The 57,671-nt window shown below is 40.5% G+C and carries 50 protein-coding genes and 3 pseudogenes (1 of these 53 running past the window's edge); 27 read left to right on the forward strand and 26 right to left on the reverse strand.

Annotation, left to right across the window (positions count from 1 at the left end):
- Positions 1–158: 158 nt before the first annotated feature.
- Together RMY00_RS36285 and RMY00_RS30505 are read left to right on the forward strand one after the other, a co-directional pair.
- Positions 159–363 (forward strand): annotated as a pseudogene (locus RMY00_RS36285) (IS982 family transposase); the annotation flags it as partial.
- A gap of 177 nt (positions 364–540) precedes the next feature.
- Positions 541–897, forward strand: coding sequence for a transposase (locus RMY00_RS30505; protein WP_322651182.1), 357 nt, complete (start codon positions 541–543; stop codon positions 895–897).
- On the opposite strand, the gene RMY00_RS30510 is transcribed toward RMY00_RS30505, so the two are convergent.
- Entirely contained in the window at positions 851–2,134 is a 1,284-nt protein-coding gene (locus RMY00_RS30510) for a DUF4336 domain-containing protein (protein WP_322651106.1), read from the reverse strand. The genes RMY00_RS30505 and RMY00_RS30510 overlap by 47 nt on opposite strands.
- A gap of 53 nt (positions 2,135–2,187) precedes the next feature.
- On the opposite strand from RMY00_RS30510, the pseudogene RMY00_RS30515 reads away from it, so the two are divergent.
- A pseudogene (locus RMY00_RS30515) lies at positions 2,188–3,530 on the forward strand (cytochrome P450).
- Positions 3,531–3,778: 248 nt separating this feature from the next.
- The gene (locus RMY00_RS30520; protein ID WP_322651107.1) at positions 3,779–4,729 is read left to right on the forward strand and encodes a hypothetical protein; all 951 of its coding nucleotides are present in this window, start codon (positions 3,779–3,781) and stop codon (positions 4,727–4,729) included.
- 224 nt (positions 4,730–4,953) lie between these two features.
- On the opposite strand, the gene RMY00_RS30525 is transcribed toward RMY00_RS30520, so the two are convergent.
- Positions 4,954–5,694, reverse strand: coding sequence for a LuxR C-terminal-related transcriptional regulator (locus RMY00_RS30525; RefSeq protein WP_322651108.1), 741 nt, complete (start codon positions 5,692–5,694; stop codon positions 4,954–4,956).
- A gap of 180 nt (positions 5,695–5,874) precedes the next feature.
- Between RMY00_RS30525 and RMY00_RS30530 the strand changes: the two genes are divergently transcribed.
- On the forward strand, positions 5,875–6,303 hold the full coding sequence (locus tag RMY00_RS30530; RefSeq protein WP_322651109.1) for an MAPEG family protein: 429 nt from the start codon (positions 5,875–5,877) through the stop codon (positions 6,301–6,303).
- Positions 6,304–6,701: 398 nt separating this feature from the next.
- Positions 6,702–7,184, forward strand: a complete 483-nt coding sequence (locus tag RMY00_RS30535; protein WP_322651110.1) for a cupin domain-containing protein — start codon at positions 6,702–6,704, stop codon at positions 7,182–7,184.
- 242 nt (positions 7,185–7,426) lie between these two features.
- Here the strand turns inward: RMY00_RS30535 and RMY00_RS30540 are convergent, their stop codons facing one another.
- The 5 genes from RMY00_RS30540 to RMY00_RS30560 form a co-directional block, all read right to left on the reverse strand.
- Positions 7,427–7,705, reverse strand: a complete 279-nt coding sequence (locus RMY00_RS30540) for a hypothetical protein (RefSeq protein WP_322651111.1) — start codon at positions 7,703–7,705, stop codon at positions 7,427–7,429.
- 253 nt (positions 7,706–7,958) lie between these two features.
- Entirely contained in the window at positions 7,959–11,228 is a 3,270-nt protein-coding gene (locus RMY00_RS30545) for an efflux RND transporter permease subunit (RefSeq protein ID WP_322651112.1), read from the reverse strand.
- A gap of 14 nt (positions 11,229–11,242) precedes the next feature.
- A complete protein-coding gene (locus RMY00_RS30550) occupies positions 11,243–12,433 on the reverse strand; it encodes an efflux RND transporter periplasmic adaptor subunit (protein ID WP_322651113.1) in 1,191 nt (396 codons plus the stop codon).
- Positions 12,434–12,688: 255 nt separating this feature from the next.
- Positions 12,689–12,850 carry a hypothetical protein gene (locus RMY00_RS30555; protein WP_322651114.1) on the reverse strand — a complete coding sequence of 54 codons (162 nt, stop codon included), beginning with the start codon at positions 12,848–12,850 and terminating at the stop codon, positions 12,689–12,691.
- Positions 12,851–12,984: 134 nt separating this feature from the next.
- The gene (locus tag RMY00_RS30560) at positions 12,985–13,116 is read right to left on the reverse strand and encodes a hypothetical protein (protein ID WP_322651115.1); all 132 of its coding nucleotides are present in this window, start codon (positions 13,114–13,116) and stop codon (positions 12,985–12,987) included.
- A gap of 412 nt (positions 13,117–13,528) precedes the next feature.
- Between RMY00_RS30560 and egtC the strand changes: the two genes are divergently transcribed.
- Positions 13,529–14,362, forward strand: a complete 834-nt coding sequence (gene egtC, locus RMY00_RS30565) for an ergothioneine biosynthesis protein EgtC (protein WP_322651116.1) — start codon at positions 13,529–13,531, stop codon at positions 14,360–14,362.
- A gap of 185 nt (positions 14,363–14,547) precedes the next feature.
- Here the strand turns inward: egtC and lnt are convergent, their stop codons facing one another.
- Positions 14,548–16,200: an apolipoprotein N-acyltransferase gene (lnt, locus tag RMY00_RS30570; RefSeq protein ID WP_322651117.1), complete on the reverse strand. Its 1,653-nt coding sequence runs from the start codon at positions 16,198–16,200 to the stop codon at positions 14,548–14,550.
- On the reverse strand, positions 16,181–18,787 hold the full coding sequence (gyrA, locus tag RMY00_RS30575) for a DNA topoisomerase (ATP-hydrolyzing) subunit A (protein ID WP_322651118.1): 2,607 nt from the start codon (positions 18,785–18,787) through the stop codon (positions 16,181–16,183). Before gyrA ends, lnt begins: the two co-directional genes overlap by 20 nt.
- A gap of 788 nt (positions 18,788–19,575) precedes the next feature.
- Here gyrA and RMY00_RS30580 point away from each other — a divergent pair.
- From RMY00_RS30580 to RMY00_RS30590, 3 genes are read left to right on the forward strand one after another with little or no spacing between them, the layout of a single operon-like run.
- Positions 19,576–20,109 (forward strand): hypothetical protein, encoded by a 534-nt coding sequence (locus RMY00_RS30580; protein WP_322651119.1) that lies wholly within the window; start codon positions 19,576–19,578, stop codon positions 20,107–20,109.
- Between the two features lie 16 nt (positions 20,110–20,125).
- Complete coding sequence (locus tag RMY00_RS30585; protein ID WP_322651120.1) at positions 20,126–22,942, forward strand: SNF2-related protein; 2,817 nt, start codon at positions 20,126–20,128, stop codon at positions 22,940–22,942.
- Positions 22,943–22,997: 55 nt separating this feature from the next.
- Complete coding sequence (locus RMY00_RS30590) at positions 22,998–23,552, forward strand: hypothetical protein (RefSeq protein WP_322651121.1); 555 nt, start codon at positions 22,998–23,000, stop codon at positions 23,550–23,552.
- Between the two features lie 124 nt (positions 23,553–23,676).
- On the opposite strand, the gene RMY00_RS30595 is transcribed toward RMY00_RS30590, so the two are convergent.
- On the reverse strand, positions 23,677–23,805 hold the full coding sequence (locus RMY00_RS30595; RefSeq protein ID WP_322651122.1) for a hypothetical protein: 129 nt from the start codon (positions 23,803–23,805) through the stop codon (positions 23,677–23,679).
- Positions 23,806–23,937: 132 nt separating this feature from the next.
- Between RMY00_RS30595 and trmB the strand changes: the two genes are divergently transcribed.
- The 13 genes and pseudogenes from trmB to RMY00_RS30660 all read left to right on the forward strand — a co-directional run bounded on the left by trmB (position 23,938) and on the right by RMY00_RS30660 (position 33,211).
- Entirely contained in the window at positions 23,938–24,660 is a 723-nt protein-coding gene (trmB, locus tag RMY00_RS30600; RefSeq protein ID WP_322651123.1) for a tRNA (guanosine(46)-N7)-methyltransferase TrmB, read from the forward strand.
- Between the two features lie 478 nt (positions 24,661–25,138).
- Positions 25,139–25,345, forward strand: coding sequence for a hypothetical protein (locus RMY00_RS30605; protein ID WP_322651124.1), 207 nt, complete (start codon positions 25,139–25,141; stop codon positions 25,343–25,345).
- 29 nt (positions 25,346–25,374) lie between these two features.
- On the forward strand, positions 25,375–25,809 hold the full coding sequence (locus RMY00_RS30610; RefSeq protein ID WP_322651125.1) for a nitrogen fixation protein: 435 nt from the start codon (positions 25,375–25,377) through the stop codon (positions 25,807–25,809).
- Between the two features lie 41 nt (positions 25,810–25,850).
- Positions 25,851–26,228 (forward strand): Nif11-like leader peptide family natural product precursor, encoded by a 378-nt coding sequence (locus RMY00_RS30615; RefSeq protein ID WP_322651126.1) that lies wholly within the window; start codon positions 25,851–25,853, stop codon positions 26,226–26,228.
- A 76-nt stretch (positions 26,229–26,304) separates the two neighbouring features.
- Complete coding sequence (locus tag RMY00_RS30620) at positions 26,305–27,567, forward strand: nif11-class peptide radical SAM maturase 3 (RefSeq protein ID WP_322651127.1); 1,263 nt, start codon at positions 26,305–26,307, stop codon at positions 27,565–27,567.
- 21 nt (positions 27,568–27,588) lie between these two features.
- The gene (locus RMY00_RS30625; RefSeq protein WP_322651128.1) at positions 27,589–27,768 is read left to right on the forward strand and encodes a hypothetical protein; all 180 of its coding nucleotides are present in this window, start codon (positions 27,589–27,591) and stop codon (positions 27,766–27,768) included.
- 278 nt (positions 27,769–28,046) lie between these two features.
- Positions 28,047–28,247: pseudogene (locus RMY00_RS30630) on the forward strand (tRNA (guanosine(46)-N7)-methyltransferase TrmB); the annotation flags it as partial.
- A 433-nt stretch (positions 28,248–28,680) separates the two neighbouring features.
- Complete coding sequence (locus RMY00_RS30635; RefSeq protein ID WP_322651129.1) at positions 28,681–28,956, forward strand: hypothetical protein; 276 nt, start codon at positions 28,681–28,683, stop codon at positions 28,954–28,956.
- 127 nt (positions 28,957–29,083) lie between these two features.
- Positions 29,084–29,521, forward strand: coding sequence for a nitrogen fixation protein (locus tag RMY00_RS30640; RefSeq protein ID WP_322651130.1), 438 nt, complete (start codon positions 29,084–29,086; stop codon positions 29,519–29,521).
- A 42-nt stretch (positions 29,522–29,563) separates the two neighbouring features.
- Positions 29,564–29,773, forward strand: coding sequence for a hypothetical protein (locus tag RMY00_RS30645; RefSeq protein WP_322651131.1), 210 nt, complete (start codon positions 29,564–29,566; stop codon positions 29,771–29,773).
- A gap of 176 nt (positions 29,774–29,949) precedes the next feature.
- On the forward strand, positions 29,950–31,110 hold the full coding sequence (locus RMY00_RS30650) for a phosphotransferase family protein (protein ID WP_322651132.1): 1,161 nt from the start codon (positions 29,950–29,952) through the stop codon (positions 31,108–31,110).
- A 26-nt stretch (positions 31,111–31,136) separates the two neighbouring features.
- A complete protein-coding gene (locus tag RMY00_RS30655; protein WP_322651133.1) occupies positions 31,137–32,237 on the forward strand; it encodes a T3SS effector HopA1 family protein in 1,101 nt (366 codons plus the stop codon).
- Positions 32,238–33,040: 803 nt separating this feature from the next.
- Positions 33,041–33,211 carry a class IIb bacteriocin, lactobin A/cerein 7B family gene (locus RMY00_RS30660; protein WP_322651134.1) on the forward strand — a complete coding sequence of 57 codons (171 nt, stop codon included), beginning with the start codon at positions 33,041–33,043 and terminating at the stop codon, positions 33,209–33,211.
- 138 nt (positions 33,212–33,349) lie between these two features.
- Here the strand turns inward: RMY00_RS30660 and RMY00_RS30665 are convergent, their stop codons facing one another.
- Entirely contained in the window at positions 33,350–34,084 is a 735-nt protein-coding gene (locus RMY00_RS30665; RefSeq protein WP_322651135.1) for a peptidylprolyl isomerase, read from the reverse strand.
- A 65-nt stretch (positions 34,085–34,149) separates the two neighbouring features.
- On the opposite strand from RMY00_RS30665, the gene RMY00_RS30670 reads away from it, so the two are divergent.
- Positions 34,150–34,290 carry a hypothetical protein gene (locus RMY00_RS30670; RefSeq protein WP_322651136.1) on the forward strand — a complete coding sequence of 47 codons (141 nt, stop codon included), beginning with the start codon at positions 34,150–34,152 and terminating at the stop codon, positions 34,288–34,290.
- Between the two features lie 123 nt (positions 34,291–34,413).
- On the opposite strand, the gene RMY00_RS30675 is transcribed toward RMY00_RS30670, so the two are convergent.
- The 11 genes from RMY00_RS30675 to ppsA all read right to left on the reverse strand — a co-directional run bounded on the left by RMY00_RS30675 (position 34,414) and on the right by ppsA (position 50,246).
- Complete coding sequence (locus RMY00_RS30675; protein WP_322651137.1) at positions 34,414–35,937, reverse strand: HlyD family efflux transporter periplasmic adaptor subunit; 1,524 nt, start codon at positions 35,935–35,937, stop codon at positions 34,414–34,416.
- A 72-nt stretch (positions 35,938–36,009) separates the two neighbouring features.
- Positions 36,010–38,739 (reverse strand): peptidase domain-containing ABC transporter, encoded by a 2,730-nt coding sequence (locus RMY00_RS30680; protein ID WP_322651138.1) that lies wholly within the window; start codon positions 38,737–38,739, stop codon positions 36,010–36,012.
- Positions 38,633–39,358, reverse strand: coding sequence for a helix-turn-helix domain-containing protein (locus RMY00_RS30685; RefSeq protein ID WP_322651139.1), 726 nt, complete (start codon positions 39,356–39,358; stop codon positions 38,633–38,635). Before RMY00_RS30685 ends, RMY00_RS30680 begins: the two co-directional genes overlap by 107 nt.
- A 650-nt stretch (positions 39,359–40,008) precedes the next feature.
- Positions 40,009–41,172, reverse strand: a complete 1,164-nt coding sequence (locus tag RMY00_RS30690) for a hybrid sensor histidine kinase/response regulator (protein ID WP_322651140.1) — start codon at positions 41,170–41,172, stop codon at positions 40,009–40,011.
- A 139-nt stretch (positions 41,173–41,311) separates the two neighbouring features.
- Positions 41,312–41,758 (reverse strand): response regulator, encoded by a 447-nt coding sequence (locus RMY00_RS30695; RefSeq protein ID WP_322651141.1) that lies wholly within the window; start codon positions 41,756–41,758, stop codon positions 41,312–41,314.
- Positions 41,703–44,009, reverse strand: a complete 2,307-nt coding sequence (locus RMY00_RS30700) for an ATP-binding protein (RefSeq protein ID WP_322651142.1) — start codon at positions 44,007–44,009, stop codon at positions 41,703–41,705. Before RMY00_RS30700 ends, RMY00_RS30695 begins: the two co-directional genes overlap by 56 nt.
- A 387-nt stretch (positions 44,010–44,396) precedes the next feature.
- Entirely contained in the window at positions 44,397–45,935 is a 1,539-nt protein-coding gene (locus tag RMY00_RS30705) for a dolichyl-phosphate-mannose--protein mannosyltransferase (protein ID WP_322651143.1), read from the reverse strand.
- A gap of 331 nt (positions 45,936–46,266) precedes the next feature.
- Entirely contained in the window at positions 46,267–46,818 is a 552-nt protein-coding gene (locus RMY00_RS30710) for a GNAT family N-acetyltransferase (protein ID WP_322651144.1), read from the reverse strand.
- 147 nt (positions 46,819–46,965) lie between these two features.
- Entirely contained in the window at positions 46,966–47,325 is a 360-nt protein-coding gene (locus RMY00_RS30715) for a XisI protein (protein WP_322651145.1), read from the reverse strand.
- Complete coding sequence (locus RMY00_RS30720; protein ID WP_322651146.1) at positions 47,295–47,732, reverse strand: element excision factor XisH family protein; 438 nt, start codon at positions 47,730–47,732, stop codon at positions 47,295–47,297. The genes RMY00_RS30715 and RMY00_RS30720 overlap by 31 nt, the downstream gene beginning before the upstream one ends.
- A gap of 33 nt (positions 47,733–47,765) precedes the next feature.
- Positions 47,766–50,246, reverse strand: coding sequence for a phosphoenolpyruvate synthase (gene ppsA, locus RMY00_RS30725; RefSeq protein WP_322651147.1), 2,481 nt, complete (start codon positions 50,244–50,246; stop codon positions 47,766–47,768).
- Between the two features lie 189 nt (positions 50,247–50,435).
- On the opposite strand from ppsA, the gene RMY00_RS30730 reads away from it, so the two are divergent.
- The gene (locus RMY00_RS30730) at positions 50,436–50,843 is read left to right on the forward strand and encodes a hypothetical protein (RefSeq protein ID WP_322651148.1); all 408 of its coding nucleotides are present in this window, start codon (positions 50,436–50,438) and stop codon (positions 50,841–50,843) included.
- A 158-nt stretch (positions 50,844–51,001) separates the two neighbouring features.
- Here the strand turns inward: RMY00_RS30730 and RMY00_RS30735 are convergent, their stop codons facing one another.
- The 3 genes from RMY00_RS30735 to RMY00_RS30745 form a co-directional block, all read right to left on the reverse strand.
- Positions 51,002–51,736, reverse strand: coding sequence for a class I SAM-dependent methyltransferase (locus RMY00_RS30735; protein WP_322651149.1), 735 nt, complete (start codon positions 51,734–51,736; stop codon positions 51,002–51,004).
- Between the two features lie 134 nt (positions 51,737–51,870).
- A complete protein-coding gene (locus RMY00_RS30740) occupies positions 51,871–52,611 on the reverse strand; it encodes a hypothetical protein (protein WP_322651150.1) in 741 nt (246 codons plus the stop codon).
- 511 nt (positions 52,612–53,122) lie between these two features.
- Positions 53,123–55,051, reverse strand: a complete 1,929-nt coding sequence (locus RMY00_RS30745) for an alpha-amylase family glycosyl hydrolase (protein WP_322651151.1) — start codon at positions 55,049–55,051, stop codon at positions 53,123–53,125.
- Positions 55,052–55,529: 478 nt separating this feature from the next.
- On the opposite strand from RMY00_RS30745, the gene RMY00_RS30750 reads away from it, so the two are divergent.
- Positions 55,530–56,579, forward strand: a complete 1,050-nt coding sequence (locus tag RMY00_RS30750) for a hypothetical protein (RefSeq protein WP_322651152.1) — start codon at positions 55,530–55,532, stop codon at positions 56,577–56,579.
- A 282-nt stretch (positions 56,580–56,861) separates the two neighbouring features.
- On the opposite strand, the gene RMY00_RS30755 is transcribed toward RMY00_RS30750, so the two are convergent.
- Entirely contained in the window at positions 56,862–57,062 is a 201-nt protein-coding gene (locus RMY00_RS30755; RefSeq protein WP_322651153.1) for a hypothetical protein, read from the reverse strand.
- A gap of 319 nt (positions 57,063–57,381) precedes the next feature.
- Between RMY00_RS30755 and RMY00_RS30760 the strand changes: the two genes are divergently transcribed.
- On the forward strand, positions 57,382–57,671 hold the 5' portion of the coding sequence (locus RMY00_RS30760; protein WP_322651154.1) for a protein kinase domain-containing protein. Its footprint extends 1,573 nt past the window's final position; 290 of the gene's 1,863 nt are visible here — the first part of the coding sequence; the start codon lies at positions 57,382–57,384; its stop codon lies off the right edge, out of view.

Raw genomic sequence — 57,671 nt, forward strand, 5'->3', positions numbered from 1 at the left:
TTCTTAAACTAAAGCCTTCTCAAATAACTTTGAGATGGCTTTTGTTTTCCGGAAACGTAATGAGTCATTAAACAAACCTGAGTTCGGGATAAGAAAAGGAGCAGGTAGTAAGCTGAAAATAAGGACAAATCCAGCAATCTGCTCTATATTTAGTTTATATGTTTAGTTTAGAAGCTTTATTCTTGCCATGTAGACAATTTCTGTCAGATATTTGAAGTGCAATGGCGCAAAAAGCTGTTGAGCAACGGAGGAATCAGACGTAACCGGAAAAGAAGTCTATGTTTGAGCGAGATAATCACGATTCTGGCTGCTTTCCATCAGAATCACTATCGGAATTTCAAGTATTTTTATTTGCGGCAAGTGCGTTCGCTATCTGTGTCAGGATGAAACAAGGCTGGGACTCAAAACTCTCACAGGAAAGGTAATTACCGCTTCAGGCGTTAAACCTACTGTTCAGGTGAAATGGCCACGGGAAAACTTTTGGATTTATGGTGCCATTGAACCGTTGACTGGAGATCACAACATTATGAGTACCCGAAACTGGATGGCGAGTGTTTTCAACAGTTTTTGGATTGGCTATCTGTGCAATTAGGTAGCGATTACGCTATTTTACAGGTTGATCAAGCATCGGCTCATACAAGTTCAAAGCTCCGTTGGCCGGAGAATATTATTCCTCTGTTTCAACCACCATCAGCCCCTGAACTCAACCCAATTGAAAGGCTTTGGCAGCTGCTCAAAAAACCACTCAAAAATCAACTTTTTTCTTCTTTACAAGCTTTACGCGAGCGCATCCAAGAAATATTTGACCAACTTACTTTTGAGCAGGTAATTTCTGTCTCTTCTTACAACTTTATCCTGGAAGCTTTATTCTATGCAGCTTCAACACCTTTTCTTTAGCTGGCGTTGCGATACCCCGTTTAACTAGACCCGCTTCAAATTCCTTAATGAATTTTAAGTCTTCCTCCAATAGAGGCTGGCTTTCGCTAGAAGAAAAGTCATTACCTATAGAGGGATTTTTCTCAAGAAAAGCAAATGCTTGCCGAAATTGACGCGGATTTGCCAAAATTAGTGAGTCAAAGTGACAGGGAATAATCTGCTGAAAATCCCAACTTGCAACTGTATCAGCCCAGTTGAGGACTTGTCTTGGTGCTTGGGGAAAAATAAGGATTTGTAAGATCGGTGCAACAAATGGTCGTCCCTGACCTCGTAAAGCATCGAATGCTTGCTTCCAAGTTTCTTGCCACCGAAAAGGAAATAAACCAAAGTACGTTTTTAGCGTTCGCTGTGGTGCTTTGAGAGCATCACGAAACATCTGCCCGATTGAAGTAACTTCCAGCACACTAGGACGCAAGTAAAGCGCAAACAATGAAATGCGTTGCCATCCCTTACGGCGGTTGTCTTCATTGTCCTCGATGATCTCTGAGGCATTTTCCCTTGCATGAAACAGTAAAGGATAAGGATCTAATTGAACGATTTCCGGCGGGTTTTCTGGTACAGAAAGTATAGAATCAGTTACAAGTAGAGTGTGCGATCGCTTATGAAACACTGCAACTTCTGCAAAAGATCCTCGTCCTAAATTGATGTCCAATATTGCATAGTCAAACTCTAGAGCAAAAGGAGCAAGGCTTGAGTCCTCTGGGAGTTCTTGAGTTCGTTTTTGGGGAAAGCCTAGCCAACTAAGCGGCAGGTTAAACGGGAAACTCCACTGATGCGGGGCAACAAAGACTTGTGCTTGAGGAAAACGCCGAGAAAAAGGGCCAACGAAAACTTTATGCTCCAGACCAGAACTGGTTGGCAATATGATGTACTTAACTTCACCATGCTTTGTAACCAATTCATTAACCAAGCGGACACACTCACTTGTTGGAGCAACGGGTGCGTAGACTAGAAGCCCTCCGGCAGCGAGTTTGACGACAGTCATGCGAATCGGCACGATGGTGTAGAGAATGCCGTGAAGCTGATCGAATGTCCAGATAGTATCCTCAATTATTTCTTTGCGAAGTGTCCGCCGCCTCCCGTAGGGGTAAAGTGGTACAGCAGCCCAGAATGGCCATGACCAATCTTTTAGGTGGGTTAAAGGGTATATTTCTTGATCTTGTAGTTCTACCCTTAATTTAGCTCCTTGTGATTTCATAGTCGTTCTATTCACTTAATTTCTAATTAATAATGCGTGACTTTTGAAGTAATATGCAACTACCCAATACTCTCCAAACTCCCTCTTTTTTCCAAAAACTTCATTGGGTTGTTGACCCGATAGGATATATGGAAAGCTGCGCCCATAAATATTGTGACTTATTCACTGCTGAGATCATAGGTTTTGGGAATACAGCAGTATTTGTACAGCATCCTAAGGCACTGCAAGAAATTTTAACGAATGACAGAAAAAAGTTTACTGCTCTTGGTGAGCCTAACAAATTTTTAGAACCTCTCATAGGGAACTATTCAGTTGTCATGCTAGAGGCAGAAGGTCACAAACGACGGCGGCAATTGTTGATACCCCCTTTCCACGGCGATCGCATGAAGGCATACGGTAACTTGATTTGTAGCCTAGCAGAAAATATCTTTAATCAGCTACCACAAGATCGGTTGTTCTTAGCTAGAACTGCTATGCAGCAGATTTCTTTAGAAGTTATATTACAAGCAGTTTTCGGTTTGTCTAAGGGTGAACGCTATCAAAAACTCAAGCGATTACTGATATTAATAACAGATGTGTTTCAATCTCCCTTGACCTCTTCCTTCCTCTTTTTCTCATTTCTACAAAAAGATTTAGGTGCTTGGAGTCCTTGGGGAAATTTTCTGCGTCTGAGGCAGCAAATTGATAATTTACTCTATGCAGAAATTGCAGAGCGTCGGCTGCAAAACGATTCTAACCGCATCGATATCCTTTCATTACTTATGTCAGCCAAGGATGACCAAGGTGAATCGATGAGCGATCAACAGTTGCGCGATGAAATGATGACATTGCTACTAGCTGGAAATGAAACTACAGCATCAGCAATGGCTTGGGGCTTGTATTGGATTCATCGTTTACCAGAAGTACGTGAAAAAATGCTCCAAGAACTAAATCTTTTAGGTGATTCTCCTAACCCTATGAGCATTGTCCAATTACCTTATCTGACTGCCGTCTGTAATGAAATTTTACGATTTCTCCTGTAGCTATGCTTACTTTCCCTAGAGTAGTCCAAGAATCAACTGAACTACTGGGACATCATTTAGAGCCTGGGACAGTAATAATTGGCTGCATTTATCTTTTACATCAACGAGAAGATTTATACCCACAACACCAGGAATTTCACCCTGAACGCTTTTTGAATCGCCAATTTTCTCCCTATGAATTTATGCCATTTGGTGCTGGTGTTCGTCGCTGTGTGGGTGATGCTTTGGCTCCATTTGAAATGAAGCTCGTTTTAGCAACTGTTGTGTCACGCTATAAACTAGCGTTGGTTGAGAAGCAACCAGAAAAGCTACAGCGCAGAGGTATTACGCTGGCTCCTAAGCATGGAGTTAAGATGAGATTTGACGACAATTAGTACCTGTGCCGATTCCGAAAATTCAGTAGAGTATGCTAAAAATAGCACTTTACAAGCCTTACTGCTTGGTGAAAAAGAGCGCTAATTCGGATTAAATAACTACAAAATTCTTTTCGGTTACTGAAAATCATGAATTTTATCACTAAGGATGGATGATTTTCAGTTCAACAAACTCGTATTTAATATTACAAATAGTGAAATACTAAATTTATAGGTAATTAATTTTCCTGGGCTACCAAGGAGTAATAATGGTTTTAAATCAATATCAGCGTGCTGTAGGTGTATTTACTCATCGTCGAGATGCAGAACAAGCACTACATGAGTTGAGAGATTCTGGCTTGGCGATGGAAAAAGTATCTGTAGTTGTACAGAATAGAGATCGCAATCATGAGATTGGTGATGATGAAATAGGTGACAAATCCGACGAAGGCGCAACGGTAGGAGGGCTTTCAGGAGGCGCTGTTGGTGGGTTGACTGGTTTATTAGTAGGTCTAGGTACTTTAGCAATCCCTGGAGTTGGGCCAATAATGCTGGCTGGGGCAGCTGCAACCGCTTTGGTTACAACCCTTGTAGGGGCAAGCATAGGTGCAGCTACTGGGACTTTTGCTGGTGCATTAGTTGGTTGGGGAATGTCGGAAGAGCAAGCTAAAGCATATAACCAGAGAGTAGAGGTTGGACACTATTTAATAATCGTAGATTGTACATCTTTTGAAATTGCTAAAGTAGAAGCAATTCTCCTGCGTTGGGGTATTGAAGAGTTTGGCATTTATGAGCATCTCAACAGTGAACATGGAACTACAAATTATCTGACCACCACGACTTCTGCTACTGCCATTTCTAATAAAAGTGGGATTTTAACCAAATATGCTGTTAGTGACTTTAACAACATAGATAATGTTGAAGCTGCAATTAATGATATGTGTGTTGCAGGTTTCCCAGTAAACCAGATTTCCTTAATTAGCAAAGACTTTTCTCAATTTCAAGGATCAACAGGTGTTAATTTAAGTGAGCGCTTTGACGCTATGAGGCTAGGAATAGGAGATGAGTGGGCACGCTTTTACAACGAGCAAATTGAGCAAGGCAATTACATCCTCATCGTTAGTGGCACAGACAATGAGCTTGATTATATTAGGTCTATTTTAGGTAATTGCGGCGTTCAAGAAATTCAAATTTATGACCCAATGTTAATTCGTTCTTAAAAGCTAGTATCGGAAAATTTAATAATGAAACGCCCAAACCTCTGCTCTGGGAAGATTATTTTTCTTAGAGTGTTGATGAAGAATAAAATTAAAGGTAATTTGAAAATTGCCATGCAGCAATAGGAAATGGAAGCCAGATATCAGTCGATGAAAGGTGCAGAGTAGCTATGAGCTGTACCTTTATGCAAGAAATTGGTTTTAAATACGATAAACCTAATAAAGGCTTATACTTTTGACGTTTCTAGAACTAATGATTCTGGATTTGCCATCGGTGAATGATGCCTTGGAGCTAAAAGTTGTGCAACCATCTCTGCACGAGATGAAACCTCAAGCTTACGAAACATCCGCTTTAAGGCTTGTTTGACAGAATTTTCGGTAATCCAAAGTTGATGACCAATTTCTGCGTTAGTTTGCCCCAAAGCAACCAATTCTGCAATCTGCAATTCACGAGGCGTTAAGCGATCAGTTTTAAAATGTTGGTGCTGCGACTTTCCTTCGTAAATTGCTTGTGAACCAACTGTTGTAGCCCAAACAGATAAGTGCAGGCAAATGGCGCTCAAATCGCTTAAATTTTGTGTATCAAAGGCAGGCATTGACTTTTCACGGGTGCAACCTACTACGCCAACTAATTTATTGCGATTAATGATCGGCCCCGCCATCACATGCCAATGATCGGGGCGGGGACAGATGATTTTCCAAGCCTTTGGTGATGTCACTAATGCTTCGTGGACAGGCGCATGATGCTCTACCAGATAACGCGCTACAGGATTGTGTTCAGTGGATAGTGCGATTTTCAGAATTTTATGTTGATTGCTATCGGCTAAGGGTAGTTGCTCGAAGAAAAAAATTCTCCATCGTTTGGCGGCAAAATACTCACCAATTTTCGGCACAACTTGCGATCGCAGATCATGCTCACTACGAGCTTGATTGATGGCTTCAAAAAGAAGCTTCAAGGGACTTGTCATAAGTGAAGTTAACTCAAGTGTACCCGTTCGAGGTCTAGAAGCATTGGAATACTAAGCCTATATTATCTTTAATTTCAACAATACTTTGATATGAGAATCAAGAAAAGAAATTGCTCATTCTACTGATGGAGCAATCTATCGTCCACCTGTCGGCAGAATGAGCAAATTTAAGAGGTACAAATGGCACAAGAGGCAATTTTCAGTCCTTTCTTTGCAACGGTGTTTTTAACATTCATAGTTTGGGTGTATATGTACATCCGCCGTATCAGTTTCATTAAAAGTAGAAAAATCCGCTCGGAGGATCTTGCTGTAGCCAGCACACTAGCCCAGATATCACCACCAAATGTATCCAATCCATCAGATAACTTCAAGAACCTATTCGAGATCCCGGTACTTTTCTATGCGCTTGTACTATATCTGTTCATCACGAAGCAGGTAGATGCAGTTTATGTTAACGCCGCATGGGTCTTTGTTGTATTTCGCGTATTACATAGTGCTGTCCATTGCACATTCAATTTGATCATGCTTCGGTTCTATCTCTACCTATTGGCTACGCTTGCGGTGTGGTTTATTGCGATCCGCGCAGCCTTTATCCACTTTGGCACGTAAATACGTATCCTTTAAGGTTTCCTACAAGGTTTTTTGATGTTGCATAGTTGCAGGATAATTTGCCTTACGCAGAGGCGCAAAGATGTATGACAAATACTTGTACAAAGTACCACAACAGAAGTGAAAATTTCTTTACCAAACTTAAGCAATATCGAGCAATTGCCACAAACTATAACGACAAGCGGGCTAGGAACTTTTTATCCCAATTCTTTATGAAGTTGCATTTAATAACCAAGTGATGATAGAATCCCATCCACAAACAGAAGCGTAGTTTACCGCCGTAGGCATCGCTTCTGCTGAGATAAAACCTTTGAACCTGTTTTAATTTCCATTTAAATTCATCTTTAGGCCCCTCGCTTGTTCATCATTAAATTTTCTTAACACCTTGGAATCAAGAAATGGAAAAGTATTTAGTCACCAAAGAAGAGATTGAGTCTTATGAAGGACTAGAAAAAACACATTTTCTCAACTCCAATGCTCGTAGACTGAATAAGTCTTTAGGAGATTTGACAGGTTTAAAAAATATAGGTTTCCACATCATTGAAGTTGAGCCTGGACGCGAATCAACGGAGCTTCATATGCACTATCACGAAGAAGAGTGCGTATACGTTCTTGAGGGAGAAGCTGAAGCAACAATTGGAGAAAGCGTTTATCTAGTTAAAGCAGGAGATTTTATTGGATATCGCGCTGGTGGTAAGCCGCACAAGCTGCAAAACACGGGCAATTCTATATTCAAATGTATAGTAGTTGGTCAAAGGCTAGACCATGATATCGGTGACTATCCAAATTTGCAGAAGCGTGTATATAGGAGCAAAGGATTAAAGTGGAATCTAGTCGATATGGAAAATATAGCTGAACCAGTAGCAGGTAAGAAGGTATAACAGGGAGAATACATTTCCTCCTATCAAGGTGAGAAAATTCCCAGAAGTAACTAAGCTAACGCGCCTATATATTGCGCTATTTTCCGTGTAGATTGTCATTATTCATTAGTCATTTGGGTTTACCAAGGACAAAAGACAAATGACAGCCTCACAAGTAAATGTGCAATGTTTATTTGCGTAACAACTTAGAATATTATTGTATGGGGAAGTATTTTGAAAAAATAATGTCTTGCACTAACAGATCAGTAATTTTTCTTATCTGTGCTTGAGTGAATAATTTTGTTCAAATCTCGTAGCAAGTTTTCTTCTGCATCTTGCTCTTGCTTAAGTTCTCGAATCATTTCTTGACTAGAACCAATCAGCAAACCGGCAACTGCACCAACGATCGCGTATTTTTGCTCTAAATTTTGGTACATTTGACTGGTGTAAGGGCAAGGAAGTAAATTAGCAGCAATAAAACCAATCCCTGCACCCACAATTGCTGTCACAAAGCCAGAGAAAGCGACCAATCTAGTATTCATTTGCTTTACTCCAATGCTTATAAAGTTGCTAAATTATTAGGGGATACTATTATTGTCTCAGCGTCTCCTAAAGTTGCAACTTAATCTTTACCACTTGTAATAGAATGCAGAGCCGGGAAGCAGGGGAAGAAGATATCTGATCGTTGTGTTGGATGGAGGAATTGAGTAATTTAATTTTTGGACTTCTCTAACTTCTGTACAGACGCGATTAATCGCGTCTGTACTCCTAACTTCTAACTACCTATTTCCTTTTTCAATGACTCGAATCATTACGTCTGTTATCATCGGCATTCTGCCTGACAATTACAGATGAATGTTGATGAGCTATCGCTCTTGATTGTCCATCTTGGTTTCCATCGTTGTTTCCATCTGGGGATGGCGGTTGGGAACGATTAGCAGGTTTATTCTTCAAGAAGCGTTCTTCTAAAGTCTTGATGATTACGTACAGGACTGGAACAATCAGCAAACTTAGAATTGTTGCTACGAGTAGCCCGCCAAATAAAGCTGTTCCTAACGACCAGCGCGAGGCAGAACCGGCTCCAGTGGCGATTACCAGGGGGAAAAATCCTAGCAAGGAGGCGCTTGAAGTCATGACAATCGGTCGAAACCTTTCTTGCGCTGCGGTTATGGCTGCTTGTCGAATTGTCACACCTTCTTCAAGGGCTTGATTGGCAAACTCGACGATCAAAATCGCGTTTTTCGACGCTAATCCAATCAACATCACTAACGCCACGTTGGCGTAGACATCATTCACCAAACCACGCAAAGCTAAGGCACTCAATGCACCTAACAAGGCTAACGGTACAGTTAACAAAATAATCGCTGGATCAATATAACTTTCATACTGAGCAGCCAGCGTCAGAAACACCATAATGATCCCGAAGCCAAAAATCAAAATCCCCAAGTTACCTGCACTTAATTCTTCGCGGGCAGTACCAATCCAATCACTGCCAACTCCCGGTGTTGCTGCTTCAGTCACCGCTTGTTGCATTGCCTGAATCGCCTGTCCACTACTGTAGCCTGACGCTTCTCTACCTTGTATATCGATCGCACGGAAGCCGTTGTAATGGGAAATTACAGATGGGCCTGTAGTTGGTGTGATTTTTGCAACCTCACTCAATGGCACCATTTGGTTATTTGCCGATCGCACATAAAGCCGCCGAATATCATCTGGCGATCGCCTATAATTAGCATCTGCCTGAACATATACGCGGTAGCTACGCTGTCCCAAGGTAAAATCATTAACATACTGGGAGCCAATTGCCGCCCCAAGTGTGGTAACAGCTTGTTGAAAATCGATGTTAAGTGCTTCTAAACGAGTGCGATCAAAGTCGATTTGAAACTGTGGTGTACTAGCAGTAAACTGGGTAAAAACACCGCCTTTGAGCGCCGGTTTTTGATTAGCTTGAGCGATTACCGCTTGAGCATTTGCATAAAAATCATCTATTGTTAACCTTCCATTGGTACGGTCTTCTAGCTGTAACTCAAACCCCCCTAAAGTACTAAAGCCTTGAATCGGCGGGGGACTGACTGCGGTGATAATAGCTTCTGGAATTGTTGCAAATTCTTTATTGATTCGGGCTAAGATGGCAGAGGCCGTTTGATCGGGTTGACTGCGCTCCTCCCACGGCTTGAGTTTTGCAAAGAAGACGCCGCGATTTGAACCACTACCTGCAAAGCCAAATCCCGAAGTGGCAAAAACGTTATTAATCTCTGGTTCTTTTTCAAGAATTTGTTCGAGTTTTGTAATTACTTGATCGGTATAGTTGAGGGCAACTCCATCTGGCCCTTGAATAATACCTAAGACAATTCCCTGGTCTTCACTCGGAACAAACCCGGTGGGAACATGGGTAAACATAAAATATGTGGCAGCTAAACCAACCACAAATAATCCGATTACCGCATAACGAAGGCGAATCAGAAAATTCACGATCGCTAAATACTTGTCAATGATCCATTGTAAAATTTGATTGAAACGACCAAAAAACCAACCAAGCGGGCCGCGTGCCGGTCGAGGCGGGCGGAGCAAAATTGCCGATATACTCGGACTAAAGGAAAGGGCATTAAACGTTGATATGGCGATTGAAAAAGCAATAATCAAAGCGAACTGCTGATACATTTTTCCTGTCGAACCGGGGAAAAATGCCACTGGGATAAAAACTGCCATTAATACCAGCGACGTTGAAACTACCGCCCCGGTAAGTTCATCCATTGCCTCGACCGATGCTTGAAGCGGTCGCACTCCTTGTTCAACTTTGCGGGCGATCGCTTCAACAACGATAATGGCATCATCTACAACTAATCCTGTTGCCAAAATTAAGCCAAATAACGTTAAATTGTTCAACGAGAATTTAAACACGTAAGCGAATGCTAACGCCCCAATCAGTGAAACGGGAATGGCAACTAGGGGAATAATTGTAGCTCGCCAGTTTTGCAGAAACAGAAAAATCACTAGTACCACAAGAGCGATCGCTTCAACTAGTGTTTTTAGCACTTCTTCGAGTGATGCTTGTACAAATCCAACGGTATCGTAGACAATCTTAGCCTGTAAGCCCGGTGGAAAGTCTTTCATCAACTCATTCATCTGAGCCTGAACGTTTTTTGAGACATCTAGGGCGTTACTACCTGGTGACTGATAAATTGCGATCCCGATCGATGGCTTACCATTATTTCTGGCATTGCTGCTGTAAGTCTCCGAGCCAAGTTCTGCACGACCTACATCTTGGAGTTTAATTAAATCACCATTACTTCCCGCTTGAATAACTAGATTTTCAAACTCTGACGCATTTTTGAATTGACCATTGACTCGCAACGGAATTTCATAACTTTGTCCTGGAGGGATAGGTGATTGACCTAACGTTCCGGCTCCGGCGAGAATGTTTTGCGATCGCAATGCCGTAGCCACATCTGTCACAGTTAAGCCTCGACTTGCTAGTGCATTCGGATCGAGCCACAACCGCATTGCATATTGCTTTTCACCAAAAATTGTTAAATCCCCAACTCCCGGCGTTCTCAGCAATTGATCTCGCAAATTCAGATCAATATAGTTACTAATAAACAGCGCGTCATACTCATTATTTTGGGGGTAAAGAGCATAGACTAACAAAATACTTGTAGAAGATGTTTGTGCTGTCACACCGAATTGTTGCACCGTTGTCGGTAGGCGAGGTGTAGCACGGGCAAGACGATTCTGCACATTAACCTGGTCAATATTTTTATCCGTCTGTGACCCGAAATATACTGAAATTTGGCTACTACCAGCTGAACTGTTCGAGGTCATGTACTGCATTCCCTCAACACCGTTAATTTGTCGCTCCAGCGTAGTTGTTACCGCAGTTTCGACAGTTTCCACATCCGCCCCAGTATAGGAAGCTGAAACTTGAACGCGAATCGGTGCAATATCTGGTAAGTAATTAAGTGGCAGCAATGGAATACACACGCCACCGACAATCAGAATGAGTAGAGTGCAAACGGTAGTTAATACCGGGCGTTTAATGAAGGTATTCGCGATCGAAAAAATCATAAATTATCCTGGATTTATGATACTGGTTGGACTGGTGCGCCTTCTCTAAGTTTGAGAATGCCAGAAGTTACAATCGTTTCGCCGGATTTAAGCCCATCGATAACTTGATAATTAGTGCCTTGAATATCTCCCAGGCGCACTAAACGCTGATGCACAACTTGCTGCTGTTGTCCATTTACAGTTTTGTTTTCGGTAACAAACACAAAACTTTGCCCACCAATGCGAGAAATTGCAACGGTGGGAATTAAGATACCTGGTTGTTGATTCCAAATCACGCGAGCTTGAACGTATTGTCCATCGCGCAATCGTCCTTGAGAATTCCGAAAGCGGGCTTTACTCAAAACTGACTGTTGGTTAGAACTTACATTTGGAGAAATGTAGCTAATCGCACCTGTACCAAGCACTTGCTGGGTGGTGGGATCGATTAACTGAACGGGTAAGTTAGTTCGCAATTGGCGCAATCGATTTGAGGGTATGGAAAGATTGAGATCCAGTGAATCGTTTTGTGTGAGTGTGGTAATTGTTTGTCCGATGTTGACATAATCTCCAACCTTGACCGGAAATTCACCGACTATGCCAGTAATGGGCGCTACCACTTGCTTGAAACCAAGGTTGACTTGTGCCGCAGCCGTACTTGCTTGAGCTTGGCGGATATTTGCCTGTGCTTGCCGGACGGCTGCTCCCGATGCTGCAACTTGTTTTTCGGCTGCTTGCAGGTCTGCGATCGCACTTTGTAAATTATTTCTAGCAACGTCTAACTCTTGTCTAGCTATGGCTCCTTGGCTAACTAACTGTTGGCTACGATTGAATTGTGTCCGTTGCAGTTGAACATTGGCAGCTGCTTTGGTACGTTGAGCTATAGCTTTTTGTTGCTCGGCTTGAGCAGTTCCCAAGGCTGCTTGAGCGGAACTAGCAGCTGCGATCGAACTGGCGACATTGGCCTGAGCTTGATCTAAACTCAAAGATGCGATCGGCGTACCTTGCTGCACTCGCTGACCACTCGACACGAGAATCGATTCGATTCGTCCTTGAATTTGGGGCTGTAGTATAACTTTTTGCTGCGCCTCTAAAGACCCGACAAACTGGGAACTTTCTTCGATTGTGCCTGTGCCAATTTTCTGAAGTTTCACCGGCAATGGTGGTGGGCTTTGAGCGTTTGCTGCCGGATCGTTTTTTTGACAACCACTCGTCAATGCTGTGAGCATTAGCGTGATAACTAATACTGGACTTGCGAGTAATAGATTTAAGGATTTAAGTAAATAAGAACGTTTTAACATGAAACAAAATGCTGATCGGCTAAATTTATACACTGCATAACTTTTCCATCACAAGCTAAGGGATTGATACAGCCTAAGAACTCCAGCATTGCCGCAGTAAATTTTCTAGGTATCTAGATATTTGGTTAATTATTAGATGTATCTTTCGTCTGAATCACGGCTTTACCTCAAACAAACTCATCTTTAAAAAATCTCTGGATTAATATTAGATAAGTCCAACGGATTAAAAGAATTACCAGAGATAGAGATAATTAAGTTTGTAGGGTAGATATAGCGGTTCTTGGTTAAGTGAGGTACAAGAACCGCTTGGTTGTGTAGAGGCGGCATCGGCTTGTCGCTAGACATCGCTCGATATAGCGATTACTTGGCTACGTAATACTCCCATTGATTCTACGCTAGCTTTTGTCGGCAATGCCTGTAAGTAATGCAAACCTTCCCTCTCCGACAGGCGTTACTGTGTACACACAAGTTTTTTAGAGTTACTGCGTAACGTAGAGTAAGTTAATTTTTGCAGGTCGATGCAACAAAGGTGTAGGTCGATGCAACAAAGGCGCAGGTCGATACAACAAAGGTGCAGGTCGATGCAACAAAGGTGTAGGTCGATGCAACAAAGATGCAAGTCAATGCAACAAAGGTGTAGGTCGATGCAACAAAGGTGCAGATCAATGCAACAAAGGTGCAGATCAAGAAACTTGTGTGTATGCCGTAGCCGAAGGGTGAGAGAGACAGATTTTAACTTTAGTTCAAGTCAGGGAGAGGTTCATCAAACTCACATTGAGTTAATCAGGTATCAATAAATTATCCTGTTATAAATGATAGGCATAAAATAGGAATATTTTTGACTTCCTTTAGTTATATCTAAATTTATTTAATCTATTTTTTATAAAAAAGCCTTCTAAATTGGCAAACAAAACCATGACTTTAGTCATAGTTAAAGCGTACACAAGATAAAAAATAATTGTTAAATTTAGTAAAGATTCGCAGTCATTGCACAGTTAAAAGGTTCGATTTCTATCGAGGCTTGTGACTGAATTTCGTTCGTTACTCTTTCAGCAACGTCGTTTTTTTATGTGTAGATTAATTGGCTACCTTGGTAATTCCATTCTATTAGATGAGTTGCTGTATAAACAGGAGCATTCGCTCTACAAACAAAGTTACAGTCCTTTGGAATTAAAATCAGGAGTAGTTTGTGCAGACGGGGTAGGTTTAGGCTGGTATGACGAAGTGGGTAAACCCTTTATTTACCGCAATACAATCCCGATGTGGAACGATCCAAATCTGGAAGAGTTGAGCAACTATGTACAATCTACTTGTACTGTCGGCTATGCGCGATTAGCTGGGATAGGTGAATCGCTCGACATTAGCAACTGTCAGCCATTTCGCAGTGGGAAACTGTTGTTTGTGCATAATGGCGAAATCTCAAACTTTCAACAGACTCTCTACAGACCAATCCGTGACAGCCTCTCTGATTCCACGTACCGCCTGATTAAAGGCATGACTGACTCTGAACACATCTTCGCTTTGCTAGTGGAAATGTGGCAGTCATCTCCAGACAGCACTGTATTCTCAGCCTTACGTGCCACGGTTCAAAAATTGACTGAGTTGGCATCAAAATACGACACCAGCTTTAGTACCAATATAATCGTCACCGATGGTCAAGCAATTGCAGCAGTTCGCTACGCTTACCGTACACAAGCTCCTACTCTTTATTGGTCTTGTGATGCACTCAAGGAGCCAGACCAAATTATTGTTGCTTCTGAGCGTTTATCTAACGAAAATTGGACTGCTTTTGGTGAGCAAAGTATGTTATTTTTTCAAGCGCAGTCATTACAGCCAACAATTAGCCTGTTGGATTGATTTGCTTAATTGGAATTAGATAAGCATTGTGACGGGTTACTGTTATAAAATAGCTCTTACCAATAATGGTAAGAGTTTAAAAATAAAATTGATATCTTTTGGATTTATCAGTAGCGATCGCTTGCATCTAAAAGTTCTTTTCTTATGAGTAATTTGGCGGACATGATATAAGTTGTAGTTAATTACTAATCACTTATTTTTTTTGTATAGCCAAGTTGAATTAACAGCCAAGCTCCGCCAGAGGATATTAATAACAATGGTGTCAACCAATCATTCCAACGCACATATAAAGTCTGCGTTTGTCGCCGATAAATTGTTTCAGTATGAGTTTCGTAAGTATTATATCCAGATATCCACAAGGTTCTGCCATGAGGATCTATAAAGCCTGAATATCCGGTATTAGTTGCTCGTGCTGACCATCTATCAGTTTCAATTGCCCGCATGATATCCTGTGCATGGTGCTGGAATGGCATCGATGCAGTGTAATGGGCATCGTTAGAAGAACTGATAATAAATTGCCCACCCGCAGCAGCTTGACGGCGAAATTGTTCAGGAAAAGCAGATTCATAACATATACTAGCGATCGCCCGACCAAAAGGAGTATCAAATATTTGATTTGTCGAACCCGGAACTTGGTGTGCCTCCAAAGGCGACAAACGTTGAATTATCCCACCTAAAATTCCTTCAAAGGGAATATATTCTCCTAAAGGTACTAGTTTGGACTTATCGTAGCGGCTGACAATTTCACCCTTACTGTTGAAAGTAAACAAGCTAATTGTATAACTGTCTCCCCGTTCGCCAAAAGCTCCAATCCAAGCAACTACACCTTTCTCCTTCACAGCTGCGACTAAGGCAGTTTGCATAAGGTTACGCTGGAAAATAGGTAAGGCTCCTTCTGGCGTAAGGACTGCATCCACACCTTGATTTGCTAAAGTTATATACCCACTGGTGTAATTTTCTTGGGCGCGACGAAACCCTTCGGAACTTCGTAAAAGTCGGTTTGGAATATTACCTTGAACAATCCCCACTTTCAAAGCTGCTTCTGGTAACTGGGCGATGGGACGACTATATAAGATAAAACCGATGAGGTGTAAAGTAACTAATAATCCTGTGGCACTAACCCAGTATTTACTAACAAACCGCAGAGGCGCGGAGGACACAGAGGAAATTCTCTCTGCGCTCTCTGCGTCTCTGTGGTTCGTCCATCCTTCCGCAATTAAACCATTAACAGCAACGATCGCTGCTGTCACAGTATTAGGCCCGGAAAGTTGACCCAGATGTAAAATTACTAGATCATGCGGACTCTGAGTGTAAGCAAGAGAACTCCACCATAAAGGCCCCGCACTCCATAGACTCTCTAATCCGCACCAGACGGCTGTACCAATCAGTATACGTAGCCACGGTTTTTGTCCGTTCAGGCGAACCATCACAGCCGCCCAAATACTAACGAATACCCCTCCCAAGACACTGATAAATCCCCAACAAAAGAGTGTGATTAACAAACTTGGCAACCACGGAACGCCCAACCAAGTCATGGGATGAATTCCAGTAATCCAAAATAGGGCGACACCGTGATAACCGATACCCCACAGGAAAGCAGGGGGAGCAGAGGGAGATGAGGGAGCAGGGGGGGATTGGTTTTTGCGTTTGGCTGAAGTGAGAATTATTACCCACAAGGGGGCTAGAGCAATCCAAGCCAGAAACCATGCGCCGACAGGGGCGACAGTCAGCCCCATTAAAATGCCGCTACATAAGGCAATTAAGGAAGGGAGTAAAGAGACAAGTTTCTCCCCCTGCCTCCCCTGCTCCCCCTGCTTTTTACTCTGCTTCTTGTGCATCGGCAGCATCAGGTGGAACTACTGCTACTCCGATAATGGCGTCATCTTCGTCTAAACGCTGAACTCTGACTCCAGTTGCCGATCGCGATTGGATAGAAATCGCATTAACCGCTTGACGGATGATAATACCGCGATTTGTCACCATCATGATTTCATCATCATCATTGTTGACAATGCGTAGGGTTGCCAATTTGTCTTTGGTTTTGCGGTTTTTGAACTTGGTTGCCATTAAACCTTGACCAGCACGATTTTGCAGGCGGAATTGGGCAACCGGTACGCGCTTACCATATCCTCCCATTGTAATTACCAACACCCAAGGGCCAACAATGCCACTGCTAGGTACTTCTGCGGACTCTTCATTAGTTTCAGTAACTTCGATATCTTCTGTTTCGATTGTTTCGATATCTTCAGTTTCGGCTTCTGTAACAATATCCAAAGTTTCAAGAATTGCTGCGGGGAGGATATCCATACCCACCAGTTCATCTTTATTTTTGAGTTTCATGGCTTTCACCCCACGAGTCGCCCTACTTAAAGGACGCAGTTGTTCGTGGTTGCACCGGAAGTTAATCGCCATTCCGTTGCGAGAACCAATGATTACACTGTCCTCTACTCTAGCGCGTCGCACCCAGCGCAGTTGGTCGCCTTCTTCTAAGGAAATAGCAATCAAACCATTGGCGCGAATGTGACTAAACGCGGCCAATTCGGTTTTTTTGATATTACCGCCCTTGGTGAGCATGACCAGATATTCATCACTACTAAACTCGTCAACAGGTACAATCGAGGTGATTTTTTCCTCTTTGGGAATTGGTAGCATCTGGACAATTGGTGTCCCGCGACTGGTACGCGAACTCGCCGGAATTTGATAAGCTCTCAGGCAATAAACAACACCACGCTCACTAAAGAATAAAATACTGTCGTGATCGCAGCAAGTCAAAAAATGCTCAATGGTATCATCATCTTTCACCTTGGCTGCGGCTTTGCCTCTAGTAGCACGGCTTTGCGCTTCAAAGGTGTTAACTGGCATCCGTTTGATGTAGCCTTGCTCTGTAACCAGAATTATTGCTTTTTCATTGGCAATGAGGTCGCGATCGTCTAATTCGCCTTCCCCTGGTAAAATTACCGTGCGGCGGGGTGTGGCAAAGCTAGTTTTTAGTTGCCCGACTTCGGTTTCTATGATTTCTAGCACTCTTTCCCGACGTGCCAAAATATCTTGCAAATCGGCGATTTTCGCTTGTAATTCCTCGTGTTCCAAACGAATTTTGTCTGCTTCTAAAGCAGTCAAGCGCCGCAATTGCATTTGCAAAATTGCATCTGCTTGCACTTCCGAAAGTCCGTAAGTTGTGATTAATTCACCTTTGGCTGTGGGTGCATCGGGAGCATGGCGAATTAAGACAATAATTGGATCTAAGTGGGACAGGGCAATTAATAATCCTTGCAGAAGATGGTCGCGTTCCTCGGCTTTCCGCAGTTCGTAGCGGGTGCGTCTGGCAATGGATTCGATGCGGAAATCCAAGAAGACGGTTAAGAATTGCTTGAGGGTGAGTACTTGGGGTTCGCTATTCACCAACGCCAGCATGTTCGCACCGAAGTTGGCTTGCAGTGGTGTTTGCTTGTAGAGGTTGTTCAGCACAACGCGGGGATAAGCATCACGCTTGAGTTCGATGACAACTCGCATCCCGTCGCGATCGCTTTCATCCCGGATATCTGCGATGCCTTCTAAACGCTTCTCGTTCACCATTTCAGCGATTTTTTCAATCAGCCCCGCTTTATTGGTTTGATAGGGCAATTCGGTGATGATAATTGCTTCTCTATCAGGGCGTCCCCGTTGTTCAACGGTTTCAATGTTAGCGACACCACGCATGGTGATAGAACCACGCCCGGTAGTGTAAGCTTCTCGAATGGCAGATGTTCCCAAAATTTGCGCCCCAGTCGGAAAGTCTGGGCCGTGGACATACTGCATTAATTCGATATCGGTGATTTCTGGATTGTGGATTACAGCCACTAAAGCATCAATCAATTCGCCCAAATTGTGCGGCGGAATGTTGGTTGCCATACCGACGGCAATCCCAGAGGAACCGTTGAGCAACAACTGGGGAATCCGCGCCGGTAGCACTGTCGGTTCTTGCTGGGAACCGTCGAAGTTATCGGCGAAATCTACGGTTTCATACTCGATGTCGTGGAGTAAACCAGCACTAGTTAAAGCTTGTAAACGGCATTCTGTGTACCGCATGGCGGCTGGCGGATCGTTGTCTACCGAACCGAAGTTACCATGTCCGTTAACTAGGGGCGATCGCATGGAAAAATCCTGCGCCATCCGCACCAAGGCATCATATACTGCTGTGTCACCGTGGGGGTGATATTTACCCAACACTTCCCCCACCACACGGGCGCATTTTTTAAAGGGGCGATCGTGCAGCAGACCTAGCTCGTGCATTGCATATAGAATGCGACGATGCACAGGTTTTAGACCATCCCTGGCATCTGGCAACGCCCGACCCACTATCACGCTCATGGCGTATTCCAGATAAGATTGCGACATTTCGGTTCGCAAATCTATCGGGATAATCCTCTCCTGTGAGGTTGTCATAACCTAAAAATCTCCCAAAATCGTAGATTTTAGCTTGTTTACTCAACAAAGCGCAAAATTATTCTAAATTGCTCTTGAATAATTGCCATAATTTGATACAATCCTAACATATATTGCTTTTTTTTGCCTGGGTAGCTAACTCAAGCATTTTAGTAGATGCTCTTTGGTTTGATCCAAGTTCTACCGGAGGCACTAGACTTAATCAAAATATCCTCCGAAAATTGACGATGTTATTCGGGAGCAGTCGTTAGAAGAACGTAAAAGTAACTCAGTTTTAGTACCGGAAATCATTGATGAACAAAATGATGAATTGAGCTAATTCACAAACGAAGTAGAGCAATCTATCGTAGCTTACTAATAGTAAAAAATATGACTGTCTAGCTGCTTGGATAATGATAAAACTTTCAACTATATCAACTTAATTTAGGTACTTCAAGCAATCTTGTTGGATCTCATCAACTCTGACTGCTTTGCACTTGAGCATTTTGTTTGGGGTAATGGGATAGGAATAGTATATTACTTGACTAGATTCAAGTGTCATGTCTGAGGATAAGTAGCTTTACGTCTACGTACTTTGCGGGAGGTTAAGTGAAGTGATTGCAGAACCTAAAAATTGATCAATATAGCTGTAGATTGGTTGAAGTAATCCAGATACAAGCATTCCTTGATTACATTGAATAACTTTTTACTTTAGGTATCTTATTAATTACTTACTGTAATTCAATATTAACTTGTTGTAGTATATAATACAGTTAGAAATTATAATATCGTATTAGAGGAAGGATTAAATGGTACTCCCCTCCAGCAATATTGACATTGACAATTTTAAAATTGCCTTTCTCTCAAAATACCAATTTGATAATGATGCTATTCGAGGGGCTGTATTAGTCACAGATAAGGAAACAAAACCACTTGAATTTCGTGTAACTGAACCAGTACGTCCTACAAAAATCCAGAGAACACTTTATGGAGAAATTCTATATGATTATATCCTTGTAGAGCTAATAGCACTTCCTTTACTTACAGCTTTAAAAGAAAAACCAAATATTGTTATAGTTCAAGATGAAATTTTAATTAATGTCAATCAAAAGCAGGAAATTATTGCTATTAGACTACTAAAACAAGAGGATATCACATATAAAGCAAACCCTATTCAAGAAATAACATCTTCTAAGTTTCCTACGCTACGTATTACGACACAAAAAGGATTAGATAAAAAGTTAACAGATGCCAAAATCCAGCTAGAAAAAATGTATTCATCTAGGGATTTACTCGAACCATTTCAGCGAATTCATGATACTTGTGAACAACTAAAGGCTTAATTGCATCAGAGTCTAAATGGTATTAAAATTTCTTGCTATAGCAACAATTAAATTTGTTTCAAAATTCACTAAACTTCCCCACACCACTGTTGAAGAATGGAAGATATCTTTTCCAAATCATTATAACAAAGATTGCTTGATAACAGATATTTTAGTATCAGATAATATTTGTTCGAGCATCTCCAAAATCGTAATATCCGATAATTTATTGCTTGTTTATCCTGAAATATTTGCAAAGCATGAACCATTACCAATAGTTAACACTTATGAGCCATTCGCCGCTTGGTCTTTAAGTTTATCTAATATAAATGATTATTCTTATTTGATATCAATTATTTATCCTCAAATATTAAATGACCAAGATATATTTAGACTAACACAAGCATATGTTTCAGAAAATTTATTTGAAGAACTTAAAAAATTAAGTATAGAGGGTAAAAAATTTTATAGACTTTTTAATAGTCAAACAGGCAAATTACAATCACTTCCAAAAATACGTAAGGCTTCTTCTCAGATAGTAGGTTTAGATGAATGGGACTTACTTTATCCATCACTTTGTCCACCTCTACTTTTTGACTTTGCTGATATCAATTTTTTCCAACCATTGCGTAATTATCAAGTAGAGGGAATTAATTTCTTGGTTCAAAATACTTCTGCTTTGCTCGCCGACGAAATGGGAACCGGGAAAACAGTTCAAACAGTCAATTCTTTACGTATTCTGTTTAGGCAAAGAAAAATACATTGTGCATTGATAATTTGCCCCTTATCAGTTATCGGTAGTGCTTATTTGAGTGAAGAAACTGGCAAATCAGAAGGATGGGACGGTCATTTTTATCATTGGGCTAGAGAACTCTTGGTTACAGTTGTTAGGGGTAGTCCTGAACAGCGCAAAATTGATTGGAAAAAACCTGCTCACGTTTATATTGCAACTTATGAAAGTGTTCGTAACGACATAGAAAAAGGTATTTTACAAAAAACTGATATCCAGAAATTTGATGGTGTTATTATAGATGAAGCGCAAAAAATTAAAAATAACACAACTAAAATATCACAGGCTATTAGAAAATTCAGACCAAAGTACCGTTGGGCTTTAACTGGTACTCCAATTGAAAATAGTATTGAAGATGTTATATCAATTTTTGAATTTCTTAAACCAAATCTTTTTAATGGAATTGAGTATTCGCCACAACAAGTCAACAGTATAATAAAACCATATATGCTCCGCAGATTGAAGCGTCATGTTCTGCAAGAATTACCTCCAAAGATACCTCAAGAAGACTGGTTAGAACTTAATTCAAATCAAAAGCATGAGTACGAAAAAGCATTAAACATTGGTCGGATTCAATTAGAAACATCAATTCAAACAGAAAGTGATTTTCAAGTTAGAAATAATATTTTTAAACTAATTGGTAATTTAAAGAAAATATGTAATTTTGCTTCTGGGCAGTCAACTAGCCCAAAGAGCGAATTACTAATAGAGTATATAGAAACAATAGCCGCAAATGGAGAAAAAGTTTTAGTATTTTCTCAGTATAAACAAGAGGGAATTAATAAAATTGAAACGCTTTTAAATAAACAAAAAATAGGTTTTGTTTCCTACAACGGTGAAATGTCTGTACAGCAGAAAAACAACGTTGTAAGTCAATTCAGAAATAAATCAGATATTCACGTTTTTTTAGCTACGCTTCAGTCTGCTGGAACTGGTTTAACTTTGACTGAAGCATCATATGTTATCCATTTTGATCACTGGTGGAATCCTGCAACAATGAAGCAGGCTGAAGATAGAGCGCATCGAGTAGGACAAGAGAATACATTAATAGTTTATAGTTTTTGGATGAAAGATACTATAGAAGAAAAAATACATAAAAAGCTTTATGAGAAAGGCTTATTAATTGAAAATGTAATTGATTCTCTGGCAGAAGAAGGTATTAAAAATTCTATATCTACTGAAGAATGGCTAGATATCTTTGGAGTAAAAGTAGCAACAAATGATAAAAAAACTAATATTTACTCGATAGACCAAAATACCAAACCCATACAATCAATAAATCAATCTACAGAACCTTTAATAGATTTTGCAATCATTACGGCTATTGAGATTGAACGAGAGGCTGTATGTGAAGCTTTTCAAATTACGGCAGAACATCGAGTCAAAAAAGGTTCGCGTGTATACTGGCGCAAGCGCATCGAACTTCAAAATGGTGATTTTTATGAAATTATAGTTGCACAGTCCCCTGATATAGCTAATGTAGATGTAGCTCTTTTAGCGTCTGACACAATTCACCATTGGCATCCAGAGGCTATGTTAATGGTTGGTATAGCAGGAGCAGCAAGTCAGGAGCAAGGATTAGGGGATATTGTTGTGGGAAATGCTGTTCACTACTATGAACGAGGAAAAATTACACCTGATGGTTTAAAGCCTGAACCATACCAATATCCTGTTGATCAAACCTTGTGGAGTCGAATTATTTCTCTTCCTAAATGGAATGGGATTATTTCGGTCTCAAGACCTGACGGTACGAACACTACTCCGAAGATTTGTCTTGGGGTAATTGCTTCTGGAGAAAAAGTAATAGCTGACGCAGGAATGCGTGATGATATAGCTGCTGGTCATAGAAAAATAGTAGCGCTTGAAATGGAAGGGTACGGTGTCAGCAAAGCTGCTTGGCAAAGCTTTGAGCGAGTACGTCACTTAGTTATCAGAGCAATTTGCGATTTTGCAGACTCTAGCAAAAATAGTGAATGGCATCTCTATGCTGCTTCAGTTGCGGCAGGCTATACTAAACATTTCCTTCTCGACCGACCTCTTGAACCAAGAAATCTAAACCGTTAGCTTTTTATTTTTAATTTATTTGTAAATTCTTCATTTTGAGTGCTAGGAAAACGTTATGAGTAACGAGAAACCACGAATGTTAGAAGTTTATCTTCAGGAATATGAAAAACTCAAGGATGAGCAAACACAACGCATTGGCTTCCGTGATAACTTGCTTTACTTCACACTTGGGGTTTTTGGTGCAGTCATCTCTTTCGCCGTCTCCAATAAAGCTAATTATTATGCACTTCTTGTTATTCCTTGGGTTTGTCTAATTCTCGGTTGGACTTATCTAGTTAATGATGAAAAAATTACCGCTATTGGTATATATATCCGCCTTACTTTGTCCGAAAAAATAATGCAAGAGACTGCTAATAATGATATCGAGTCAATCTTTGGTTGGGAAATTGCTCATAGAAATGATCAGCGACGGAAACGACGCAAAATAGAGCAGCTGATTATTGACCAAATCACTTTTGTATTTTCTGGAATAATTGGATTGATTGCGTTTTGTATTTTAGTACCACAACCCCTTGGGATTACTCAAGTCCTTTGTTGGATTGAACTAGGACTGTTAATAGTTTTGGGTATAGAAATTGTAATTTATGCCGATTTAGCAAAGGGAAGATAATTTACCGTGGCCTGAAAATTCTATGGAAAGTAAAATGTGATCTAGAAGGAAGGAAAGCGAACTAAGAATTGCTCCCTCTCCTTTAACCAGACTATGCTTAATCCAACCCTGAATTTAATTAACTTTATGCTTGTGGTAAGGCTTCTGGTAATTTACTCGCATTGCGTCCGTCGGCTTGGGCTAAATTTGCTCTTTCACCGTCACCACTACCCCAGATTTTAATGATCGCATCCACGAGTTTAGCAGATTGCAAGACCTTTTTAGTGACTTTTAGACTAAAAGCTGAAATTCCAACATAGTAATTCCCCTGTGTTTCTATAGATGAATGCAGGAAATTGACTAAAATTACCAGCTAGTTAGTATATTTTGTTAACAAAGCTAACTGATGGCGATCACCCGATATCACAGGCTATTTTCACGTAAAGGAGAGCAAATTTTGGCAGCAGTCCGAGTCCGGCAGCATGTAAATCCACTTGGTAAAAAGTATCAAACACCAGCAAGTCCTCTTGATTGGGAAAAAATTTATGCAAAGCCAAATCAACCGCTACATTTAGATATTGGCTGCGCTAAAGGACAATTTTTGCTAAATATGGCCAAAATAGAACCCAACTGGAATTTTCTCGGCTTAGAAATTCGGGAACCGCTAGTGGTGGAAGCGAATAAGTTACGTTCTGAGTTAGGTTTCACAAACCTACACTACTTATTTTGCAATGTGAATAACTCATTGCGATCGCTGTTATCTTCTCTGCCTCCAGGAAGTTTACAACGCGTTACAATTCAATTTCCCGATCCTTGGTTTAAAACCCGTCATGCTAAACGGCGTGTAGTGCAGCCGGAACTAGTAGAAGAATTAGCCAATTATCTTGCAGTTGGGGGAGTTGTATTTTTGCAATCAGATATGGAATTTGTTGCTGTGGAAATGCGCGATCGCTTTGCTGCTCATCCAGCTTATCAGAAAGTTGGTACAGAAGAATGGTTAGCCCAAAACCCGCTCCCAGCCCCCACAGAACGGGAAATAGGTACGCAAAAGAAAGGTGAACCTGTTTATCGAGCTTTGTTTGTCAGGCGAGAAGTTGTGAACCAGGGTAGTGGCGGTATGAACATCTAGCGCTATAAAGGCTAAATGTTACTTGAAATATTCTTATTTTATAAATCATATAATGGCAGGAATTTTGGGACATAACTATTATAGTTAATGCCCATAATTAACCGAAATATTCAATTTGCATTGGTGTGTAAAAGTGTAGGACTCCTATTTGATTGCGTGAAAACACTCGCCCTCAACTCAAAAGGTTGATTCCCTACTCCCTGCCTATCGCGCTTGCACTGCACTTCACGCAGCAAGCAAAGAAGTTCAGAAATAAAATCGGATTGCTATACATTACTTTATTAATTAATATACTTCTCACGAAAAATAGGCTATTTAAAATATTTTTATTTAGTGACATAAAAGTTTTATTTATATCTTATCGAGAGTCTTAACAATAGAGTTGTTAGCTTTCGTTTCTAATTAAAATGAGGAGATTATTAGGCAGTTTGGTTCAGTATTTAAGCCTAATAATGTCAATATTAAAAGGAGAATCAACATGGAAAAAAAGTCTAACAGTAAGCTTGAAATTAACGATCTAATTGATAATGCCGTAGAAAAAGCAGTGGAACGACGGAACCAAAGTTTAGATTCAGAAGATGCCTTGTTAGCTTTATCTGATACAGAAGCCACAAATGTAGCAGGTGGTATAGCGTTTCCTATTACTACTACAGGAATCATCTATCAGGAACCCGAAGCCTTCTAAAAAAATTTTCCTTCTTGGAGGCTCAATTGATGGAAGAATTTGCTGCTAATAAAATTACACTTTGTCCCAGTGCTAGACCCGATGTAGATAGTGTTGTCTTTGGCGTAGTCGGTGGGACAGTGACAGAACCCCGTGTAACTTATCTAAAAAAGCCCCAACCTATTACGGATGAACTAATAGCAAAAGCTAGTCCAATTACACCTGCCGAAATTTTTCGGACAGCAGCACCTTGTGCTACTAAAGGTTGTCAGCATTTTGATGGACAAGATTGCCGTCTGGCAATGCGAATTGTAGAAAAGTTACCACCAGTAGCAGAAGAATTACCACCTTGTTCCATACGCCGAGATTGTCGGTGGTGGCAGCAAGAAGGCAAAGCAGCTTGTATGCGTTGCCCCCAAGTTATTACAGATAACTACAATGCATCTGAGCTAGCAGTTAAGGTGGCAACACCGATTTTTGGTTAACCAAAGCTAGGTCTGTAATTAAATAATTTTAGGAAGAAATCATGTCCATAGAAAATGTTCAAGCTTTTTATGCAAAGCTAGCAAATGATGAAGCTTTTCGCGCTCAAATTCAAGGCGTTAAGAGTAAGGAAGAATGTAGCCAAAGAGTAAAAGCTGCTGGCTACGATTTCACCCAGAATGAGTTTGAAGAATATACGGCTCAATTGTTGGAGTCAACTGCTGGCGACGATGAACTCAAGGATTTAAATGAAGAAGAACTAGAAGCTGTTTTTGGTGGGGCTGCATCAATTACTGCGAAGCATAATATAGTAGCACGGCCACTATATGGAGTTATTATTTCGGAACCTATTGATGATTGTCCGCACAAGCCACCTATTGTGCAGCCTCTTTATGGAGTTATTCAGTCAAATATTACTTAGATAACAGTTTAGGTTTATAAGGACGGATAGGGATATATTCGTCCTTTATTTCAAGAAATTAATTGAGGGTATTTTAATGACTTATCGTCGAATTAGTTATGCAGTTTGGGAAATTACATTAAAGTGTAATCTAGCTTGCCAGCACTGCGGTTCTCGTGCTGGTCATACAAGGGCAAACGAACTTTCTACAGCAGAAGCTCTTGATTTAGTCAAGCAAATGGCAAAAGTGGGAATAACTGAAGTAACCATAATTGGTGGTGAAGCATTTCTGCGTCCTGATTGGCTGGAGATTGCCCAAGCAATTACTTCTTCTGGGATGCTTTGTGGTATGACCACTGGAGGTTATGGTATTACTCTCGACACAGCACGCAGGATGAAAGAAGCTGGTATTAAAGTGGTATCTGTCTCTATTGATGGCTTAGAAGCAACTCACGATCGCCTCCGTGGTAGACAAGGCTCTTGGCAATGGGCGTTTAAGACTATGAGCAATCTCAAGGAAGCAGGTATTCGCTTCGGTTGCAACACTCAAATCAATCGTCTCTCTGCACCAGAATTTCCTCGTATTTACGAGCATCTCCGCGACGCCGGAATCTTCGCTTGGCAAATTCAATTGACTGTACCGATGGGGAATGCAGCAGATAATAGCGAGATTCTGCTGCAACCTTATGAATTACTAGATGTATATCCGATGATTGCTCGTGTTGCCGAACGGGCAAAGCGAGAAGGGGTGCAAGTACAGGCAGGAAATAATATTGGCTATTACGGGCCCTATGAACGGATGCTGCGAGGAGGAGATGCTTGGTCTTTTTGGCAGGGATGTAGTGCTGGGCTGTCTACTATAGGCATCGAAGCCGATGGTGCTATCAAAGGTTGTCCTTCACTACCGACCACAGCATACACTGGCGGTAACATCCGCGACTATTCACTGCGGACAATTATTGAAGAAACCGAAGAATTACGGTTTAATCTCGGAGCTGATACTCCCAAGGGAACATCACACTTATGGGGTTTTTGCAAGACTTGTGAATTTGCTGAACTCTGTCGAGGTGGTTGCAGTTGGACTGCTCACGTTTTCTTTGATAAGAGAGGGAACAATCCTTATTGTCATCATCGTGCCCTCACTCAGGAAAAAGGCGGTATTCGAGAGCGTGTATATCTCCAACGTCGTGCAGATGGGAATCCCTTTGATAACGGTGAGTTTGCTCTGATTGAAGAACCGATTAATGCTCCTTGGCCTGAAAACGATCCGCTTCACTTTACTAGCGATCGTATTCAATGGCCAGAAGGTTGGGAAGAAGAACCAAATCTAGCATTATCTTTAGTTAGTTCTAGTAATTAAAAACTGCAAAATACCATTTCTATGAATAATATCTCTTCTGATATCCCTTCAGAAAATACGACTGTTCCTGACTCTCAAGCAACCCTCTTACCTCGTTCACCTTGGAATAGTCAACTAGCTTATTTAAGAGTGCTTTTTCGAGCGAAGAAAGCTCTAGACCGCATCGAAAAAGAAGCAGGTATTTTTAGAAATGAAAACTAGTTAGATTATATCCACAAATAATATCATGTCTGGCTAAAGCCTTATCATTAAGGTCGCAGGGAGGCGGGGGACACTTAGCTGGGGGAAAAAGAGTTTCCGGCTGTTTGCACAAATGTGGTAATCATAACTAATTACCCGGACATGATATAACTTATAGCGATTCTCAGTTGAGTAAGTACAGAACCCCACCTCAGGGCAGGATTGATTCATTCCCCAAAGATGACAGTCTGCCGATTCAATTAATTCTTGAATACGCCCACCTCGATGAAATGTGGCATTATCTGCAATCAGAGATGGAATTTGTCGCTGTGGAAATGTGCGATCGCTTTGCTGCTCACCCAGCTTATCAGAAAGTTGGTACAGAAGAATGGCTAGCAGAAAATCCACTACCAGTCCCCACAGAACGAGAAATAGGTACGCAAAAAAAGGGTGAGCCTGTTTATCGCGCTTTATTTGAAAGGCTGAAGAGTACTGACTAGAGATGTTATTAATACTAACTCTGCACCACAATTCCGAATTGCAAGTTTTCTTTATTAGCCTTAAGACTATTTGGTAGTATAGACTGAAGCCTTAGCTGTTATCTTATCGTTGGGCATTGCCTATAATTTGGAAAATTTTTTGGGACATAAATGTTTTATTAAAGGTTAAAATTTTAGTGAAACATCATCTAATAATTAGTGTAAAAATTTGCTTTTATAGTAATTTATAGATATATAACCTTGATAAATAGATAGTTTTAACTAAAAGTATTGATTTATTAGTTGGTGACATAAAAGTTTTATTTATATCTGGTAAAAAATTGTAAAACATAGTTAAATCATTTTCCTCATCCCTAAAATATAGAAAGATTAGGTAATTACACTACTTAGTGATTAAGCCTATATCTAGTTATATATTCTGAGGAAAAGCAAAATGGAAAGGAATAAAAAGAATTCAGATACTAAATTGGACATTAGCAACCTAATTGATAATGCTGTTAACAATGCTGTAGCAAGACGGAATCTAGCTGAGGATTTAGAAGATACTTTACTAACTCTGTCTGATGAAGAAATGGCAAACGTTGCAGGTGGTTTAGCAAGTCTTTCTGTTATAAAACAGCCGAGCATTGCAGGAGGTATTTTGGTGAGAGAACCGATTACTTGTGGAATAATTGCACAAAATCCGAACTTGAGTGTACAAGCCTTGTAAGTTGGTAGTAACTATTAAACTCTTAGACATTTAATTTGCTTATTTAGGTTGATGGAGAGGAGTCCGATCCAAAATTAGCTGTCAATCTCCATCAGCTTAAAAATACAATTCACTATAGGTTGAATTTATGGAAGACATCGCTACTGAAAAGACTACACTTTGCCCTAGTGCAAGACCAGAATGGCAGGACAGTGTTATTTTTGGCGTCGTTAGTGGCACAGTCACAGAACCCCGCGTAGCTTATCTTAAGCACCCCCAAGCTGTTACAGATGAACTGATAGCTAAGGCTAGTCCAGTGACACCCACTGAAATTTTTCGGACGGCTGCACCCTGTGCAACTAAGGGTTGTCAACATTTTGACGGCAAAGATTGTCGTTTGGCAATGCGAGTTGTAGAAAATTTGCCGACGGTAGTAGAGGATCTACCACCTTGTTCCATACGTCGAGATTGCCGATGGTGGCAGCAAGAAGGCAAGGCAGCTTGTATGCGTTGTCCACAAGTTATTACAGATAACTACAATCCCTCTGAATTACTACTTAAAGTGGCGACACCAACTGTTAGTTAAGCAAAGCTACAAAGTTTATTTAAGTAATTTAAGGAGAATATCATGTCAATGAACATTCATCATAAACATCTCACAAGTCAAATTAAAATTACGAACTTGATTGAAGAAGCTGTTGTGAATGCATCAGCAAGACGAAAACAAGGTTTAGAAGCACAAGAGCGGCTGTCAGAGTTGTCTGAAGAAGAAAGAAATATTACGGGTGGAGCACTAAGAGATGCGATAATTCTCCTCGGCGGCTATCTACTAGGTTAGTACTGCTGTGCGTAATTTTTAATTTATATACCGCAGACATTTAATTAATTTGGAATGATTAGTTTATTGACGCCGTGCGGCGGTAGTTTTAAAAATCCTTGCAAAAATAGCCTGTGGTAGTTGAGTTACTACCACAGTTTTCTTTACATCAAAATTGTTTGATACAGTTAAAACTTATGACATTTGTCTTAAACTCTCATAATATTATCGATTATCTAGTTGAACAGGGATTATTTAATCATTCAGAACAACCACTGATTAAGGTAGAACCAGTTGCAGCTAAAAATTTTAATTTATTAGTTACTTTACCAAATGACAGGAAGGTGCTTGTTAAACAAGAACGACACAATCAGGAAGGTAAAGCGGCTGGTGAGTTTTTGAGGGAGTGGCAAATTCAAGAGTTATTACAACGATTTCCAAACCTTGGCAACTACCGCTCATTTTTACCAGAAATACTGCATTTTGATGCCGAGAATTCCATCATTGTTTTTAGATATCTGGATAATTATTGGGATTTAATGGATTTCTATACTAAGGAAAATAGCTTTCCTACAGAAATCGCTAAGACAATTGGTAATATTTTAGGGACTATCCATCGTGATACTTTGAACCGCCAACAATATCAGGAATTATTTTCTAAAAATTCTGAGAACTTTATGGTTGATCAAGTATCACATTTAATTCGAGGATTAGAACGGGTTGAACCAGAAATTTTTGGTCTAGTTTCTGGCGATGGGTTAAAGTTTTTTGCTCTATATCAACGTTATGATAGCTTAGGGCAGGCGATCGCAGAATTGGGTAATGCTGTCACACCCTCTTGTCTCACGCACAATGATTTGAAACTAAATAATATTCTTCTGTACAAGAATTGGCAGAATTCCAGCAACAATATTGTCCGGCTAATTGATTGGGAACGTTCCGGTTGGGGAGACCCAGCTTTTGATTTGGGAACACTTATTGGCAGCTATGTACAAATCTGGCTGGGTAGCTTGGTTATTAGTAATTCTTTGAGTATTGAAGAGTCTCTACGCTTGGCAATAACACCTTTAGAACTACTTCAGTCTTCAATTGGTACATTAACCCAAGCTTATTTAAACACTTTTCCAGAAATTCTAGAACACCGCCCTGATTTCTTGCAACGGGTAGTGCAATTTACAGGTTTTGCTTTAATTCAACAGATTCAGGCCATGATTCAATATCAAAAATCTTTTGGGAATATGGGGATTGCTATGCTTCAGGTTGCAAAGACGTTATTAAGCCGTCCTGTACAATCGATGCCAACAATTTTTGGTACTGCTGCTGTTGAATTAACTCACCTGAATAGCTCTGCTATTTAAATCATTTTATTATTACTAAAGTAGTTATGCAATTATTAAATTCTCCTCAAACTCAGCAAGAGAGTGGTTTAACTGGACAATTACTGGATGTTCTGCAAGATATTGTTCGGAAAATCGAGATAAAATCTGATTTCTCTATTCACCATCCAGATTACAAACCTTTGGAATTACCATCTGAGGCAGTTGAACGTTTTCAGAAGATGCCAACCCAGATGCAACAGAAATATCTGAGTCTGCAATTGCGAAGTTTTCTTTACGGTATCTATTACAACGGTTCTATGCGAAGTGCGCTGGCACTAGATGGAGAGGGAAATGGTTTGTCCCTAGATTTAGAGAATAATACTTTTTTAGGGGTAGATGTGGGGTTTTATAAACAATTGCATGAAAGTAATTTTGGAGAAGGCTACTTTGACCCTGGTTGGTCTGTTTTAAGAGAAGAACGCGATCGCAGTTTAGCCGTTACTAAAGGCGGTTTGAGGCTGCATATTCAACGGAATAAGCATCTTCAACCTGCTGAAGTTGCAGCTGTGGTAGGTGATTCTGTGGCTATCAAGATGCCGAAGAATCGAGTACAAAATGGCTTTTACATGGCCGTTAGCAATGCAGGCTTTAATTATATTGAAGATGTGAAAATTCTGCCTGTAACTATACGAATTTATATCAATGTAACTCCTGAAGGTGCTGTGGCAATGATGGGAAGTTTAACACAACGACTTAATGATTTAGCAATTCCTTTCAGTTTCAAGGTTTTGTATAATCCCAAGGAATACCAACGCTACGATTCAGGAGTGCTTTACTTTGACAAGAGAGACTATGAAGTCGTTAGGCAAGTTTTAAAAACTTTTTATCAAGAACATCAATTGCATTTTAAGCCAGAAATTCCTTTATTTACCAAACAACTAGCATTAGGGTTGGGTTTGGCAGAAGAACCAGACCAAAAATTTGCTATTCAAGAAAGTTTTGGGATGAATCGGTGTCAGATTGTGGCAAATGGGTTACTGGAAGCTTGGTATCAAGGAGATGAATCAATTGAAGAGAGGATGCAGTCCATCCTTGGGCAATTTTTTCATTTAGGGATTGACTTGCAGCGTCCTTATGTCAATGCCAATTCAGAAGATATTTACTAGTAATTCTATTGATTGAGGGGAATAAACTGATTGACTAGGCTATACTTCGATATATATTGGCGATGGACTTGACGATACTCAGGTAAGTAATTAAACGTTTTACCTGGGAGTCTTCATCAATGAGTAGTTTTAGGCTCAAGGGACACTCCTTGTTGTTAGAGGCGATAACGCTCCTCTTCTGCTTCAAGTTTCAGAAGTTCTTGATGACTTTGGCAATAGCAAATAGTTTTCTTGATCGCAGCAAGCGGACAGAATTGAGGCGATGTCTACGACGGGCTTTGCCTAAGCATTTTTGACAATGGAACCATTTAATATCTGTTGATTAGCCTAGAGTTTGGACGCCAACTTTGTAGAGGCTGTGTAAAGCAATCGCGCAGTTTGCGGCACGTCTCACTTGAATCCGACAGATTGTACCGAATAGCATGAGATTTGCTGCTACTGCCAGAATGAAATAGCCCTAAATTTTTATCGTTCAGTCTAAGAAGATTCTTGGGCTGATTTTTTATTAGTTATTTTAATTTGTCGAAATTAAGTAAGTAATGAATAACGAAAAATGACATAAATATTTTATATATTTCATCCAGAATTAAGTAATTTATCAAAATACATATAATATTTCTATTTAGTGGACAATAGCGCAGTAGATATAATAAATAACTGAGACGAAACTGCACTTCTTATAGCACACTTTGAGTGGAATTAATCTTGAAATACTCAATTTAATAACAGATTATAGTAATAGGAATAGGCAACACAAAGTCTAATCCTAACTGAAATAACTTGAATTAGGAGTACAATTTCCAATGGCTACAATTGCAATTTCTAATCTGCGTACCCCTGGCGCTGAACTATTTATAGATTCTGAAAGCTATCTCCAAGAGCTAACAGATACCGAGCTTGATGCAACTAAGGGTGGAATAAGTCCGTTAGTTGTTCTTTCGATAGTTGCTATTGTTGCTATCGCTAGTAAGTAGTACAGTTTATTTGTATCACTCTACTTAGTTAAACCTAAAGTAAGTTAAAAGATTTGTAGTATCGCTACTCTGCGAAAACCCGGTCTGGGTCTATAGCCTTAAAACGATACTACAAACATCAAAGAATTTAATGTATAATTAGGTTGACTTACTTGTTTCAGACTGTTCAATTTGTTGATTAAGCCACTGAAAGAATAAGTTTGAAATGATATTTGTGCGGAGTTTTTCATTTAGGTCTGGTTGAATTAGTTCCTCTACTAAAATCAGATGTACTCCCTTACTAGTCACAATTGGTTTGAGAAGCTGTGGCGGTTTAGCAGTAAAAACAGCAGCAGAAATCTCTGGTTTTAAATCTTTGCGGCGCACTATCCCCAAATATCCACCTTTGCGACGCAATTCTATATCCTGAATGTATTTGTGAGCAATATCATAGAAACTCATCTCACCTTCCTTAATCGCATAGAAGAGTTCTATAGCTAAATCTTCATCATCTAGAATAACTTCATACATCACTACACCAACATAATCTAGTTGGTTTTCAAAGAAATAGGGTTCAACTTTATCTGCAAACAGATGAGTAGCTAACTTTCCAGAAATTACGGTGCTGTAGACAATTTCTTCATAATCATCTATAGAAAGACTATGTTTTTGCAACCATGCCCAGGTATCATCAGCACTAATAAGTTTGTTCATTAACCGTATTTGATCTGCTACTGTTTGCAATTCTTCAGTTTCTACTTTTATACCTGCCTCGGCTGCGGCATTTGCAATAATCTTGCGGGTAAGAATTCCCTCAACAAACTCAGGAATTTTGCAGGATAGCTTGACTTGAGAAAGAATATCTTCGTTGGTAATAGTGATAGTTTGTGACATGATTTTTCTCCTATGTAAATAGACAAAATTAAATGTGAAATCTATATAGCAATCCTAAATGAGTCGTGAAAAATATAGATAAGGAAACGAACCGTCTTTCCTTTGGAACGCTACGCGAACACGCAGCGTCTCGCAGAGAAGAACGCCTTCGCGTAGCGTCTCGTAGAGAAGGACGCAAAGGGAAGAAAGAAGAAAGGGATGTATAATTTTCACAAATGATTTAGGACTGCTATAGATGCTGGATTTGAGGAGGCAGAGCCTCCAAGCAACGTATTCCTACGCAGAGCATAGAAACGGTAAATTAGCTGCAAAACTTATAAACAGACACTCTACAATTTCACCCCGCCTTGCTGCAACTGCTTAAACGGATCAAGCAGAAAATCAATAATCCGACGCTGGCGCACAATTACCTCAGCCGTCGCCGTATCTCCAGGACGCAAGGTAATACACTTATTAGCCGAGGGAATACAATTTTGTTTTAGGGCAATTTCCAAGTCATAAGCTGCCACTTTTCCATTAGGTGTATCTACTTCTATAGTAGTAGGAGAAATATCTAATAATTCTCCTTCCACTATTCCATAATCCTGAAACGGATAAGCATCAAATTTTAACTTTACTGGCAACCCTTTTCGCAAAAAACCACTTTCCGTTGTCGCCATTTGTGCCCGAATTATTAGAGGCGAACCTTGGGGTGCAATCTCCGCAATCATTGCTCCAGGCTGCACAACAGACCCAGCCCGTTGTATTGGTAACTGAAACACTCTACCATTCACGGTAGCTCTTAACTCTCGTTGTCCTAACTGAAATTTTAACGAGACAATCTGACTTTTAGTTTGAGCAATTTCTGCCTGAAGCGTAGAGATTTCTGTCTCCAAATTTTTCTGTTGCTCGTCGATTTTTAGCACAGCCAGCTTGCCGGAGCGAGTTAAGGTCTGATAACTCCTTTCCTGTTCTTTTAGTCGCAACTGTGCTTGTTCAATATCTGCATTTGCTTGCCGAATAGTCCGCTCATAACTACTCTGTTGTTCTACCAAACGTAGTTTAGCCTGCTGAATATCTGACTTATTTTGTTCGTATAACTGTTGCTTGTCTTTAGCTATATCTTGCTTTTGCACAACATTAATTTCTGGAACAACTCCTGACTGCCAAAGACTACGATAGCGTTCAACTTCCCTCTGGGTACTCGCCAAACTACTGTTTACTAACTTATTAGCTGTTTGGCTATGCTCAAGAGTTTGCCGTGCCTGATTGACTTGAGCTAATTTTTCGTCTTTTTGTAAGTCATAAGAATTCCTTAGAGCATTCATGTTCTGTCGCGCTTGATCAATTTGAGCCTGCTTTTCTAACTGTTGAGATTGATTTTGTTGCTCTTGAGTTGTCAAAGATACAACTAACTGACTTTTAGATGAATTTAACTGAGAAAGTCGATTTAATTGTCCCTCCAACTTGTCCTGTGCCTGCCGCAATTCTGCTTTAACTAATTCTGATTCCAACACCAATAAAGTCTGTCCAACTTTAACGGAATCACCTTCCTTTACCCGAATCTCAGCAACAGTACCTGTTACAGCAGCATCTAGCCTAACCGTTTTTCCTTTTGGCTCTAGTCGCCCTCTTGCCGTACCTGTTTCATCCACTTTAGAGAGCATCGCCCAAGGTAAAATGATCGACACAAACACCACCAAAAAATACAGTAATCCCCTTGTCCAAACTTGGGGCAAGCTATCAAGTAAATCTTTGGTTGCGTAAGCCCAATCATCATTTGATATGGCTGGTGTTTGCTCCCTGAAAATTTCCTCGCCCTGTTCTACCTCATAGATTTGGGTTTGAACCTTTCCATTTAATGTGTTTGGCATGATTTTTCCTGATATCAATTTTGGATTTTGGGAGTGGGGAGACAACAAAAGCTTCCTGCTTATCTTCTTGTTTCACCCTGCAACATCCATCTGCTGATGATTAAGATAAAAATAATGTCCCCGCTTCGCCATCAACTCTTGGTGAGTCCCACTCTCAATTAACACGCCCCGATCCAGTACTAAAATCAAATCTGCATTCCGCACAGTTGAAAGGCGGTGGGCAATTACTAAGGTAGTTCTGCCTTTGAGAATTGTGTTTAAATTCCTCTGAATAATCCTTTCTGACTCTGCATCCAGATGAGAAGTCGCTTCATCCAAAATCAACAGCTTGGGATTGCCTAACAATGCTTTAGCGATCGCAATTCTTTGTCGCTGTCCTCCAGACAACATCCCCCCTCCTTCACCAATCTGGGTTTCATAACCCATAGGTAACTTTTTAATAAACTCATCAGCACCCGCCAATCGTGCCGCCTCAATAATCTCTGCCAAAGTGGCCCCAGGATGTGCCAAGCTAATATTTTCCCGAATCGTTCCACCAAACAAAAAGGTATCTTGGTCAACTACCCCAACTTGTTCGCGTAGAGAACGCAACGAAAGACTGGTAATATCCTGTCCATCAATCAACACTTTGCCATCTGTGGGGGGATATAACCCCAAAACCAACTTAGAAATCGTGGTTTTCCCTGAACCACTCCGTCCCACCAGGGCAACCATTTGCCCGCTATGTATTTCAAAACTGAGATTTTCCAAAACATTAATATCGCTTTCGGGATGATAGCGAAATGTCACCTTGTCAAAGCGAATGTTACCTTGAATAGGTGGTAAAGATTGCCGCGCCTGGTTTTGCAAATCTTCTTCTGGTTCCGCATCCAAGACATCATTAATTCGTTCTACGGCAATCACCACTTCTTGCAATTGATTCCATAAAACTGTTAATCGTTGGAAGGGTCTAATAATATTTCCCAGCAACATATTAAATGCTACCAACTGCCCAATGGTTAACTCGTTGTGAATCACTTGGTACGCCCCAAACCACAGCAAGATGGTAGTTACTACTGCTTCAATTGTGTTACTGAATATTTGCAGGCGATTACTGATAATTTGCCCGGAAAAGTTAGTTTTTACTTCTTTACTTAATAACTCTTCCCAATGCCAACGCACTGTCTGTTCTACTGCTGTAGATTTAACTGTTCGCACACCAGAAAGGGCTTCAATTAAATAGCTGCTTTCATTAGCAACAGCGTTAAATATTTCTCTAGAAATCTTTTGTAAAAAAGGTGTGGCAATTAATGCCAGCAGTAAAAAAGGCGGTACAATCACCAGCACCAGTAAAGCCATTTTCCAGCTGTACCAAAACATCAATCCTAAATAGATAAAGACAGTGACTAAATCTAGCAGGATGGACAACGCCTCACCGGAGAGAAAGCGTTGAATTTTGCGGTTTTCCTGTACACGAGAGATAATATCCCCGACATAACGCGACTCAAAGTAACTCAAGGGTAGCCGCAGGGTATGGCGTATAAATCCTACAATCAGTGCTAAATCGAGCTTATTCGCCGTGTGGTCTAACAGATATTGCCGCAACCCTGTCATCGCCACACGGAATAAACTAAAAATTAGTAATCCTAACCCTACCGCCGTTAAGGTTAGTTCAGAACGCTGCACTACTACACGGTCTAAAATTAACTGGGTAAATAAGGGAGTAACAAGTCCAAATATCTGGATAAATAAGGAAGCAACAAACACTTCTAGCATTACTAAAGAGTGAGGCTTCATCAATTCAAAGAATTGCCAAAAAGGAGTTGTAGTCTCTTTGGCATCCTTTAACCAGGCTGTGGGTTGTAGCAGCAGTGTATAGCCAGTCCAGTTGGTTTTAAATTCGGCGTGGCTGAGGCTGCATTGCCCGATCGCGGGGTCGGCTATAATGACGTGTTTGGGCGTAATTTCGTAGACAACGATGTAATGCTTTCCCTCCCAGTGGGCGATCGCAGGCAATTTTTGCTTCGCTAATTGGTCAAGACTTGCTTTCACAGGTCGTGTGGAAAACCCAATACTTTCAGCCGCGGCCGATAACCCCCGCAGTGATGAGCCATTGCGGTCAACATTGGCGATATCCCGCAGGCGATTTACACTAAAGTTTTTCCCCCAATAGCGAGACACCATTACTAAACAAGCTGCACCACAATCCGATCCACTCTGTTGGGCAAAAAACGGATAGCGCCGAATCACACGCTGTAATAAATGCCCTACTCGCTGCGTGGAGTTAGGAAAATAGGCTTTACTAATCTTTTTCTCGCGTGACTTTACTGCTGGTGTTGACAAAATCCTCGTTTCATGCGCCCGTTTTGAGTCAGATGGCAGTATTGGAGTGTTATCCGAGTTTACCTGTTGGGGATTACGCGATCGCGCTTTAGCCCACAAATGCTCCCGAATTTGGGGATATTTAGCCATCAATGGGCACAACACTTCACCCGCAACAAAGCACAGTTGCAAGTTGACTGAAGCCCTTGCTGCATAAGCTTTAAAGTCACTCTCCTTAAACAAGGTAAATTCTCCAAATGAGTCTCCTGTTTCTAAAGTGGCGATTAACTCATCGGTGCTATCTAGCAACCTGACCTTACCAGCGATCGCAATATAGATTCCTGGTTGAGCATCAGTTCCTTGCCAGAATTTGCCGACTTTCGGATTGATAAATTTAACTTGTTGAAGACAGTGTTGAAATTCCTCTCTCGAAAGAGAATAACCCAGAGTATTGTTGAACTGTTCCAGAGAAATCAACTGAGCAGATATATCTTGCGCCATAGATGTCTGAATCCTTTCCTAATGTTGCGAAGTTCAGAGACAAAAATTCTGAATCATCTGGAATAGCTGCTGATTTCAGGTCACTAATGAAGATTTTGGAACTCTTAGCCTGCTCATTGTTGTTTGCTTCAGAATTGCTGGGTTTTGGTAGTGTGGATAATCCCATCTGTTTGAGCAGTCGCTTGATATGGCGATCGCTCACCTCAATCCCAAATTCTTTCGCTAGATGTTTCCCTAGCCAGTTTGTTGTCCACCGACGAAAAGCATAGCCATGATCGCGGGGACTACTTTTAATCAGTTCTTTTAAACGTTCTAAATACTTCTCATTTACTGCTTTCGGGCGACCAATAGGGCAATCTTGCCATTGGTGCGCCATTCCTGTTCGGGCTATGTGCATCCAATGCCTTGCTGTAGCTGGACAACACCCCAAAATTTGACAAATTTCTGTTTGGGATTTTCCCTCATCTGCCAACAACATGATTTCAATACGTTGTCGATAAGATTCAGGTAAACTTTTTTCCAAACTTACTAACAGTAATTTACGCTGAAATGATGTTAAATACTTACCGTTACTTACTTGTATATATTTTGTTTCAATTTTCAGATTGCATTCAAACATACACGTATTATTCACTAGATTTTTGGACACACGAATATTTTATGAAAGATTCATAATTTGGCAGTTATCTCTAAATTAAGTAGAAAAATTGCAAAAAATAATTTTTTTGCAACTGTAGTACTTATCATCTTTTAGTTTTTCTTTTATGCAAAAAATAATTTAGTTAAGTTATATTTCTGACAATTTTTGTGGAATATTGCTTTTGTGGATATAGATTAGGCTACAAATGCAATCTATAAATTTCAAAAATAGTCGCTAAATTTTAGTAACGTTTTTGTAAAGATAAATTTCTTTGACCAGAGAAAAACTCATAACAAAGGGCACAATATATTGTGCCCCAACAATAGACCAATACGGTTCAGTTAAGGCTAAAACTGCTTATTGAAGTGAATTTTTTTAACGTAGACGCTTCTCTACGAGACGCTACGCGAACGGCTTGCCGCAGGCTACCGCCAAGAACGCCAAGGACGCAGAGAGAAGAAAGAAATTCTTAACTGAACCGTATTGAACAATAGACTTCTTGCATAAGTCGGGAAAAGGGGAAGGGGAAAAAGTTCTGTATCGTCCTTTTCCCCAAGAGTGCAAAAAGCACTTTTGCCAAGAGGTCTAATGATTTTGTATTCCCCAGATGTGAAAATTGCTGTAACCGTTTAAACTTCTAGTAAAGGAAGGGTAACGGTAAAAGTTGTACCGACTCCAACTTGACTATTGACTACAATCTCGCCTCCCTGTGCATCGACACATTTTTTGGCGATCGCTAGACCCAAGCCAGTACCAGGGATGGTTCCAACATTGTCCGCACGTTGGAAAGGCTGAAACAGTCGTTTTTGGTTTTCTTGAGGAATGCCAATTCCCCAATCTTGAACTCGGAAAATTATTGCTTTTTCCTGACCAATTAATTCAAAACGCACTATGCCGCCCGGTAATGAATACTTAATAGCATTGCTAAGTAAATTGCCCAAAATGTGCCGCAGTAAGCTTTCATCCCATAGTGTTTCGTGTAATTGCCCAAAACTGGCGAATACTAAAGTTAAATGCTTCTCATTTGCAAGCAATCGAACTTCTTCGACCATTTGGCGGCAAAAAGCTTCTAAATCCAAGCAGATGAGGTCATACCCTAGCCTACCGGAATCAGCTTTGCCAATGAATGTAACTTCATCCAATAGCTTTGCCATGTTTTTGATCGCCGAGCGAATCATTTGTAAATGATTCAGTTTTTTCTCTTTGGTCAATCTTTCATCTTGGTTTTGTAGCAAACCAGCAGCCAAGAGAATAGTATTTAGGGGATTGCGAATGTCATGGGAGAGCATCGAGACAAATTCAGATTTGAACTGGTTAAGTTCATTGGCTTTTACCAGTTCAGCAGTTCGTTCTTCAACCCGGGTTTGTAACGTTTCATTGACTGTGCGTAATGATTCTAAAACCTGCTTACGCTCGATCGCATAACGTAGCGATCGCACTAACACATCTACATTTACCTGGCGCTTGACTAGATAATCTTGCGCCCCCTGTCGCACTGCTTCAATTGCCAGTTCTTCATCATTTGTATTTGTTAAAACAACAATCGGTATACTTGGCGCTTGACCTATTAGAGGAGGTAGAGATGACAATCCTTGGCTGTCAGGTAAAGTTAAATCTAATAAAATCACATCATAATTACATTGACTTAGTTCCTGAAGTGCCTCCCCCAATCGCGTCACATGAACCAGAGTAAACTCTTGGGACTGCGCTTGTGTCAGAAACTCTTGTAACAATCTAGCAGAAGCTAGGTTATCCTCAATTAACAAGATTTTTACTGAGTAGCTCACAACCATAATCTTCGGGTTTCACCCCCTATTGCTCCTCTATCTTGTAATTAATCATTAGTCATTTGTCATTTGTCCCCTTGTCCCCTTGTCCCCTTGTCCCCTTATCTCTCCCTGCTCCCTGCTCCCTGCCCCCTGCCCTCTTCCCTCACTCCGATGGTAGCGTCACAGTAGAGAGCCAAAAATCTTCAATACTCTTGACGATTTGGAATAGCTGGTTAAGGTTGCGAGATTTAGTGATATAGCAATTCACATGTAAATCGTAGCTGTGAAAAATGTCATCCTCATTTTTTGAGGTTGTTAACACAACAACTGGAATGCGTTTTAGTGCTGGGTCAGCTTTAATTTCCGCCAGCACTTCTCGACCATCTTTTTTAGGCAAATTCAAATCCAATAGAATGAGGTCAGGGCGTGATGCATCAGCATATTCACCTTCTTGGCGTAAATAAGCCATAGCATCTATGCCATCCCTAACCGTTACCACTTGGTAGGGTACTGAACTATTTTTCAACGCTTCCTGGATTAAGCGAATGTCAGCTTTATTGTCCTCGACCAAAAAGATGGTTTTGTGTTTTTCTCCCGTTTCTACGCTCAAGTTCGCGTCCTCCAACTGGAATCGTAAAGTAGAAGGTTGCGCCTTCACCTAGTTCTGACTCTACCCAGATCCGCCCCCGGTGACATTCGACAATCTTCTTACAGATGGCTAAACCCATACCTGTACCAGTATATTCATCCCGCGTGTGTAAGCGCTGAAAAATGACGAAAATGCGATCGCTAAATTTTGGGTCAATGCCAATTCCATTATCCCGAACTGAGAACAACCATGCATCTTCTATTCTTTCTGCTCCCACATGGATTTGTGGCGGCTGGTCACTGTGGAACTTGATGGCGTTACCGATGAGGTTTTGGAATAGCTGCATCAGTTGGGTGCTGTCAGCCATGACTACTGGTAAGGGATCGTGGGTGATAGTAGCCCCAGTTTCATTAATGCGTTGACGCAAATTGCCCAACCCCCGCATTAAGGATGTCTCTACATCGTTCATTTGAAATGCGATCGCCTGCATATCCACTTTCGAGTATGCCAGCACATCATCAATCAACGTCTGCATGAGGCTAACTCCCTGCACAGCGTAGCTAATAAACTCCTGGGCATCTTCGTCAAGTTCTTCGCTATAGCGCATCTCTAATAGTTGCACGTAATTCACAACTTGATTGAGCGGTTCTTGCAAGTCATGGGAGGCGACGTAGGCAAACTTTTTCAATTCGGCGTTAGAACGTTCTAAATCTTGTGCTAACTGGGCTAGTTCATCGGCTTGACGCAGCACAATATTAACAATTGCTTTCCGCAGTTCCAATGCTGCTTTAACTTCTACATCTTTCCAAGGTAAAGATGTTAAGCGAACCGTTTCTTTCCACAGTTCAAATGATTTGCGTGGACACAGACGAACATTTCCTTCTGACTGGTTAACTTCAAACGCCTTAGTAGGATCGCCACCCCAATTTACAGTTTGAATTACTTCTGGCCGGAACCACAGAACATAATTGCGCTTGGCAATGGGAATTGCTAACAAACCACTGGCAACATTTTTAAAACCTTCGGCATCTGGATAAATTTGTGGTAGGGAATCTGTACAGAATACTTCTTCCTCAACATTATTCTTGAGCCATTGAACTAAAAAATTCAGGTCTTCTTCTCTAGGCGTTTCACCAACTACCGTGCAATTTCCCCCAAAACACACGGCTGCGCCTTGAGCGTTACCAAAATCTAAAAGATGCTGCGGATTTTTAACTAAACCATCAATAAAGTTTTCTTCTTGAGACATATATTCAATCAAGATTGATTGAAGGTGTGTCAAATTTATCCGGTGATAGTAGTCTTGGGTTTCTTCTCTGGCTGAGATTTCTGCAAATATTACTCGTCCCAAAAATTCGCAAGCTTTCCGTAATTCGTAGGAAACATATTTAGGGGATTGATGGTGACAAGCAATTAGTCCCCAGAGTTTTTGGTCTTTAATTAAAGAGATAGTAAGTGAAGCACCAACACCCATATTATGCAAGTACTCTGTATGGCAGGAAGCAGCACTTCTAAGAATGGAGTTGGTTAAATTAATCGGGCGATCGCTAATTGGATTATTGGCGGGGAAAAGTTTTACTGGCTGAGAATAAGCATCCGGGATGATTCGGATCGAATTGGCCGCAAATAATTTTCTCGCTGGTTTGGGAATATCTGACTCTGGGTAATGCAACCCTAAGTAAGGTTCTAGGCTTTCTAGTTTTTCTTCAGCGATAACGGAACCATGCCCATCATCATCGAATTTATATAGCATTACTCTGTCAAATTCCGTTATTTTCCGAACTTCTTGAACGATAACTTGACAAAAGTCCCGGAGATTTGCTGTTTTTTCTAGTTGATTTATAGAGGCTCTAGCTAGATGATAAAAGCTTAAAAACGGAATATTTTCTTGAGTAAGAGCAGGTTCTAACTCTAGGATTAAAAATCCTTCGGTATTACGGTGAAATACTGCATCAAATACTACGTATTCATCACCTTTTTTTCGCACCCAAACTTTGGTGGGATTGATGAAATCAAGATTTTCACCGGATAGCCCTGTTTTAATTCTCTCTATTTGAAAGGGGTCTAGTAAATCTTCTAATTTTTTGTGCAACATATTTTCGGGAGTAATTCCGAAAATCTTTAATGTGTTAGTGCTAACTTGTAATATTTTTAGCTCAGGCTCCTCTAAGACTAACAGGACACCATGAGGCTGAATTTGGCTAGAAATATGAATCGGTGCCTCTTTCAAGCTAATTAAATTAATACCTGGGAATTGTAAATTTATTTCCATGACGATCCTCCTCTGTTGTCTGGGAGCATCAAAACTAGAGTATCTATAATAACGAAGACTGATGAATATAAAGAAATTATAAATTTTTTAATTCATCACTTTTACTTAGTATCTAATTTCCCATGCCCTAATGTTGCGTTTTGCAGCCTTAGTCTCATCTGCTTGCGCTTTAAAAGTCTAACAGCCGTTAAAGTTACATAGCGATAAGAAATGTAAAAAATATCTGATTAAACAATTCTGTATATGTGTAGCTATGTTAAGATATAGAATTCAGGAGTCAGGAGCCAGAATTCAGAATTGAGTTCGTATAAATGGCGAATAACACAGCGATCACATCGAGCATCTTGATTCTGACTTCTGAATTCAGACTCCTGAATTCTTCTTCAATCAAATCCAAGAGTTGAACCACATTCGCAGCTTATAATCGTGAGGTGAGAGGGGTAAACCCAAATAAATGGGCATCCAGAAAATAAAAGCAGCGAGAATGATAAAAGTAATGGTGACACCTAGCGCCCGGAGTTGTTGATAATAACTGCGAAGGCACTGATCGACAAACCAAGCGATCGCTAAAAATACAAATACTACTGCACACATGTAATGATAGATAAAAACGCACCTTGTCACCTCCACCCAAGGTAATAAATTGGCAGCGTAATTTATAACTAGATATAAGGCAATCCAAGTATCAACACTAAGAGTTTCAGGTACTGAAAAACGCTTTTCTTTCAGCCAAAAAATTACGGGTTGTGACACCAGCATTCCTACTAAAAACAACATAGCAGCAACACCAAACCACCACAAAAATGGATTGCCCATTGCATGGACATCATAAATAACTTGTCCAGCACCAGCAGGCAAAGGCGGGCCCATCACAGGTAAAGGTTCGGTGGTACTTTCAGCCGTTTGATAATAATATGCCATTGGTCGAGTCATCAACGGCCATTTGTACCAGGCAGCACAATAAGGATGCACGTTAGGACTATTACCACCTAGATGTAAATGAAACTTTAAAATTTGCTGATGTACTGCAATAAATCCATAAGTTTTATCTAATTGAAGGTGAGGAATCCAGATGAGGCTGTAAATCAAAGCTGGGATAATTCCTAGATAAAACAGCATCTGAAAAATATTTAGCTGAGTTAGGTTTTGTAGTGGTGTTTGAGATGAGGGGGATGAAGGAGAATAAGTACTAACTCCTACCTCCCCAGCTTCCCCAGATCCTCTACTCTCCCTGTCTCCTGCGTCCTTTAATGAAGAAGATGTAAAAAAGAGTTTTGAGTTAAGAAAAGAATATATTAAATCAATTATCCAAGCTACTATCCAAATGATATAAGCACCTGAAAGGAACCATAAACCGTTCCACTTAGTACCGACTGACGCACCAAAAGCAATGCCAGCAAAAACTAACCAAAAAGAACGTCGCCGATTTTGATTATCTAATGCCAATAATAAAAACCAGTGTCCTAACAAACCGAAAATGACAATATAAATATTACTTAAAGCATAGCGAGATTCAACTAGAAAGATGCCATCACAAGCTGTGAAGAAACCTGCAAGCAGAGCAAAGCTACGCCGATAACTCAATTGATAAGCGATCGCAGCTACAACTAAAGGGATAAATGAGCCAGTCAGGGCATTGAACCAGCGATAAGTCCAAGGCGATCGCAATGATCCTGTCAATCCATTTACTGTATCGTGCCAAAAAGGAATGTGACTGCCAATCCAAATGCCGATGCCGATCATATATTGACTCAACGGCGGATGAGCATTAAAAAATGGCGTATGCGTGAGATAATTATTACCAAATTTTGCAAAGTAAACTTCATCAAATACTAGAGTGTTGAATCGCTCCAGCCCCCAAAACCTTAAGGCGAGTGAGAAAAGAAATACACTCACCATTCCAATTCGGAACCATTTTTTAGTCATTTGTCATTTGTCATTTGTCATTGGGCATGGGGGATTGGGCATTGGGCATAGGGAATAGACAATGAGCCTTTGATACTCGCCGATGAGTCTTTGATACTCGCCGATGAGTCTTTAATACTCGCTGACGAGTCTTTGATACTCATGAATGAGTCTTTAATACTCGCCGACGAGTCTTTGATACTCGTGAATGAGTCTTTAATACTCGCTGACGAGTCTTTGATACTCGTGAATGAGTCTTTAATACTCGTGAATGAGTCTTTGATACTCACCGACGAGTCTTTGAACTCCACTGCTTTGCCCTCCTACCCTCTACTCAAGAACTGCTCCCTTGTTACTCCCTCCATTCTTCAAGTGCATCTAGTTGAAACAGGAGTAGTTCAATACCGTAATACTTGTTTGTTCGCCCCACTGGTTTCATACCCAATCGTTCTGTTACACGGATTGAGGCATGATTTTCTGGCTTCACTACGGCATAAATCACTGGCAAGGTCAAAACACTAAATCCGTAGTTGAGCATAACTCGTCCTGCTTCCGTTGCATACCCTTTACCCCAAGAAGCTCGCCGTAAGTGCCAGCCTACCTCATAATCTTGAGTAGTTAAACCATCTTTGTCGGGCAATTGTTTGAGAAGGATAGTTCCCACAATTGTTGTACTTTCCTTTTCAACAATTGCCCAAGATCCAGTACCATTATTGCGTTGATGCATTCGCTCTATACCTTCAATCAAGCGCTGACGCTGTGACTCAACACTTGCGGGGCGAGAAGATTTACCAAGAAAGTGCGTAACTTCAGGGTCATTATAAATTGCAAACGCTTGTTCGGCATCGCTTTCGGGTATCCAACTGCGAATGAGCAAGCGTTCGGTTTCCAAAAGATTTGTCATTTTGCTTTTGGCTAAACTAAATTGCCATTCTGCAAAATACTAAGATACTTATGGTTGAGCAGTCAAAAGTTTTCTAGAGAGTTACACAAACAAAATATGGCGATCGCTATCCTATAGGCAATTATCCAGAAGTTTAACTACCGTTGGCTATGCAATCGCAAATTCTGAATTTTTCCGCAGTTCTTCAGACCGAAATCCTAATACAATCCGATCCTTCGGCACACCAGCCTTAACTAGTTCCGTTGCTAACCCCTCTTCAGTGCCATCACGTTGAATCCAAATTTTGTCATCTATAATATCTATGTGAATTAGACAGCCGTGAACACGACGCGTTGCAGTTGGAGAGAGTTCTGGCACTGGCTCTCGACCAAGAATCATTACCAAATATCGATCCTGTTCTTTATCAAAAATAGTTTCATGCTGAATATTGCCGTAAGAGTAAGGAATCTTTGTATGTTCAGTAAGAATGCTGCAAATTAGCTGCCTGTATTGCTCCAGATTAGCCATCGGACAATAACCTCTTGCTTTGCATTAAAAACGATCAGAGGAATTTTGTAGTCTTCCAATATAAGTTTACCAAGCGGCTCTTCCTCAAAAATATCAGTAAAAACATCCTCATGAACAGCGATATACAAAACCCTATCTGGATAATTGCGGGACATTACAGCAAGGTAGGTAAAGTACTGACCAATCGCCTGTTCTAGGTCTGCTACTTCTGAGTCACCACTGAAGGTTTTGATTTCTACAGCAATCTTCTGCGTTCCTTTTTCGGCGATGAGCAATTTTTCGGCTGCCAAATCCACGTAAAGATCCTTTTTTCCCCACTTCAAATGAAATGGATCGTCGGTAATCCCCCAGCCATCTTTGATTAGGGCATTTTTGACGTTCTGATGGTAGCGGTCTTTAGCTGGCATAAATTACTCAAATTACGAATTACGAATTACGAATTACGAATTACTACTCTCGACTTTTGCCACTTCCAGCATTGTCTTTAAAACCGAATCTGGATTGAGACTAATCGAGTCAATTCCTTGTTCGACCAAAAACTGGGCAAATTCTGGATAGTCGCTGGGTGCTTGTCCACAAATGCCGATTTTGCGATCGCATTTTTTCGCTGTTTCTATGACCATTTTTACCATTCCTTTCACAGCTGGACTGCGTTCATCAAACAATCTGGCTACCAACGCCGAATCTCTATCTATCCCCAATGTCAACTGAGTTAAATCATTAGAACCAATCGAGAAGCCATCAAATACCTCAGCAAATTCCTCAGCCAGAATAACATTACTAGGCAACTCGCACATCACATAAACCTGCAAGCCGTTAACACCCTGCTTTAAACCATTTTTTGCCATCTCTGCTAAAACCAACCGCCCTTCATCGGGAGTACGACAAAACGGAATCATCGGGATAACATTTGTCAAACCCATTTCTTCCCGTACCCGCTTGATAGCATCACATTCTAGGGCAAAAGCTTCTCTGTAGCCTTCATCATAGTAACGCGCTGCCCCCCGCCAACCCAGCATCGGGTTTTCTTCGTGGGGTTCAAACTGTCGTCCACCTAACAAATTGGCATATTCATTACTTTTGAAATCTGACATTCGCACAATTACTGGCTTGGGATAAAATGCCGCCGCAATTCTACCAATGCCTTGGGCTAATCTATCTACAAAATACTGGGGTTTATCGTCGTAAAGTGCAGTAATTTCAGCAATTTTAGCTTTGGCAAATTCATCTTTTAATAAATCATAGTGAATCAATGCCATTGGATGAATTTGAATTTGGTTAGCGATGATAAATTCTGTGCGTGCTAAACCTACCCCATCGTTAGGTATTACCGATAAACTCAATGCTTCTTGAGGATTACCCACATTCATTAAAATTTGAGTGTGGGTACGGGGTAAGTTTTCTAAAGGAACTTCTTCTACTTCAAAAGGTAATAAGCCTGCATAAACTTTTCCTTCTTCCCCTTCAGCACAAGAAATTGTTACCTCTTGACCAGGTTTTAAAATTTCTGTAGCATTGCCGCATCCCACGATCGCAGGTACACCCAATTCTCGCGCAATAATTGCTGCATGGCATGTCCTACCACCAGAATTAGTAACAATTGCACTGGCGCGTTTCATAATTGGTTCCCAATCGGGGTCAGTTCTCTCTGTCACCAAAACTTCCCCAACTTGGAACTGTTCGAGTTTCTGAACATCTAAAATTAGGCGGGCTTTCCCTTGACTAATCGCTTCCCCAATCGCGCGTCCGGTAACAAGGGGGAGTGGGGATTGGGAAGATTTTTCCCCATTTCCTATTCCCCATTCCTTATTCCCCAATACCAACCGATAACTCCGCAACACATTTCCCGTCTTCTGCGACTGCACGGTTTCGGGACGCGCTTGCACAATAAAAAGTTGATTAGTAATTCCATCTTTTGCCCACTCGATATCCATTGGAGTGGAAATACCGTGGACTTGGGAATAATGGTCTTCAATTAAACATGCCCAATTTGCTAGTTGTAAAATCTCTTCATCATTTAGGGCAAATTTACCTCTTTCTCTGGGCGGAACAGAAACATTTTTCGTAAATTTTGAGCCGTCATCATAAATCATTTTTAGTTCTTTACTACCCAATTTTTTATCAATAATTGGGCGGAAACCAGCTTTTAAAGTTGGTTTAAAAACATAATATTCATCAGGATTTACAGACCCTTGGACAACGTTTTCGCCTAAACCGTAGGCGGCTGTAATCAGTGCAGCATCCTTAAATCCGGTTTCTGTATCAATGGAGAACATCACCCCAGAGGTTGCTAAGTCTGAGCGCACCATTTTTTGCACACCCACAGCCAGAGCAATGCTAAAGTGATCAAATCCTTTGGTGTGACGATAAGAAATGGCGCGATCGGTAAATATGGAAGCAAAGCACTTGTGACAAGCTGCTAAAACTCCTTCAACGCCGACAACGTTGAGGTAAGTTTCCTGCTGTCCAGCAAAACTAGCATCTGGAAGGTCTTCGGCGGTGGCGCTAGAACGGACTGCAACATCTGTCTCTGCGTTGTATCGTTCACAAAGACTTTGGTATGCTGTAGCGATCGCCTCTCGCAATTCTACAGGAAATGGAGTGTGGATTAATAGCGATCGCGCTTTTTTCCCCCGTTCTCGTAAATTTTTGACATCTTCAACATCCAAGTCAGCAAAGAGTTTGCGTAGTTTTGCTTCTAAACCTGCTGATTTGATGAAATAACGATAAGCGTAAGCAGTAGTGGCGAATCCAGTAGGAACATTAATACCTTTGGGCGTTAGCTGTTGAATCATTTCGCCCAATGAGGCATTTTTACCACCAACTACGGGGATATCAGCAATACCAACTTCATCAAACCACAAGATGAGCGATCGCTCTTGGGAAGATAGAGATAATGTGCTTTTAGATACTGTAGCCATTAGTATTACCTTTTAAGTTTATACTGAGTTTGTTAGTACGTAAGCGCTAGTATATTTTTTCTATATTCAATTTTAGATATTACAGCTACTAGCGTGATTTTGTATTGTGCAATTAAATGCCAAACTATAGTCTATAAATAACAATTATTCGGGATAATAGCTGTATCGTAATATCGGATGCAATGCACAATGGCACAACTAGAACGACTGCTGAAAATGGCAGAAGATGAGCTAACAGAGTACAGCACTGATGCTCGTAAAATAGAAAAACTACGGCGCAAAATAGGTTTGTCAGTGTCCGCAGCTGAACAGAGGCAAATCAAAGAGGCATTACTTGCTAGTAAGCAATCTTCTAATATGATTACTCAAATTGTGGAAGAACAAAGACAAGCAGCAGCTTTACCATTTTGGGGAATTGCTGGATTGGGTTTGTTATTCGGAATTTCTTTAAATCAACCTATAGGTTTGTTAGCTGCTATAGTTGGAACTGTATTAGCTTTTAGAATTCAGAAATGGGGTTGGCAATTACAGGCAAGTCGTCTATTGTTACAAACATTGGAAGACATTGAAGCGCGTATTGCCCAACCGAATAAGTAACAAAACAGATACATTTTATAAAGACATTTCTCTATAATTATGTATTTTAATATACAAAATTATCGACAAGTTACTTGATTGACACCTCGCAATTACTTAACAATTCCTTTGGGATCACCATAGCAAAAAAAATTAGATATTAGATTTAATTCAGATATTTATTCACATAATTTGCGTGCAATAAATGCTACGTGACCTTTTGACAGTAGGTATTCACCATAACTATGGATTGTTTCAACTTCAAAGCCCACGCGCTGGAGTTCACTTTCAATAGTTGTCGCTTCGTATAACCTTAAGTAGTGTACTTCGTCAGATCGTCTATAGTGTTCCCCTACCTTGCGGAAACTGATAATTCGACGAGTCAAAGTTATTTGTTGATCCTCTTCCTTTTCAACGAGTACTACCCAATCATCTCCTTCAGTGAACCCTTTACTTGTGGTTCCCTGTGCGACTTGTCCTGTTGTTGCAATGTCGAAAATGAACACACCCCCAGGAGTTAAGGCATTATATATGCGGTGGAAGAGTTGAACAAGAATTTGGCGATCGTTGTCTGAATCAAACAGGTAGCTGAGACATTCACCAATCGATGTGACAGCATTACACGGTGGAATATCTGTTTTGAATAGTGAATCGATTCGAAATTCGGCGTCCGGCACTCTTGGTCGTGCAATATTAATCATTGACTCAGAAATATCAACTCCGAGAACATGATAATCAGCCTTGATGAGTTCTTGCGCCCATAAGCCGCTACCGCAACCCAAGTCAACTACTAGTCCATTATGTATTTTATTTTCAGTCAAGATTTCTAAGATACCGGGAGCGGATTTGAGAGCGAAGTCACGGAAACCGTCATCATGAATAAATGCGAGGTCTTCTTTGTACCACTCATTCATAAAATTTATATCTGTATTCAATAAACTATTTTTTTAACAAATAGTAAAATTTTTGGTTATGCTTATTTTTAGATTGAGGACTATCTTTGGCATGTGACAAAAATTGTTTGGATTACAGAAATTATTATCCTTACTTATTGCCTCTTTACAGCAATTGTATAACTGGGTAAATGTGAGGCATCTGTTTGAGTTTTCACAAGTCGTAAGTCATTATCTATATATAAATGCTCAAACACTTGAGAAGCTACTAAGGGTGTTTTTGGAAATCCATTAGCATGATTTATTTCTATATTTTCTAATTTTAGAGCTTTAGGCGAAACCCCTTTCGAGGCGTTCAGTTGGACTTTATTGTTAACTACATGAGTAAACCAGTTGTAGACTGATTCTAAAGTTAAAGGAATTTCTCTATTTGTAAAAGCCTGAAATCTATCAATATTTTGAAGATACCATTTACCATTTTGAACTTCATATTTTTGGATCAGCATGAAATCATAAGCTGGTAATCTTGATTGAAAATTATCGGATAAAGACTGCTCTTTTCCCATTATATAACGAGCTACACTGGCACAGTAACCATCATGCTGAAAAATTTGGAAGGACTGCTCTTGTATTCTTTGTGGTAAACTTTCATGAAACGATATTGTAGACCAGATTGGTGTCCAAACACCCACTAAAAGCCGTAATTGCTCTGTAACACTAAAAACAGGATTCTGTTGGCTCAACTTTATAAAATAGGGAAGCAATTCAGTTTTATAAAATTTTATTTCGTCATTTAAAGCTTTTGAATTTCGACCTTGAACCCGTGCTAAAATTTCATTTTTAAATTTTAGTTTTTTTGGAGCACTTAATTGATTTTTCAGTAAGAGGTCGAACATTACCATTTACCTTTTTCTCATTTTTTTTAGATAACTTGGTTGCTAAGTATTAAAAACTGCTGAGTTTAGCGCTCATAAAGCTATCATCTATTCTTTTATCCTGTAAAAGCTAAAGCCTTTTTACCCCTCTTTTTAACAGTTTTTGGGTGCTTATCTGCTTGATATTAGTTATTTTAACTCACAAAGTGGTGTGATCCAGATCACTGTAAACTAAAATATAAGAATTCAGGAGTCAGAATTCAGAAGTCAGAATAGTTAAAGAGTCAACAGAATATTTGAGAATGAAGAAAAAATAAATTTCCAATCAGATTAAATTTCTTACCCATTCTGGCTTCTGACTCCTGGGTGCTGAATTCTGACACTAAAATATATATTGAAACTACTACACTATGGCGCACAGTGCAGTTTTATGCGCTTATTTGTGTATTTTTTGTTACTTAAAATTTGTAAATAATAAAAAGTGAAGAATCAAAATTTTAATCCTTCACTCTTCATACTTTATTTGATATTTCTACGATTCTCTTCCCGAAGCCCAGGTATCACGCCATTTTACAGTGCCTTCTTTGGCAATCACCCAACGGCGATTTACGAGATTTTCGCGCAGGGGCGATCGCCCTTCCCGCCACATGGCATATTTATAAGCAATTAGCTTACCAGTACTCTCATCAAAGGGAATCTCAGCAGACCAAGTATTGGTGTTGATATACTCTAAGGGATATGCTTTGCTGATATCCCAATTACCCAACTCTGGGCAATCTCCTGTCACCACAATGATTTCACCAGGTTGAGTCTGCACACCATTAAGTTGAACGCGCACAATTGTTTGTGCTTTAATCCGTTCGCCAACGTGGCTGAAAACAAGCACTCCGCGTTCTTCTAATACCAGATCATAAATCTTGCCGTCTTTCACCTCATACTTGTTGCGAGTTACCACGCAAGTATGTTCTCCATCGGGCAATTCTGTTTCTACTTCTGGTAGAGTAACTTCTCCTCCCCGGTTTAAAGCTACAAAACACACAGAGTCACGATAGCGGCGTACATAACAGTAAATATCTGCTGTTAAGTATTTTTGCCAGTGGCTACCCATTGACACGGCTGGATTTAGTCGCCGTAAGCCAGACAACAGTCTGATGCAACGATAAATCTCACTATCAGTATCCCAATTTTCCATCATCGGGCGGTTATACGGATCGTTACCGCCATCGGTGTCGTTATGCAGATATTGTTCTGTACCGTAATAGATACAGGGAATACCGCGACAGGTCATAATTAAGGCGATCGCAACTTTCAACATCGCTGGATCGGGGTTCAGCGATTGAAAGCGGGACATATCATGATTATCGATGAAGGTAATTAGTTCTGTTGCCCCTTTGTAGCGATAATCTTGGTCAAAAATGTATTGAATTGTCTGGAATCCCATTTCTGAACCTTGCGCTAGTGCGGCTCGAATTGCTACGCACAACCCAAAGTCTAGAAGTGTCATGCCTGAGTGGTTAGCAAATTCCACCGAGCGATCGTCAGTAGGATTACTATAAATCCATTCACCAAAAATGAATACATCTGGTTTGTGATTCGTCATATCACCAGTGAATTCTTGCCAAAACCAGATAGGCATGTGCTTGACAGTATCCACCCGCAGTGAATCTACACCCCGGTCTAGCCATTGTTTAATGGCTGATTTGATATACTGACGATATTCAGTATTGTTTTCATTAAAGGTTGCTAAACCAGATAGTTCACAGTTCTGTACTTGCCAATCGTCTTCCCAGTTTTGCACTTCGCCATAGTGGTGATACCAATGATTCACATCATCATTGAAATCAGCAATTTTAACACCATCATCATACAATTCACCTTTACTACCGCTAGTATCAGGGCTGCTATGGTTGCAGACAATATCTAGCACCAGCTTCATATTCCGCTTGTGCAGTTCTGTAACTAACCGATCAAAAGTCGTATTTTTTTCTTCTTGCGTAGCATTTAAAGAAGGATTTTCTCCATCAGCAATGTAGCGAGGATTAATCCGCTTAAAGTCTTTTGTCCAATAGCCATGTAGAGCGGCATTTCCAACAAATAACTCTTCAACCTGCTCAAACAGTGGAGTTAACCAAATGGCTGTCACTCCCATGTTTTTGAGATAATCTAATTTATCGATGACACCTTGCAAGTCACCACCCCAGTACTTACCCCAATCTTGTCTAGTTGGATCGTACAGTTCTGAGTTTGCACCTTCGCTGTTATCTGGATCGCCATCATAAAAGCGATCGACCACAAGAAAGTAAATGGTTTCCTGACGAAATTCAATATCTCTGGTGTAAAGAAACTCTAAATCAATCTCAGTATCTGATGGTGGTGTTTCTATAATAGCTTGTACTTTTTCTTGTGAAGAATCAACTTTATATTGATCTGGTGAAAACTGAGATGGAGGAGTTTGTACCATAAGAGAACTCAAAATTTAATGTGATTCATACTTGTAGACCAACAGTACAACGTTTTGAGTATTGTGTGTCGCTACAAACTTTGGTATTGTTACATCTGTCCCACGGTATAGGTATCTATCGGTAGCTAGTTTATAATTCTATCGATGGATGTAATTCATCTGCTAGAGGATAAAAATAAAGGAATATAGCAGATATTAATGATAACTGCTTGATAACAAAAATTTACAATATTTGATTAAGTTGACTTGCGGTAAATATTAAGCCTAACTTGTGTTTAAGTGTATATTCGATAACAGATTTTAGAAGACCTTAACTCTTTGAAAATTAACTGTAAATAAGATTTTGTTATACCTGACCAATAGTGAGTAAACTACCTGTTAGCTAACTTTTTCTCTAGAAGATTCGCTCCATTGGTACACTGACCATTGTCACTTTCAATCTGTTATTACTATCAAGGAACTAATTCAGGTAGCATTTATGACCAAATATGACAAGGTTTTTAACTCACCAAAGACATCAGAGGAATCACTGAGTCCAGAGGAAGCGGTGGCAGCGATCGCAACTGTCACTGCGATCGCTGATTCATTGATTGAAGATGTTGATGCAGATAGTCTAGCGGGTATCCTTTGGGAATTCGAGGTTTTTGAGGAATACTCAGAAGATGAAATCACAGAAATAGTTGATAGACTCATCTCCATTGCAGAAGAAGAGGGAATTGGGCCTTTGTTTAATGTCGCCAAAGTATCTCTCTCAGATGAATTAGTGCTAGATGGTTTTGCTGCTGGGGTAATAGTACTTTTAGACGATGATCTCGCCATCCCGAAATCGAAACAAGCTTACCTCAAAAAGCTACAAGCAGCCTTGGAACTTGAAGATGAAGAAGCAGAGGAAATCATTAAGGAGGTAATTGCAGCCTTTAAGGAAGCAGAAAATGAAGAATATGCAGACGACGAAGATGAGACAGTAGTCATAGAAGATTTTAGCGAACAGATATATCAATCTCCTTTAGGTAATTTTGCTGTGCCAATTCCGGTTGAGCCGGAGCAGGGAGGTAGAATCCAAAGTCAGGAAGGAGTCGTTGGTTTTTCTGATGACATTGGTACTCTATTGAGAATCGATTATTATCCTTTCCCTCTAGAACAGTTAGAGGAACTGGAGTCTGTTGGACAAGAAGAATATTTACAAACAATTTTAGTAGACAAGTATGTACCCCAGGCGATTTTTGCCAATGTCCCAGATGCTTCTGTGGAGTATACCGAATATTTAGAAAATACTTTGCGAGGCGCTTACTATGCATTAATCGATATGCCCAAAGGTTCAACGATTTCTAAGCAAGAAAATAATGGAACTGCGATCAGATTAGACGCTTACCGGGGGCTGCTCACCTTTATCAGTGGTGAATTTTTGTATATAGTTAGTAGTCAGCACAGCTTTATGAACGGCGAAACTCCGAATTCCGTTGAAGAAGAAGCTGAAGACATTAAGGAGAGTATTTTAGAGTTTGTTGAAACTATAGAGTTTACTTAGCGCATAAAGGGTTGGCTTTGTCACCCGCCTGGAACTAAACTTCAAGGCTACAAGCTAAAGTCTACTTCAGTAGACTAAGGAATGTGAATTAAATAACATCTAAATATAGTTTTTAACTTCACCCTGCTTTTGACAAAAGTCAAATCCCCTCTCCTTAGTAAGGCTACGGTGTACACACAAGTCTAATTACCCCCCTTAATCCCCCCTTATAAAGGGGGGAAACCGGAAAATCCAGTTCCCTCCCCTTATAAAGGGGAGGGTTAGGGTGGGGTAAAACCTTGGTCAATAAACTATTTCGTTTTCGGATGAACGCAACAAGCAAATGCGATCGCTCAACAAGCAAATTCTGTCGCTCAACAAGTAAATGCCATCGCTCAACAAGCAAATTCTGTCGCTCAACAAGTAAATGCCATCGCTCAACAAGCAAATGTGATCGCTTAACAAGCAAATTCTGTCGCTCAACAAGCAAATGTGATCGCTCAATAAGCAAATGCTGTCGCTCAACAAGCACGGGACTTACGCATTGAAAACCTGAAATCTCGATCCCCCCTAACCCCCCTTAAAAAGGGGGAATCTTAAAAGCCCCCAATTTATCGGGGTTGGGGGATCTCTTGTGCGTAAGTTCTAAAGCAAATGCGATCGCTCAACCTGACTTTTCACGGATGTGGAAAAGGGGATAGACTTTTGCAAGAGGTTTAGTATCCATAACTCATTAACTCATGTGATGTACATTTGAAAAGGGCGATGTCTGACGACAAGCCCAGAGGCAAAATGTCTCCGGCGTTTACGCTTGTGATTTTTCATGACTTTAACCCTGCTAAACAATCGCTATCAAGTTATTCAGGTAATCGGTGCTGGTGGGTTTGGCGAAACCTTTCTGGCAGAAGATGTCCACATGCCTTCTCGCCGTCGTTGTGTAATCAAGCAACTAAAACCGATAACCAATAATGACCCGCAAACTTACCAAATTATCCAACAACGGTTTGAACGGGAAGCAGCAACCTTGGAGTTTTTGGGTGAAAGTAGTAACCAAATTCCGAAACTCTACGCCTACTTTTCTGAGAATGGGCAGTTTTACCTCGTCCAAGAATG

The sequence above is a fragment of the Nostoc sp. ChiVER01 genome (assembly GCF_034531155.1).
GTDB lineage: Bacteria > Cyanobacteriota > Cyanobacteriia > Cyanobacteriales > Nostocaceae > Nostoc.

Bases quoted from the DNA above. Each gene is read 5' to 3' on its own strand.
- RMY00_RS30510 (WP_322651106.1), bottom strand. From the start codon at position 2,134: ATGAAATCACAAGGAGCTAAATTAAGGGTAGAACTACAAGATCAAGAA.
- RMY00_RS30520 (WP_322651107.1), top strand. From the start codon at position 3,779: ATGGTTTTAAATCAATATCAGCGTGCTGTAGGTGTATTTACTCATCGT.
- RMY00_RS30525 (WP_322651108.1), bottom strand. From the start codon at position 5,694: ATGACAAGTCCCTTGAAGCTTCTTTTTGAAGCCATCAATCAAGCTCGT.
- RMY00_RS30530 (WP_322651109.1), top strand. From the start codon at position 5,875: ATGGCACAAGAGGCAATTTTCAGTCCTTTCTTTGCAACGGTGTTTTTA.
- RMY00_RS30535 (WP_322651110.1), top strand. From the start codon at position 6,702: ATGGAAAAGTATTTAGTCACCAAAGAAGAGATTGAGTCTTATGAAGGA.
- RMY00_RS30540 (WP_322651111.1), bottom strand. From the start codon at position 7,705: ATGAATACTAGATTGGTCGCTTTCTCTGGCTTTGTGACAGCAATTGTG.
- RMY00_RS30545 (WP_322651112.1), bottom strand. From the start codon at position 11,228: ATGATTTTTTCGATCGCGAATACCTTCATTAAACGCCCGGTATTAACT.
- RMY00_RS30550 (WP_322651113.1), bottom strand. From the start codon at position 12,433: ATGCTCACAGCATTGACGAGTGGTTGTCAAAAAAACGATCCGGCAGCA.
- RMY00_RS30555 (WP_322651114.1), bottom strand. From the start codon at position 12,850: ATGTCTAGCGACAAGCCGATGCCGCCTCTACACAACCAAGCGGTTCTT.
- lnt (WP_322651117.1), bottom strand. From the start codon at position 16,200: ATGCACAAGAAGCAGAGTAAAAAGCAGGGGGAGCAGGGGAGGCAGGGG.
- gyrA (WP_322651118.1), bottom strand. From the start codon at position 18,787: ATGACAACCTCACAGGAGAGGATTATCCCGATAGATTTGCGAACCGAA.
- RMY00_RS30580 (WP_322651119.1), top strand. From the start codon at position 19,576: ATGGTACTCCCCTCCAGCAATATTGACATTGACAATTTTAAAATTGCC.
- RMY00_RS30585 (WP_322651120.1), top strand. From the start codon at position 20,126: ATGGTATTAAAATTTCTTGCTATAGCAACAATTAAATTTGTTTCAAAA.
- RMY00_RS30590 (WP_322651121.1), top strand. From the start codon at position 22,998: ATGAGTAACGAGAAACCACGAATGTTAGAAGTTTATCTTCAGGAATAT.
- trmB (WP_322651123.1), top strand. From the start codon at position 23,938: ATGGCGATCACCCGATATCACAGGCTATTTTCACGTAAAGGAGAGCAA.
- RMY00_RS30605 (WP_322651124.1), top strand. From the start codon at position 25,139: ATGGAAAAAAAGTCTAACAGTAAGCTTGAAATTAACGATCTAATTGAT.
- RMY00_RS30610 (WP_322651125.1), top strand. From the start codon at position 25,375: ATGGAAGAATTTGCTGCTAATAAAATTACACTTTGTCCCAGTGCTAGA.
- RMY00_RS30615 (WP_322651126.1), top strand. From the start codon at position 25,851: ATGTCCATAGAAAATGTTCAAGCTTTTTATGCAAAGCTAGCAAATGAT.
- RMY00_RS30620 (WP_322651127.1), top strand. From the start codon at position 26,305: ATGACTTATCGTCGAATTAGTTATGCAGTTTGGGAAATTACATTAAAG.
- RMY00_RS30625 (WP_322651128.1), top strand. From the start codon at position 27,589: ATGAATAATATCTCTTCTGATATCCCTTCAGAAAATACGACTGTTCCT.
- RMY00_RS30635 (WP_322651129.1), top strand. From the start codon at position 28,681: ATGGAAAGGAATAAAAAGAATTCAGATACTAAATTGGACATTAGCAAC.
- RMY00_RS30640 (WP_322651130.1), top strand. From the start codon at position 29,084: ATGGAAGACATCGCTACTGAAAAGACTACACTTTGCCCTAGTGCAAGA.
- RMY00_RS30645 (WP_322651131.1), top strand. From the start codon at position 29,564: ATGTCAATGAACATTCATCATAAACATCTCACAAGTCAAATTAAAATT.
- RMY00_RS30650 (WP_322651132.1), top strand. From the start codon at position 29,950: ATGACATTTGTCTTAAACTCTCATAATATTATCGATTATCTAGTTGAA.
- RMY00_RS30655 (WP_322651133.1), top strand. From the start codon at position 31,137: ATGCAATTATTAAATTCTCCTCAAACTCAGCAAGAGAGTGGTTTAACT.
- RMY00_RS30660 (WP_322651134.1), top strand. From the start codon at position 33,041: ATGGCTACAATTGCAATTTCTAATCTGCGTACCCCTGGCGCTGAACTA.
- RMY00_RS30665 (WP_322651135.1), bottom strand. From the start codon at position 34,084: ATGTCACAAACTATCACTATTACCAACGAAGATATTCTTTCTCAAGTC.
- RMY00_RS30675 (WP_322651137.1), bottom strand. From the start codon at position 35,937: ATGCCAAACACATTAAATGGAAAGGTTCAAACCCAAATCTATGAGGTA.
- RMY00_RS30680 (WP_322651138.1), bottom strand. From the start codon at position 38,739: ATGGCGCAAGATATATCTGCTCAGTTGATTTCTCTGGAACAGTTCAAC.
- RMY00_RS30685 (WP_322651139.1), bottom strand. From the start codon at position 39,358: ATGTTTGAATGCAATCTGAAAATTGAAACAAAATATATACAAGTAAGT.
- RMY00_RS30690 (WP_322651140.1), bottom strand. From the start codon at position 41,172: ATGGTTGTGAGCTACTCAGTAAAAATCTTGTTAATTGAGGATAACCTA.
- RMY00_RS30700 (WP_322651142.1), bottom strand. From the start codon at position 44,009: ATGGAAATAAATTTACAATTCCCAGGTATTAATTTAATTAGCTTGAAA.
- RMY00_RS30705 (WP_322651143.1), bottom strand. From the start codon at position 45,935: ATGACTAAAAAATGGTTCCGAATTGGAATGGTGAGTGTATTTCTTTTC.
- RMY00_RS30710 (WP_322651144.1), bottom strand. From the start codon at position 46,818: ATGACAAATCTTTTGGAAACCGAACGCTTGCTCATTCGCAGTTGGATA.
- RMY00_RS30715 (WP_322651145.1), bottom strand. From the start codon at position 47,325: ATGGCTAATCTGGAGCAATACAGGCAGCTAATTTGCAGCATTCTTACT.
- RMY00_RS30720 (WP_322651146.1), bottom strand. From the start codon at position 47,732: ATGCCAGCTAAAGACCGCTACCATCAGAACGTCAAAAATGCCCTAATC.
- ppsA (WP_322651147.1), bottom strand. From the start codon at position 50,246: ATGGCTACAGTATCTAAAAGCACATTATCTCTATCTTCCCAAGAGCGA.
- RMY00_RS30730 (WP_322651148.1), top strand. From the start codon at position 50,436: ATGGCACAACTAGAACGACTGCTGAAAATGGCAGAAGATGAGCTAACA.
- RMY00_RS30735 (WP_322651149.1), bottom strand. From the start codon at position 51,736: ATGAATGAGTGGTACAAAGAAGACCTCGCATTTATTCATGATGACGGT.
- RMY00_RS30740 (WP_322651150.1), bottom strand. From the start codon at position 52,611: ATGTTCGACCTCTTACTGAAAAATCAATTAAGTGCTCCAAAAAAACTA.
- RMY00_RS30745 (WP_322651151.1), bottom strand. From the start codon at position 55,051: ATGGTACAAACTCCTCCATCTCAGTTTTCACCAGATCAATATAAAGTT.
- RMY00_RS30750 (WP_322651152.1), top strand. From the start codon at position 55,530: ATGACCAAATATGACAAGGTTTTTAACTCACCAAAGACATCAGAGGAA.